50 protein-coding genes (2 of these 50 running past the window's edge) are annotated in these 57,671 nt (G+C 60.3%); 26 read left to right on the top strand and 24 right to left on the bottom strand.

The features are described from left to right. Positions 1-982 carry the 5' portion of a thiol reductant ABC exporter subunit CydD gene (gene cydD / locus DQ393_RS27980; protein ID WP_112344928.1) on the bottom strand. The gene continues 707 nt to the left of window position 1, outside the view, so the window shows 982 of its 1,689 coding nt (coding positions 1-982); it begins with the start codon at positions 980-982; the stop codon falls past the left edge of the window. A 662-nt stretch (positions 983-1,644) separates the two neighbouring features. On the opposite strand from cydD, the gene DQ393_RS27975 reads away from it, so the two are divergent. The 5 genes from DQ393_RS27975 to DQ393_RS27955 all read left to right on the top strand — a co-directional run bounded on the left by DQ393_RS27975 (position 1,645) and on the right by DQ393_RS27955 (position 7,674). Then, complete coding sequence (locus tag DQ393_RS27975; RefSeq protein WP_112344927.1) at positions 1,645-2,100, top strand: universal stress protein; 456 nt, start codon at positions 1,645-1,647, stop codon at positions 2,098-2,100. 116 nt (positions 2,101-2,216) lie between these two features. Then, a complete protein-coding gene (locus tag DQ393_RS27970) occupies positions 2,217-3,473 on the top strand; it encodes an arsenic transporter (RefSeq protein ID WP_112344926.1) in 1,257 nt (418 codons plus the stop codon). 57 nt (positions 3,474-3,530) lie between these two features. Then, the gene (locus tag DQ393_RS27965; protein ID WP_112344925.1) at positions 3,531-4,133 is read left to right on the top strand and encodes a TetR/AcrR family transcriptional regulator; all 603 of its coding nucleotides are present in this window, start codon (positions 3,531-3,533) and stop codon (positions 4,131-4,133) included. 41 nt (positions 4,134-4,174) lie between these two features. After that, a complete protein-coding gene (locus tag DQ393_RS27960; RefSeq protein ID WP_112344924.1) occupies positions 4,175-5,152 on the top strand; it encodes a zinc-binding dehydrogenase in 978 nt (325 codons plus the stop codon). A 179-nt stretch (positions 5,153-5,331) separates the two neighbouring features. Next, on the top strand, positions 5,332-7,674 hold the full coding sequence (locus DQ393_RS27955) for a heavy metal translocating P-type ATPase (RefSeq protein ID WP_112344923.1): 2,343 nt from the start codon (positions 5,332-5,334) through the stop codon (positions 7,672-7,674). 71 nt (positions 7,675-7,745) lie between these two features. On the opposite strand, the gene DQ393_RS27950 is transcribed toward DQ393_RS27955, so the two are convergent. Continuing rightward, positions 7,746-8,540 carry an AraC family transcriptional regulator gene (locus tag DQ393_RS27950; protein ID WP_112344922.1) on the bottom strand — a complete coding sequence of 265 codons (795 nt, stop codon included), beginning with the start codon at positions 8,538-8,540 and terminating at the stop codon, positions 7,746-7,748. A 118-nt stretch (positions 8,541-8,658) separates the two neighbouring features. Between DQ393_RS27950 and DQ393_RS27945 the strand changes: the two genes are divergently transcribed. Continuing rightward, on the top strand, positions 8,659-9,846 hold the full coding sequence (locus tag DQ393_RS27945) for an FAD-dependent oxidoreductase (RefSeq protein ID WP_112344921.1): 1,188 nt from the start codon (positions 8,659-8,661) through the stop codon (positions 9,844-9,846). A 10-nt stretch (positions 9,847-9,856) separates the two neighbouring features. Continuing rightward, positions 9,857-10,294 (top strand): hypothetical protein, encoded by a 438-nt coding sequence (locus DQ393_RS27940; protein ID WP_112344920.1) that lies wholly within the window; start codon positions 9,857-9,859, stop codon positions 10,292-10,294. Positions 10,295-10,371: 77 nt separating this feature from the next. On the opposite strand, the gene DQ393_RS27935 is transcribed toward DQ393_RS27940, so the two are convergent. From DQ393_RS27935 to DQ393_RS27895, 9 genes are all read right to left on the bottom strand, one after another. Beyond that, a complete protein-coding gene (locus tag DQ393_RS27935; protein ID WP_112344919.1) occupies positions 10,372-11,412 on the bottom strand; it encodes an LLM class flavin-dependent oxidoreductase in 1,041 nt (346 codons plus the stop codon). A 12-nt stretch (positions 11,413-11,424) separates the two neighbouring features. After that, the gene (locus DQ393_RS27930) at positions 11,425-12,363 is read right to left on the bottom strand and encodes an ABC transporter substrate-binding protein (RefSeq protein WP_112344918.1); all 939 of its coding nucleotides are present in this window, start codon (positions 12,361-12,363) and stop codon (positions 11,425-11,427) included. A 77-nt stretch (positions 12,364-12,440) separates the two neighbouring features. Further along, positions 12,441-13,385, bottom strand: a complete 945-nt coding sequence (locus DQ393_RS27925) for an ABC transporter substrate-binding protein (RefSeq protein WP_112344917.1) — start codon at positions 13,383-13,385, stop codon at positions 12,441-12,443. Between the two features lie 89 nt (positions 13,386-13,474). Continuing rightward, complete coding sequence (locus DQ393_RS34155) at positions 13,475-15,259, bottom strand: amino acid ABC transporter permease/ATP-binding protein (protein ID WP_112345210.1); 1,785 nt, start codon at positions 15,257-15,259, stop codon at positions 13,475-13,477. A gap of 40 nt (positions 15,260-15,299) precedes the next feature. Further along, positions 15,300-15,860, bottom strand: coding sequence for a GNAT family N-acetyltransferase (locus DQ393_RS27915; protein ID WP_112344916.1), 561 nt, complete (start codon positions 15,858-15,860; stop codon positions 15,300-15,302). After that, positions 15,857-17,053 (bottom strand): M20 aminoacylase family protein, encoded by a 1,197-nt coding sequence (locus DQ393_RS27910; protein ID WP_112344915.1) that lies wholly within the window; start codon positions 17,051-17,053, stop codon positions 15,857-15,859. The genes DQ393_RS27915 and DQ393_RS27910 overlap by 4 nt, the downstream gene beginning before the upstream one ends. Positions 17,054-17,068: 15 nt before the next feature. Further along, on the bottom strand, positions 17,069-18,418 hold the full coding sequence (locus tag DQ393_RS27905; protein ID WP_112344914.1) for an LLM class flavin-dependent oxidoreductase: 1,350 nt from the start codon (positions 18,416-18,418) through the stop codon (positions 17,069-17,071). Positions 18,419-18,441: 23 nt separating this feature from the next. Next, the gene (locus DQ393_RS27900; protein ID WP_112344913.1) at positions 18,442-19,434 is read right to left on the bottom strand and encodes an LLM class flavin-dependent oxidoreductase; all 993 of its coding nucleotides are present in this window, start codon (positions 19,432-19,434) and stop codon (positions 18,442-18,444) included. Between the two features lie 322 nt (positions 19,435-19,756). After that, positions 19,757-20,491: a phosphotransferase enzyme family protein gene (locus tag DQ393_RS27895; protein WP_112344912.1), complete on the bottom strand. Its 735-nt coding sequence runs from the start codon at positions 20,489-20,491 to the stop codon at positions 19,757-19,759. Positions 20,492-20,728: 237 nt separating this feature from the next. Between DQ393_RS27895 and DQ393_RS27890 the strand changes: the two genes are divergently transcribed. From DQ393_RS27890 to DQ393_RS27845, 10 genes are all read left to right on the top strand, one after another. Further along, the gene (locus DQ393_RS27890) at positions 20,729-21,367 is read left to right on the top strand and encodes an alpha/beta family hydrolase (RefSeq protein ID WP_112344911.1); all 639 of its coding nucleotides are present in this window, start codon (positions 20,729-20,731) and stop codon (positions 21,365-21,367) included. Positions 21,368-21,678: 311 nt separating this feature from the next. Continuing rightward, positions 21,679-22,692, top strand: a complete 1,014-nt coding sequence (tauA, locus tag DQ393_RS27885; protein WP_112344910.1) for a taurine ABC transporter substrate-binding protein — start codon at positions 21,679-21,681, stop codon at positions 22,690-22,692. 54 nt (positions 22,693-22,746) lie between these two features. Continuing rightward, complete coding sequence (locus tag DQ393_RS27880; protein ID WP_112344909.1) at positions 22,747-23,535, top strand: taurine ABC transporter ATP-binding protein; 789 nt, start codon at positions 22,747-22,749, stop codon at positions 23,533-23,535. Further along, positions 23,532-24,386: an ABC transporter permease subunit gene (locus tag DQ393_RS27875; protein ID WP_112344908.1), complete on the top strand. Its 855-nt coding sequence runs from the start codon at positions 23,532-23,534 to the stop codon at positions 24,384-24,386. Before DQ393_RS27880 ends, DQ393_RS27875 begins: the two co-directional genes overlap by 4 nt. Before the next feature lie 87 nt (positions 24,387-24,473). Further along, positions 24,474-25,556, top strand: a complete 1,083-nt coding sequence (locus tag DQ393_RS27870) for an LLM class flavin-dependent oxidoreductase (RefSeq protein WP_112344907.1) — start codon at positions 24,474-24,476, stop codon at positions 25,554-25,556. Positions 25,557-25,721: 165 nt separating this feature from the next. Beyond that, positions 25,722-26,363 carry a DUF47 family protein gene (locus DQ393_RS27865; protein ID WP_112344906.1) on the top strand — a complete coding sequence of 214 codons (642 nt, stop codon included), beginning with the start codon at positions 25,722-25,724 and terminating at the stop codon, positions 26,361-26,363. Then, positions 26,363-27,367, top strand: coding sequence for an inorganic phosphate transporter (locus tag DQ393_RS27860; RefSeq protein WP_112344905.1), 1,005 nt, complete (start codon positions 26,363-26,365; stop codon positions 27,365-27,367). The genes DQ393_RS27865 and DQ393_RS27860 overlap by 1 nt, the downstream gene beginning before the upstream one ends. Before the next feature lie 169 nt (positions 27,368-27,536). Further along, positions 27,537-27,983, top strand: a complete 447-nt coding sequence (gene mntR, locus DQ393_RS27855) for a manganese-binding transcriptional regulator MntR (RefSeq protein WP_112344904.1) — start codon at positions 27,537-27,539, stop codon at positions 27,981-27,983. Positions 27,984-28,203: 220 nt separating this feature from the next. Further along, positions 28,204-29,673 (top strand): diguanylate cyclase domain-containing protein, encoded by a 1,470-nt coding sequence (locus DQ393_RS27850; RefSeq protein ID WP_432422036.1) that lies wholly within the window; start codon positions 28,204-28,206, stop codon positions 29,671-29,673. 120 nt (positions 29,674-29,793) lie between these two features. Next, the gene (locus DQ393_RS27845) at positions 29,794-30,633 is read left to right on the top strand and encodes a mechanosensitive ion channel family protein (protein ID WP_112344902.1); all 840 of its coding nucleotides are present in this window, start codon (positions 29,794-29,796) and stop codon (positions 30,631-30,633) included. A 158-nt stretch (positions 30,634-30,791) separates the two neighbouring features. Here DQ393_RS27845 and DQ393_RS27840 read toward each other — a convergent pair whose 3' ends face one another. Continuing rightward, positions 30,792-31,454 (bottom strand): hypothetical protein, encoded by a 663-nt coding sequence (locus DQ393_RS27840; protein WP_112345209.1) that lies wholly within the window; start codon positions 31,452-31,454, stop codon positions 30,792-30,794. A gap of 496 nt (positions 31,455-31,950) precedes the next feature. On the opposite strand from DQ393_RS27840, the gene DQ393_RS27835 reads away from it, so the two are divergent. Next, the gene (locus DQ393_RS27835) at positions 31,951-32,475 is read left to right on the top strand and encodes a 2'-5' RNA ligase family protein (protein ID WP_112344901.1); all 525 of its coding nucleotides are present in this window, start codon (positions 31,951-31,953) and stop codon (positions 32,473-32,475) included. A 21-nt stretch (positions 32,476-32,496) separates the two neighbouring features. Here DQ393_RS27835 and DQ393_RS27830 read toward each other — a convergent pair whose 3' ends face one another. Continuing rightward, on the bottom strand, positions 32,497-33,405 hold the full coding sequence (locus DQ393_RS27830; protein ID WP_112344900.1) for a LysR family transcriptional regulator: 909 nt from the start codon (positions 33,403-33,405) through the stop codon (positions 32,497-32,499). Between the two features lie 104 nt (positions 33,406-33,509). On the opposite strand from DQ393_RS27830, the gene hglS reads away from it, so the two are divergent. From hglS to ydiJ, 4 genes are all read left to right on the top strand, one after another. After that, positions 33,510-34,901 carry a 2-oxoadipate dioxygenase/decarboxylase HglS gene (gene hglS, locus DQ393_RS27825; RefSeq protein ID WP_112344899.1) on the top strand — a complete coding sequence of 464 codons (1,392 nt, stop codon included), beginning with the start codon at positions 33,510-33,512 and terminating at the stop codon, positions 34,899-34,901. Positions 34,902-34,960: 59 nt separating this feature from the next. After that, positions 34,961-36,493 carry an L-piperidine-6-carboxylate dehydrogenase gene (gene amaB, locus DQ393_RS27820; protein ID WP_112344898.1) on the top strand — a complete coding sequence of 511 codons (1,533 nt, stop codon included), beginning with the start codon at positions 34,961-34,963 and terminating at the stop codon, positions 36,491-36,493. Between the two features lie 5 nt (positions 36,494-36,498). After that, positions 36,499-37,734, top strand: a complete 1,236-nt coding sequence (locus tag DQ393_RS27815) for a pyridoxal phosphate-dependent aminotransferase (protein WP_112344897.1) — start codon at positions 36,499-36,501, stop codon at positions 37,732-37,734. Between the two features lie 135 nt (positions 37,735-37,869). Then, positions 37,870-40,905 carry a D-2-hydroxyglutarate dehydrogenase YdiJ gene (gene ydiJ / locus DQ393_RS27810; RefSeq protein WP_112344896.1) on the top strand — a complete coding sequence of 1,012 codons (3,036 nt, stop codon included), beginning with the start codon at positions 37,870-37,872 and terminating at the stop codon, positions 40,903-40,905. 82 nt (positions 40,906-40,987) lie between these two features. Here the strand turns inward: ydiJ and DQ393_RS27805 are convergent, their stop codons facing one another. After that, on the bottom strand, positions 40,988-42,091 hold the full coding sequence (locus DQ393_RS27805) for a saccharopine dehydrogenase family protein (RefSeq protein ID WP_112344895.1): 1,104 nt from the start codon (positions 42,089-42,091) through the stop codon (positions 40,988-40,990). A 138-nt stretch (positions 42,092-42,229) separates the two neighbouring features. Here DQ393_RS27805 and DQ393_RS27800 point away from each other — a divergent pair, with 138 nt between their 5' ends. Next, the gene (locus DQ393_RS27800; protein WP_041678395.1) at positions 42,230-42,661 is read left to right on the top strand and encodes an Lrp/AsnC family transcriptional regulator; all 432 of its coding nucleotides are present in this window, start codon (positions 42,230-42,232) and stop codon (positions 42,659-42,661) included. Positions 42,662-42,671: 10 nt separating this feature from the next. Here the strand turns inward: DQ393_RS27800 and DQ393_RS27795 are convergent, their stop codons facing one another. From DQ393_RS27795 to DQ393_RS27760, 8 genes are all read right to left on the bottom strand, one after another. Next, the gene (locus tag DQ393_RS27795) at positions 42,672-43,496 is read right to left on the bottom strand and encodes an ABC transporter ATP-binding protein (RefSeq protein WP_112344894.1); all 825 of its coding nucleotides are present in this window, start codon (positions 43,494-43,496) and stop codon (positions 42,672-42,674) included. Then, entirely contained in the window at positions 43,493-44,482 is a 990-nt protein-coding gene (locus DQ393_RS27790) for an ABC transporter ATP-binding protein (protein ID WP_112344893.1), read from the bottom strand. The genes DQ393_RS27795 and DQ393_RS27790 overlap by 4 nt, the downstream gene beginning before the upstream one ends. A 2-nt stretch (positions 44,483-44,484) precedes the next feature. Next, positions 44,485-45,342 (bottom strand): ABC transporter permease, encoded by an 858-nt coding sequence (locus DQ393_RS27785; RefSeq protein ID WP_112344892.1) that lies wholly within the window; start codon positions 45,340-45,342, stop codon positions 44,485-44,487. A 3-nt stretch (positions 45,343-45,345) separates the two neighbouring features. After that, positions 45,346-46,350, bottom strand: a complete 1,005-nt coding sequence (locus tag DQ393_RS27780; protein ID WP_112344891.1) for an ABC transporter permease — start codon at positions 46,348-46,350, stop codon at positions 45,346-45,348. A 117-nt stretch (positions 46,351-46,467) separates the two neighbouring features. Next, positions 46,468-48,369 carry an ABC transporter substrate-binding protein gene (locus tag DQ393_RS27775; protein WP_112344890.1) on the bottom strand — a complete coding sequence of 634 codons (1,902 nt, stop codon included), beginning with the start codon at positions 48,367-48,369 and terminating at the stop codon, positions 46,468-46,470. A 190-nt stretch (positions 48,370-48,559) separates the two neighbouring features. Continuing rightward, entirely contained in the window at positions 48,560-50,068 is a 1,509-nt protein-coding gene (locus tag DQ393_RS27770) for an alpha-N-arabinofuranosidase (RefSeq protein WP_112344889.1), read from the bottom strand. Between the two features lie 221 nt (positions 50,069-50,289). Then, entirely contained in the window at positions 50,290-51,216 is a 927-nt protein-coding gene (locus DQ393_RS27765) for an ArsR/SmtB family transcription factor (RefSeq protein ID WP_112345208.1), read from the bottom strand. Positions 51,217-51,387: 171 nt separating this feature from the next. Further along, complete coding sequence (locus DQ393_RS27760; RefSeq protein WP_112344888.1) at positions 51,388-51,888, bottom strand: invasion associated locus B family protein; 501 nt, start codon at positions 51,886-51,888, stop codon at positions 51,388-51,390. A 365-nt stretch (positions 51,889-52,253) separates the two neighbouring features. Between DQ393_RS27760 and DQ393_RS27755 the strand changes: the two genes are divergently transcribed. Next, entirely contained in the window at positions 52,254-53,276 is a 1,023-nt protein-coding gene (locus DQ393_RS27755) for an LLM class flavin-dependent oxidoreductase (protein ID WP_112344887.1), read from the top strand. A 102-nt stretch (positions 53,277-53,378) separates the two neighbouring features. Here DQ393_RS27755 and cml read toward each other — a convergent pair whose 3' ends face one another. Then, positions 53,379-54,575 (bottom strand): CmlA/FloR family chloramphenicol efflux MFS transporter, encoded by a 1,197-nt coding sequence (gene cml, locus DQ393_RS27750; protein ID WP_112344886.1) that lies wholly within the window; start codon positions 54,573-54,575, stop codon positions 53,379-53,381. A gap of 339 nt (positions 54,576-54,914) precedes the next feature. Here cml and DQ393_RS27745 point away from each other — a divergent pair, with 339 nt between their 5' ends. Continuing rightward, a complete protein-coding gene (locus tag DQ393_RS27745) occupies positions 54,915-56,417 on the top strand; it encodes a globin-coupled sensor protein (RefSeq protein ID WP_112344885.1) in 1,503 nt (500 codons plus the stop codon). Positions 56,418-56,489: 72 nt separating this feature from the next. Here the strand turns inward: DQ393_RS27745 and DQ393_RS27740 are convergent, their stop codons facing one another. Next, the gene (locus tag DQ393_RS27740; protein ID WP_112344884.1) at positions 56,490-57,368 is read right to left on the bottom strand and encodes a LysR family transcriptional regulator; all 879 of its coding nucleotides are present in this window, start codon (positions 57,366-57,368) and stop codon (positions 56,490-56,492) included. A 170-nt stretch (positions 57,369-57,538) separates the two neighbouring features. Here DQ393_RS27740 and bla point away from each other — a divergent pair, with 170 nt between their 5' ends. After that, positions 57,539-57,671, top strand: the beginning of a protein-coding gene (gene bla, locus DQ393_RS27735; RefSeq protein ID WP_112344883.1) for a class A beta-lactamase. It continues 758 nt past the right edge of the window; 133 of the gene's 891 nt are visible here — the first part of the coding sequence; its start codon is at positions 57,539-57,541; its stop codon lies off the right edge, out of view.

Genomic DNA, 57,671 nt, shown 5'->3' with positions numbered 1-57,671 from the left:
GCTGCGGCGAGGTCAACTCCTTGAGAGCCGAAAGTGCCGCCTCGCCGCCGGCGCGGTCATGCCAGACGGCAGACAATTCGCGCAGCGGCTCGAAAAAGGCCGGCGCAAGCAGCAGAATGAACAGCCCTTGTGTCAGAGTAAGACGGCCGTCCCAAGTGCCGATTCCGATCGAGCCCAGCAGGCTGAAACCGACATAAACGGCCGTTGCGGCAACGCCGAGAGCGGCGAAGAATTCGAGCACCGCCGAAGACAGGAAGGCGATCCTCAACACCGCCATGGTCCGGACCCGCAACGACTCCGCGTCAGCACGCAGGCGCTGCGCCGTCACATCGACGGCGTCGAGCGCACGGATGGTCGCGAGGCCGCGCAGGCGGTCAAGCAGAAAGGCATTGATGCCGCCGGTTTCGGCAAGCTGCTTTTCGCTGGCAGCCTTGGCGCGCCAGCCGATCAGCGCCATGAAAATCGGGATGAGTGGCGCGCAGAGCGTCAGGATCAAGGCGGCGAGCCATGAGATCGGCAAGATGCAGGCGAGCATGACCAGCGGCACGACACTCGCCTTCACCCGGACCGGGCGAAACCGCGCGAGATAGGGAACGATCGCCTCCGCCTGCTCGCCCAGGATGCTCGCCGCCAGGCCTGATGCCGGCCGGCCGCTGTCGAGCGGCGAGCGCAGTGCAAGCGCCTTGGTCGCGGCGGCGCGCCGGAGACTCAACTCGCGGCGCGCGGCCCCAAATGCCAGCCGACCACCGGCCGCATCCAATCCAGCGCGCAGAACGCCAATACCGACAACGACCGCTGCAGGGGCCGCGACATCGGCAGCACCGCCGCCTTGGCCAATCGCACCCACGCCGACGGCGAGCATCGCCGCCTGCCCGATCCAACCGAGCGACGACAGACATTGCAGTGCCGAAGCCAGACCGAGACCGCGACAGTTTTCGGTCGTCCGACCAGCTACGCCGCCTGCAGCGGCTGGGCTCCCCATCGAAGCGGGATTTGCGGCCTTGCCTCTTTCCAATATTCCATCGGTGGCGGAGGAAGCTGTCACGTGAGCCCGTCCTTTCCCATACTGTGCCATCAAGGAGGGTCCGCCGACATATGATGACCGACGTGTCTGCATCGCAGACACCTTGGTCTTCGTCGAACCCAGAACGCACTTGCCGCAATCGACGATATCGGAGCCCCAATATGACTGGCTTTCTGCCTCTTGTCAGCGACAAGAATAGCAGGAGCCGTCTCGCCGAAGGGTTGAGCCCACAGCAAGTTATTCGCGAAATGGTTCTAAAACGAATTGTGCAGTGCGCAAAAGCGTGCAGGATGTCGCAGGGCACCTATCCGACCATGGCAGATTGACGCAGAAGCCAATGATATTCCTGAGGTCAAGTTACGACAGCATCCAGGTGACAGGCGCCCTGCCATTTTGCAATGCAGCAATCCGAACATGTGCTCCGTTCTGGGAAGAGATGAGATTAAATCTGTGCAAATGCCGAAGCACGCGGCCATTGAACGCACGGACAGCGGCCAAAAGGCTCCACTCGGCTAACGATATCGCCGAATCAACGAGCAAGCGTCATACTGTCGGTGACGGCCGCCGCGATCGCAGACAGAGTTACCGATGGCTTCTGCGTGGACTATAGGGAGAGTGGAATGTACGAGAAAATCATCTGCGCGATAGGGCTGGGATCCCGCGAGCGCGCTGAACGTCTATTGCGCACCTCCCACGCTCTTCTGTCACCGGGCGGGGAACTGATCGTGGTTCATGTGATCGAGCGTTTTCCCTCGGGCAGCGAGAGCCCGGACAGTTGGGCCGTGTCCGTCATCAAGGAAGCGGAAGACAAGCTCGATGCGCTGTGCAAGCGCCTCGGCATTACCGCGTCGATAGAAGTCCGCACCGGCACGGCATCGAGAACCTTGCTGACGGTCGCGCAGGAGCAGAAGGCCGATCTCATCGTGCTTGCAACCCATGCGTCCGATATTCTCGACCGCATCTTCGGCTCGACTGTCGAACATGTCATCCGGCATGCGGAATGCTCGGTCCTCGTCGAGCGCGCCGACAAATCACATGATACTGCTGCGAAAGGGACCGGAACGAAAAAGGCGTAGCCTCGGGCGAAGTCGTCCGTCTCACGGTTTCCCTGAAGGCCGCGCCGAAATTACCGTTTGCGCCCCAGCGCTGCAATGCTACATATCCGCTCCCTTTCGATATCAAGACGAGCTGAATGACTGAATCCGCCATCACCTGGAGTATTGCCGGCCTGACGGCCTTAGGTGTCGTTGCACGCCCGTTCCGCTGGCCCGAAGCGATCTGGGCGGTTCTCGGCGCGGCGGTTCTCCTCGCCTTCCGGCTGATCGGCCCGGCGGACGTTTGGGCGGGCATTTCCAAAGGTTTCGATGTCTATCTGTTTCTGATCGGCATGATGCTTCTGTCGGAGCTGGCACGGCGCGAAGGGCTTTTCGACTGGGTCGCCGCCATCGCCACCTCACATGCCAAGGGTTCACCGCGCAGACTGTTCGTACTTGTCTATGGCGTTGGCATCGTCGTCACGGTCTTTTTGTCGAACGACGCCACCGCCGTGGTGCTCACGCCGGCTGTTTATGCCGCATGCCGCGCGGCGCGGGTGAAGGACCCGATGCCTTACCTGCTGATCTGCGCCTTCATCGCCAATGCCGCCAGCTTCGTGCTGCCGATCTCCAACCCGGCCAATCTCGTTATCTTTGCCGGCGGCGAAATGCCGCCTCTGTCCCGATGGATGCAGACCTTCCTTCTGCCTTCGATCGTCTCGATCATCGCGACCTTCGCCTGCCTCTATTGGACACAAAGACGCGCGCTTGCCGAAGACACGATCGCACGAGATGTCGGGCAGCCTTCGCTTTCACAGACGGCCCGGCTGGCCGGATGGGGACTTGTGGTCACTGCCCTCGTGCTGATCGCTGCATCGGCCATGAATTTCGACCTCGGAATGCCGACATTTGCCGCAGGCGTCATCACGACGGTGATCATTCTCGCACTCACGCGGCAAAGCCCGATGGAGACGGTACGCGGCATAAGCTGGAGCGTATTGCCCCTGGTGGCAGGCCTCTTCGTGATCGTTGAAGCGGTCAATCATACCGGCCTGACCACGCTTCTGTCCGAAAGGCTCGCATCCATTGCCGCACAATCCCAGACGCAGGCGATCGGGGCCGCCGGTTTTTCGGTCGCGATCGTCTCCAACCTCGTCAACAATTTGCCAGCCGGCCTTTTCGCAGGCAGCGCGGTGCAGGCGGCCCATGTTCCCGATTCCATCGCCGGCGCGGTGTTGATCGGCGTCGATCTCGGCCCGAACCTTTCGGTAACCGGCTCGCTTGCCACCATCCTCTGGCTCGCCGCCCTTCGTCGCGAGGGGCTCCATATCGGCGCACTGGCCTTCTTAAGGATCGGTGCCATCGTCATGCTCCCTGCCCTGATCCTCTCGCTTGCAACGCTCGCAGTGATCTGACGGCAAACAGCATCGAGTTTATAGACGACCGGTCGATTATTTGTTATCGGACCGCTCATGGTGACAAAGAAGAAATCAGAGCTCACTCGGAGCCATATTCTCGCGATCGGGCGGGAATTGGTGCTGCGCAAAGGTTTCGGTGGCGTCGGCCTGAAAGAGCTGCTCGAACAGAGCGCCGTGCCGAAAGGGTCGTTCTATTATTATTTCGCATCGAAGGAAGCCTTCGGCTGCGCGCTATTGAAGCAATATTGCTCCGACTATGCGGATCGCCTCGATGCGCTTTTCGGCTGGAAGGGCAACGGGCGCCAGCGTGTGATGCACTATTGGAATGCCTGGCTCTCGGATGGCGGCAACGCAAGCCTTGCCGACCGGTGCCTGGTGGTGAAACTTGCCGCCGAGATCTCCGATCTTTCGGACAATATGCGCGTGATCCTGCTCGGCGGCGTCGAGGATCTCATTCGCCGCCTCACCAAGACGATTACCGAGGGACGTGAGGACGGTTCCATTTCACCATCCTGCATCCCGGAAAAAACAGCCCGTTCACTCTATAGTCTCTGGCTCGGGGCGGCGATCCTGGCGAAGCTCGGCAAGGACAGGACACCGCTCGACCAGGCCATGCTTGCCACTGAACAAGCCCTTACCGCACCCGGCAGCCTTTGATCCACGACAGGACCAGCATGTCAACACGCAAGGAATACAAAATGCGCAGTGCCATCCACGATGTCTTCGGCGACCCTGCAGACGTCCTTTACCTGGCCGACATGCCGCTGCCGGAGCCCGGCGCGGGAGACGTGCGCATTCGCACCATTCTTTCGCCGATCCATAATCATGACCTTTGGACGGTGCGCGGCGCCTACGGCTACAAACCCATACTGCCGGCGATCGGCGGCAGCGAGGCGGTCGGCTTCGTCGATGCCGTCGGAGCGGGCGTCGACAAGACGTTGATCGGCAGGCGCGTCGTTGCCGCCGGTGTGCATGGCACCTGGGCCGAGCAATTCACGGCGCCGGCTGCCAGCCTCGTCCCCGTGCCTGATGTCATTACCGACGAGGCCGCAGCACAGCTGATCGCCATGCCGTTCAGCGCCATCTCGCTTCTGGAATCCCTTAATGTCGAACGCGGCGACTGGATCATCCAGAATGCCGCGAATGGCGCGGTCGGCAAGACGCTCGCCATGCTGGCCCGCAGCCGCGGCATTCACATGATCAATCTTGTGCGGCGCGACGGCGGCATCGACGAGCTGTCGGCATTCGGCATCGGGAACGCCGTTTCGACCGCCGCATCCGAATGGAAGGCGAAAGTGCGCGCCATGATCGGCGATGCGCCGATCCGCGCCGCGGTGGACTCCGTCGGCGGCGTTGCGAGCAACGACCTTGCCGATCTGCTGGGTGAAAACGGCCTGCTGGTGTCCTTTGGCACCGCGGCCGGCAAGCCGATGCAGATCGCCTCGAGGGCCGTCATCTTCAAGCAGCTGACGATCAAGGGTTTCTGGGGCATCAAGGTCAGCGCCGCCATGTCGGCCGACGAGCGCCGGAGGCTCATCAGCGAACTGATCACCCGGGTCGCGTCCGGTGAGGTCAAGCTGCCGGTGGAGGCCTCCTACGATATTACGGAAATCGCCCAGGCGGTGAAATCCTCATTGGCCCCCGGCAAGGCCGGCAAGGTTCTGCTGAAGCTGTAATTTCCTGGGGCAGCGCGCGCCGCCAGTGGGCTTTCGGGCGGCGTGAGCCACGGCGTCGCCCCGTGAGGGCGAGAGCCGGCGGAGTATTCCGATCCCGCGAGAATATGCAAAATGGCTCTTGTTCCTCTAGTAGCTAGAGGATGTAGCAATGGTTCCGACAGCAAAATCGGAACCGGAAGATGACGTCGACAACACAACAGAGCCGCTATCGCGTGGAGGGCATGGACTGCGCCTCCTGCGCTGCAAAAATCGATACAGCCGTTCGCCGCCTGCAGGGCGTGGAGGACGTCTCCGTCTCCGTCACGGCGGGTACGATGACCGTCAGGCATCAAGGTGATCCCGACCTGCTGCCGACTATTGCAAAGCGGGTCTCAGGCCTGGGCTACAAGGTTTTCCCGCTTCCGCAAGGCAACCTTCCCGCGCCGAAGGTGGCAGCGGATGCTCACACCTGCGGCTGCGGCCATGACCATCATGATCGCAAGCCGAACGCTCACGACCACGACCATACGGGGCACGACCATGACCACGGCGATCACGGGCATGGTGCAGCTGACCATCAACACGATCACGCAGGACATAACCACGCCTCGGAGGAGGCGGATGCGCCGACGGCCGGCCTTCACGGTCATGACCACGGCCCAACCTCGGGACCCTGGTGGAAATCTGCCAAGGGCCGGTTGACCATCGCGACCGGCGTGGCCGTGGCCGCTGCCTGGGGTATCGGCAAGCTCGTTCCCGCACTCGACGCCTGGATCTTTACTGCCGCCATGCTTGTGGGCTTGTTGCCGATCGCCAGGCGCGCCTTCGTGGCCGCAAGGATGGGAACGCCGTTCTCGATCGAAATGCTGATGACGATCGCGGCCATCGGCGCCGTCATCATCGGCGCCAGTGAGGAAGCGGCAGCCGTGGTCTTCCTGTTTCTGATCGGCGAGCTGCTGGAAGGCGTTGCAGCCGGCAAGGCGCGCGCCAGCATTCAATCCTTGACGGATCTGGTGCCTACGACCGCTCTCCTTGAAGAGAATGGCATGACCCGCGAAGTGCAGGCCGAAAGCCTCGCCGTCGGCGTCATCATCCTGGTTCGTCCCGGCGACCGCATACCGGCCGACGGCGTGATACTCTCCGACGAAAGCGCTATCGACGAGGCGCCGGTCACAGGCGAAAGCACGCCGGTGCGCAAGGGGGTGGATGCAACCGTCTTTGCGGGCACAGTCAACGGCGATGCCGCCCTGCGCGTCCGCGTAATTGCGGCAGCATCCGACAACACCATCGCCCGCGTCGTCAAGCTGGTCGAGGAGGCGCAGGAATCGAAGGCTCCGACGGAGCGTTTCATCGATCGCTTCTCTCGCTACTACACGCCTGGGGTCGCCGTTGTCGGTGCGCTCGTCGCGGTGATTCCACCTTTATTCCTGGGCGGCAGCTGGAGCGAGTGGGTCTATAAGGGCTTGGCGATCCTGCTGATCGGTTGCCCCTGCGCCCTCGTCATCTCGACGCCGGCGGCAATCGCAGCGTCACTGTCTTCAGGCGCTCGCCGTGGCCTGTTGCTGAAAGGTGGCGCCGTGCTTGAGAACATCGGCAAGGTCACCGCTATTGCCTTCGACAAGACCGGCACGCTGACCGAAGGCAAACCCAAGGTCACCGATATCGTCGGCCTCGGCATGAGCGATACGGACGTACTGCGGCTGGCAGCCGCGCTCGAAACCGGCTCCAGCCACCCACTCGCCCGCGCCATCCTGGGCCACGCGGCTGAAACCGGAACGGATATTCCGCCGGTCATGGATGCTAAAGCGATCGGCGGCAAGGGCGTCAGCGGCACGGTCGATGGTTTGGAGGTGTTCCTCGGATCGCCGCGGGCAGCCGCCGACCACGTATCGTTAACCTCGGAGCAGTCTGCCCGGATCGCCGCACTCAACGATGAAGGAAAGACGGTTTCCGTCATCGTTGCCAAGGGTGCGGCAGCCGGCTTGCTCGCCATGCGCGACGAGCCGCGCACCGATACCGCCGCCGGTCTCAAAGCGCTTGCCGATGCGGGTATCAAGACGATCATGCTGACGGGCGACAACCAGCGCACGGCTGAGGCGATCGGCAAGACGCTCGGCATCGAGGTTCGCGCGCAATTGCTGCCCGAAGACAAGCAGCGGATCGTCGGCGATCTGCAGCGGCAAGGTTTTCGCGTTGCCAAGGTCGGTGACGGCATCAACGACGCGCCAGCGCTCGCAGCCGCCGATGTCGGGATTGCCATGGGCGGAGGAACGGACGTTGCGCTGGAGACGGCGGATGCCGCCGTGCTGCATGGCCGCGTCGGCGATGTCATCGAGATGATCGATCTTTCCAAACGGACGATGAGCAATATCGGCCAGAACATCACCATCGCGCTCGGCCTGAAGGGTATCTTCCTGGTCACCACCATCGTCGGCATCACCGGACTTTGGCCGGCGATCCTCGCCGATACCGGCGCAACCGTGCTGGTGACCATGAATGCCCTGCGCCTGCTCGCCCTCCGGCCTCGTCGGGTCGCCGCCTAGGCTAGCTATGGGCGCCGATCGACAAGTCGGCGCCCTACTGCTGCGATCGCAACCCTCCGCAACATTTCGCCTCAGGTCTTCCGAACAGAGAGATAGCGGCGCGGCGATAGGCCGAATGCCTTCCTGAACATGGCGATAAAGCTGCTGGCACTGGCATATCCCAGGCTATCCGCCACTTCAGCGATCGGCTTGCCCGTACTCAGATATTCAAGCGCAAGCAGCAAACGCGCCTGTTGCCGCCAATTGGCAAAGGACATGCCCGTTTCGGCGTTGAAAAGACGCCTGGCCGATCGCTCGGATATGCCTGCCTGCTGCGCCAACGCATGAAAAGTTTCCTCGCTGGCCGGATTCTGCAGCACGGCATCCGCGATGCGGAGCACGCGGCGATCTGTCGGCATCGGCAGATGCAGGCTTTCGCGCGGGGCTGCTCGTACCTCATCCAAGAGAACAGCGGCGAGGCGACGCTGTTGTGGAGTAAGTCTTTCCTCCCAGCGCCATGTGGTCGCGCGCCGCACCAGTGCTCGCAACACATCGCTGACGCTGAGAACGCAGGGGGTCGTCGGCAATCCGGCGCTGGCGTCCGGTGTCAGCAGGATACCCCAGCCGCTCGGCACGCCGTTGATCCCTGCCTTGTGCATCACACCTGGCGGAATCCAGCCTGCACGCTGCGGCGGCAGCAGCCATGAGCCCCCAGGCGTATCGACGCGTACCAGGCCGCTCTCGATGCAGAAGAGTTGCCCGCGGCCATGCGCGTGCCAATCATACTCCTGAGTGCCGAGGCGGAAGGCGCTACCCGGTTCATCCGATCCCCAGAAGGCGATGAGCGGTGGCCCGTCGAGACGCTCGCCAATATCTTCGATGCCCATGTTCCGTTTGGCCGTTTCGCAACATTTATAGTCCGAATGTCGTTACCACGTCCCGGTCGTGGCACGCTATTCTTCCCTGACAAAATCGAAGTCGAATAGTGAATGGAATAGAAGGCCCATGCAGGACTTTCATGTCGTCATCATCGGCGCAGGCCTTGGAGGCCTGTGCCTCGCCCAGGGATTGAAGCGCGCCAACATCCGTTTTGATGTCTATGAGCGCGATCCTGCAGCCGATAGCCGCTTACAAGGTTATCGCATCCGTATCGATCCGAGCGGGCAGCGGGCGCTGGAAGCTTGCTTGCCACTCGAGCTGTTCGCGCTTTTTCGAGCCACGACCTCCATCAGCCCGAAAGCGGGACGCTTCCTGACACCGCAACTTCTGCCGATCGCACGGCGCGTACCGGCAAGCTGGGATACCGGCGAGGACGAAGACGACGGAGATCTGAGCGTCAATCGCCTCACTCTTCGCGAAATTCTGCTATCGGGAATCGAGGACCATGTTCATTTCGGGCACGCATTCACGCAGTATCGCTGCTTGGAGGATGGGCGCGTGGAGGTGCAGTTCGAAGGTGCCTCCCCGGTCTCCTGCAATCTGCTCATCGGTGCCGATGGCGTGAGCTCGCGGGTACGCCGCCAGCTGGCGCCCTATGCCGAGCCGGCGGATACCGGCTCGATATGCGTCTACGGAAAAAGCGAGCTCCCATTGACCGGCGGCGGCCTGCTTGAGGACGGGACGACTGTGATCTTTGCCGATGGCTGCACGGCGATCTTGGATCTCATGCGATTTGGCGACGATTTTCAAAGTCTTGCCGCCGATTGCGCACCCGATTGCAAGCTGACGCCGGTGACAGACTATCTCTATTGGGCGTTGATCGGGCCACGTAAAAGGCTGGGCCTGGAGACATATGACCACACGCGGGACCTGCCCGTATTGCTCCGGACAGCCATGCGCGGCTGGCATCCGGAACTGAGGCAAATCATCGGCCGGAGCAAGGCCGAAGCGGTGGCAGCGCTTCCGGTCAGAAGCGGGCGTCCCGACGCCCTTCGGCCGTTCGGTGCCATCACGCTCCTGGGCGATGCCATCCACGCGATGAGCCCTGCCGGCGGCCTCGGCGCCAATACGGCCCTCGAAGACGCACGCATGCTTTCACAAATCCTCGCGAAGGCCGGCAAGGAAACAAAGACGATCTGCACCGCCTTGCTGGATTACGAGGCCGACATGCGCGAACGGGCAATCCGCGCCATCGACGCGTCGGAACGCGGGGCCGCAATGCTGTTCGCAGCAATGACCGACAAAATCGCTTGAGGACAATAGCATGACTATCGACGTCTCCACGTTCACCTTTCACGATGTCTCCCTATGGCCGATCGTCCGCCAATCGGCAGGGTCCGTACGGTCGGGCTATGCCGCACAATGGGAGCGGGAGATGGACGCCATGCTCGCCATCTCCATGCCCTTCGTCGTCATCATGGATGGCGACCAGGCAGCCGAAGATCACGAGGACCGCAAAGTTCGCGGCATATGGCTGAAGAAGAATAAGACGGCGCTTGCGGCCATTTGCAGGGCGGTGATCGGGATCGAGGCCAATCCCATCAAGCGCGTCGCCATCCAAGTGCAGATGGCTCTTGCCACAAAGGCGTTCGGCACCAGAATGGAGCTCGTCGCGTCGCAAGAGGAAGCGCTGCGGCTTGCGAAGCGAATCCTCGAAGGCAGCGAAACCACGACATCGCCTATGGGCCGGCAAATTCCCTAGCGCATCGCGGATAGCGCGCCGCCATGCAGACCGGGCGGCCTTTATCCCGCGGGCCCGGTCTTGCCGTTATGCTACCCTCAGGATGCGGTCCGCCGCAGAAGCGTGGTCTCCTTCCAGCCAAGCTCCGGAGCGATCAGCGTCACGAAATCATGGATGATCTGCCGGTATTCCTCATCGTGGAACTCATAGGGCAGCTCCAGTCGGAATTCGCTCACATGGGTAAGGATCGGGTCCTTGCGCAGGCGCTCCAGTATCTCATCCGATGAGCCGACGACATCGCGGGCGAAGAGGGTTCGCCGCTCGCCCTGCGGCGAAAGCGTGCGCTCGTAGCGGCCGGCGGCATAGTCCGTATAGCGTTTGCGGGTGATCGCGTCGGCGCTGTCGAAAGGCACGATGACCCGGCCGAGCGCCACCCGCCGCGTATCGCCTCCGGACGCGCGATAGGTTTCCAGCTGACGCGATTGCGCAACGAAGAAATCGTCGGTCTGTTCGCCCGTCGTGACGTTGCCGATAAGGAGATTGAAGCCGTTGCGGCCGGCCCATGCGGCGGACCGCAACGAGCCGCCGCCATACCAGATGCGATTGATCAGCCCCTTCGCATAGGGCTGGAGGCGCGGACGCTGCGGGCCGAACGGCGTCTTGATGACCGTATCCTGATTGCCGAGATAAGTGCCCCTCAGATTGTCGGCAAAGCGCAGCACCCTCTGATGGGAGAAATCGTGGCTCTCCCAATCGCCGTCGAAGGCAAGCGGCCCGATCAGATCCGCATGCAGCGGCCGCCCGGCGCTCAAGCCGATATTCAATCGTCCACGTGACAGCACATCCACGGTCGCCAGATCCTCGGCAAGGCGATACGGGCTTTCGTAGCCGATGGGAATGACGGCGGTGCCAAGCTCGATGTGGCGCGTGCGCTGCGTCGCGGCAGCGAGGAAGGCGCTGGCCGAGGAGATGCCGGGCTCCAGATGGCGCTGGCGAACCCAGGCGCTGTTGAAACCCCTCTGCTCTCCGTATTCGAGCAATTGCAGGGTCTGCTCCAGGCCGGCGAGCGGATCCTCATCCGGATAATTTCCCGGCGTCAGAAAGCCGATATGGCTGATCGATGGGGCTTGGCGGCTCATGCGGCTGTCTCCTCAAAATTTCGGCAGGCCCGGCGGATTGGTTTCCGACTTCGGCAAGGCTTCTTCGGCAAGATGCCAATGGTCAAGGATCTTGGAGTAGGTGCCATCTTTGATCAGCCCATTCGTTGCGATGGTGAGCGCTGCCGCGAGACCGTTGCCCTTGCGCGTGGTGATCGCGACGTCCGAGTGATCCGGCCAACCGGCGCTTAGCGTACCCACGCGCTTGATGTTCTTGTCGCGAGCCGCGATGTAGACCAGCTGGGCGTGCGGCTGCACGATGACATCGGCACGGCCCGAGCGGAGGGCCAGAAGGCTCGCGGCCTCGTCATCGTAATATTGCAGCTCGATCGGCTTCAGGCCGGCTTTGACATCCTCATCGCTCCATTTCAGCAGGATGCGCTCCTGATTGGTGCCGGCGCCGACAATGATGCGCAGGCCGGCTGCGTCCTTCGGCTCCTTGATCGAGCCGATCTTGCTGTCGTTCTTGACGAAGAAACCGTGCAGGCCCTGTCGATAGGTGGAGAAATCGAACTTCTCCTTGCGCTGCTCGGTGACGCCGACATTGGAGATCACGGCATCGTATTTGCCCGATGTCAGCCCCAGCGGCCAGTCGATCCAGGCGACTGGCACGAGCTCAAGTTTGAGGCCGAGCGCATCGGCAACGGCATAGGCATAATCGGGATCGGCGCCAACGACCGTCTTGGCATCCGTCGCATAGGTCGCGAGCGGCGGGCCGCCTGGTGCGACCGCCACGGTAAATGTGCCTGGTGTGACGAACTTGAAATCCTTTGGGATAGCGGCAATCGCCGCTTCATTTTTCGCCGCGTGAAGGCGTCCGGGCTGTTCCGGGCTCAGATCGAAATCTTCGGCTGCCATTGCCGGCGCGAGACCGGTGAAGGCAAGTGCCACTGCGGCAGCAAACGCAGTTCTGAAAATAGTGCGGATAGTCACGGAACCTGTATCTCCATTTGAGATGGATGGGAGCAAACCGGCGTGAGCCCCACTGACGCCGGTCCGCCCGACCAACGTTACGAACCGCTCTTCGGCAGGCCCGCAGGGTTGGTCTTGGATTGATCGATCGCTTCGGCAGTGAGGCTCCAGCGCTTCAGCACTTCGCCATACTTGCCGTCCTTGATCAGATCGTTGAGTGCGAGGGTGATGGCATCAGCAAGGCCGGCGCCCTTTTTCGTCGTCACGGCGATTTCGGCCGTTAGCGGCCAGCCGCCGGAGACGGTGCCGACAAGCTTCCTCGTCCCGTTGATGGCGGCCTTATAGGCCTGCGTCGCATTCGGATTGAACTCGACATCGGCACGACCGGACTGCAAGGCAAGATCGGCGGCGGCGCGGTCATCGTAATATTGCACCTCGATAGGCTTCAGGCCGGCTGCCACATTCTGCCGGTCCCATTCGAGAATGATCTTCTCCTGATTGGTGCCGGCGCCGGTGATCACCTTGAGACCTGCGACATCCTTGGGCTCCTTGATCGAGGTGATCTTGCTGTCGGCCTTCACATAGAAGCCGAGCACGTCCCTGCGATAGGTCGAGAAATCGAACTTCAGCTTGCGCTCTTCCGTGACCGTCACGTTGGAGATGACGGCATCATATTTCCCGGAGGAGACGCCGAGCGGCCAGTCCTCCCAGGCGACCGGCACCAGCTCGAGCTGCAGGCCGAGGGAGTCGGCAAGCAGTTGTGCGATATCGGGATCGGTGCCGACGACCGTCTTGGCATCGGTCGCGTAGGTGGCGATCGGCGGATCCCACGGGTTGATCGCGACCGTGAACTTGCCGGGATTGACGAACTTGAAGCCCGGCGCAATCGCCTTGATCGCCGCCTCGTCCTTCTCGGCGCGGACGCGATTGGACGTGTCCGGGCTGAGGTTGAACTTCTCGGCCGCACCCGCTGCCGTGCAGCTCATCGCTACCGCCGTCAGGACGCCGGCAGCGACATATTTCACTCTCTCAATGAATGTCATTTCCCTACTCCTTTTCAATTATAGGTTGTTTATATTGTTGTGGTTACTCGGGCGCCTCTTGCGTCAGAGTGTCCAATACCTGCTTGCTGCTAGAGAACCTTGGCGAGGAAGGCGCGGGTGCGCGGATGTCTCGCATCGTTGAAGATCTGGCTTGGCGAACCCGTTTCGAGGATATGCCCGCCTTCCATGAAGACGACGGTATCCGCCACCTCGCGGGCGAAGCCGATCTCATGGGTGACGATCACAAGGGTCGTGCCGGTACGCGCCAGCTCCTTGATCACATCGAGGACCTCGCCGACGAGTTCCGGATCAAGTGCCGAAGTCGGCTCGTCGAACAGCAGCACCTTCGGCCGCAGCGCCAAGGCACGGGCGATAGCGACGCGCTGCTGCTGGCCGCCGGAGAGCTGGCGGGGATAGGCATCGATCTTGTCGCTGAGCCCGACGCGGGCGAGAAGCTCCTGCGCAAAGACGGTTGCTTCGTCGCGGCTCACCCCACGCACCTGAACCGGCGCCTCGATAATGTTTTCCAAAACAGTAAGATGCGGGAACAAGTTAAAGTTTTGAAAGACCATACCGATGTCGGTCCGGCGCTTCAGAATATCCTTCTCCTTGAGCTCATAGAGCACCTCGCCCTTCTGCGTGTAGCCGACAAGCTCGCCGTCCACTGAGATAAAGCCGCTGTCGACGCGCTCGAGATGATTGATCGCACGCAGCAGCGTCGATTTTCCCGAGCCCGACGGGCCGATAATGGCTGTGACGCTGCCGGCCGGCAGGTTGAGCTCGACATCTTCCAGGACCTTCAGCGTGCCGAAGCTCTTCGAAATGCCATGGATGCGTACGGCACCACCCTTGGCACGAAGATCCGTCGCGCTCCGAAAAGCGGCGAGTGCCTCGGTGTCCGATCTGGTGCCTGCCGCGGCGGCAGGCAGCGGCCGCTCGAAGCGTTTGAAGAATGCCTGGAACGGCAAGGGCGTCGGATTGCGTACCGCACCCTTGGAGAAATAACGCTCGATATAGTGCTGCGCGATCGACAGCACCGTCATGATGACGAGATACCAGACGGTTGCCACCATCAGCAGCGGAATGACTTCCAGATTGCGGCGATAGATGACCTGTACCGTGTAGAACAGTTCCGGCAGAGCGAGCACATAGACCATGGACGTGCTCTTGGCGAGGCCGATGATCTCGTTGAAGCCCGTCGGCAGGATGGAGCGCATCGCCTGCGGCAGGACGATGCGGAACGCCTGGCGGCGGCGAGGCAAGCCGAGGGATGCAGCCGCTTCCAACTGACCTTGATCGACCGACAGAATGCCGCCACGCACGATTTCAGCAAGGAAAGCGGATTGGTTCAGCGTCAGGCCGAGAAAGGCCGCGGCAAACGGCGTCAGCAGCTGCGTGGTCGGATAATTAAACAGCACCTTGTCGCTGAACGGAACACCGACGCTAATAGTTTCATAGAGATAGCCGAGATTGTTGAGAACCAGCAGCAGCACGATCATCGGGATCGAACGCAGCAGCCAGATATAGCCCCAGGAGAGGCTTGCAAGCAGCGGCGACTTCGATACGCGCGCCAGCGCCAAGGCCGTTCCGAGGATGGAGCCTGATACCGCCGCAAGCGCCGTCAGAAGCAGCGTCCTGCCAAGGCCTACCAGCACCGGCTCCGCAAAGAACCATTGGGCAAAGACACCCCAGCCCCAGCGCGGATTGGTGAAAGTGGAATAGAGGACGACCGCTATGACGAGCGCGGCAAAGATCGTGCCGGCCGCGCGTCCGGGGTGCCTTGCGGGCACGATGCGATAACGCGAATAGTCAGTCTTCGTCTCGGCGGCTCCAGTGCCTCGATCGACACCTGCAAAATCCGTCGTCAGCGCCATGATGCTTACCCCTTTATGATTGTGATTGATCCTGTTTCCGCTATCGGCCGGCAGCGGCCAGTCGCCGTGGGGAGCCGGAAGCTTCGGCGACATAGGACAAGGCCAGATGGCTGATATCCTTCTCGAAAGGCAGGCTCTTGTAGATCTCCGGATCCACCGACGTGTCGAAGAGCGCGGTGTAGCCATTGGTGAGATAAAGGCCGACCGCCTCGGGCTGACGGAAGCCTGTGGTCAAATAGATACGGCGATAACCCTGTCGCCCGGCCTGTGCTTCCAATTCCACCAGCAACTTCCGCGCCAATCCCTGCCGCCGCAGATCGTGCCGGGTCCAGATCCGTTTGAATTCGGCGGTCTGGTCGTCATAGTGCTTGAAGGCTCCGCCGCCGATCGTTTCGCCATCGCGCAAGAGGAGCAGGAAATTGCCATCCGGGGGCGCGAAGGCTTCCGGCGGATAGCGATTGAGTTCCGCCGCCGCCCCTTCGGCATTGAAATAGTTGCCGTAGCGGCTGTCATATTCATGGATCAGTTCGTCGATCAGCGGCTTGGCGCGTGGATCGAGCGGGGTCGTATAGAGAAACGTATCGCTCATGTCGGTCGTCACCTGTTGTCCGCGAGGAAAGTCTCGGCGAGCCGCACCCAGTAACGGGCTGCGGGCGCTATGATGGCGTCGTTGAAATCGTATTGGGCGCTGTGCAGAGGCGCGCTGTCGCCATTGCCGACAAAGAGATAGCTCCCTGGCTTCGCCTCCAGCATGAAGGCGAAATCCTCGCTTGCCGTCCGCGGCCGGAAGTCCGTTTCCACGGCGGCGGTCCCAAGCGTCTGCAAAGCAACATTGCGGGCAAAGGCGGTTTCATCGGCATGATTGATCAGTGCCGGGAAACCGAGGCGGTAATTGACCTCGGCAACCGCGCCGAAGCTTTCCGCCTGCGCACGCGCGAGCGCGGGAATCCGCTCCTGCAGCCTTGTGCGCACCTGCTCGCTGAAGGCGCGCATGGTCAGCTTCATCTCGACGCTTTCGGGAATGACGTTCGAAGCCGAGCCCGCGTGAATGGAGCCCACGGTCGCAACCGCCATATCCTGCGGATCGATATTGCGGGAGACCACGCTTTGCAGCGCCGTGATGAAGGAGGCCGAAGCCAGCACGGGATCGACGGCGCGATGCGGCTCGGCGCCATGACCGCCCTTTCCGACGATCCTGATCACAGCCTGATCGACGGAAGCCATTGCCGGGCCGGCAACGAAGCCGAACTGTCCCGTCGGGACGCCGGGCCAATTGTGCAGCCCGAAGATCGCATCGACCGGAAACCGATCGAAAAGTCCTTCCGACAGCATTTTGCGCGCACCTGCGCCGATTTCCTCGGCCGGCTGGAATATCAGCCGCAGCGTGCCGCTGAAATTGCCGCTTTCGGCGAGATAGCGGGCGGCTGCCAACAGGATCGAAGTATGCCCATCGTGGCCGCAGGCATGCATGACCGCTGGATTGCTGCTGGCATAGTCGAGCCCGGTCGCCTCCTCGATGGGCAGCGCGTCCATATCGGCACGGATACCGATGCTACGCTTGCCATCGCCGCGCTTGAGGGTCGCGACGACACCGGTACCGGCGATACCCGTGGCAACGTCGTAGCCCCAGTCCGACAAGAGCGATGCAACCTTCTTGGCGGTTCGGTGCTCCTGGAAGGCGAGCTCGGGATATTGGTGCAGATCATGTCTCAGCGCGACAATCTCATCGAGATAGGCGGCGATCCTCGTCTCGATTTGATCGGTGACTGAAGCGGGCTTGATGATGGCGTTCATGGCGATCGTCCAGGCTCAGGCGCCCATGGCCTTTGCGGGTTCGATGCCATCCTGCCCTGCCGCATAGCGGCTCTCGCGGAATGGCAGGCCAAGGTGGTCGCGCAGCGTCTCGCCTTTGAGCGCGGGATCAAAATAGCCGCGCTCCGTCAGGATCGGCAGGACATGTTTCGAGAAATCATCGAAGCCTTCGCCGATCACCGGGAAGCCGAGGATAAAGCCGTCCGCACCTTCTTTGTCCATCCAGCGGATGATCTCATTGGCAATGTGCTCGGCGGTGCCGATGAAGGAGGTCCGCGGCGTGGCGGCATCGAGCGCCACCTCGCGCAAGGTGAGCCCCTTCTCGCGCGCGGTCTTCTTGATGCGATCGGTCGTGGCACGGAAGTTGTTGCGGCCGATGTCGCCGAGATCGGGGAACGGCTCGTCCAGCGGATAGGCGCTGAAATCGTGATGATCGAAGAAGCGGCCGAGATAGGCGAGTGCCTCCTCGATGGTGACGAGATTGCGGATCGCCTGGTATTTGGCGTCCGCCTCCTCTTGCGTCGCGCCGACGATCGGTCCGATGCCTGGGAAGATGCCGACATCGGCGGCACTGCGGCCATGCGCGATCGCGCTCTGCTTCACCTGTTTGTAGAAGATCTTGGCATCGTCGAGCGGCCCACCATTGGTGAAGACGGCATCGGCATGCTTGCCGGCGAGCCGGATACCGGAATCCGATGCACCGGCCTGGAACACCACCGGCTGCCCCTGCTTTGAGCGGCCGATATTGAGGGGGCCTTCGATGCGGAAGAACCGGCCCTTGTGGTTCAGGCGATGCAGCTTGGACTTGTCGGCGTAGACGCCGCTCTCGCGATCACGAACGAAGGCATCGTCGTCCCAGGAGTCCCACAGGCCCTTGATCGCATCGAGATATTCATCAGCGATCTCGTAGCGCAACTCGTGCTCGGGATGTTCGCGGCTATAGTTGCGGCCGGAGCCTTCGAGCGGCGACGTCACGGCATTCCAGCCGGCACGGCCGCCGCTGATGAGATCCAGCGAGGCGAACTGTCGGGCGATGGTGAAGGGATCGCTATAGGAGGTCGAAACCGTGCCGACCAAGCCAAGCTTCGTCGTAAAGGCGGCGAGCGCGGACAGGATGGTCAGCGGCTCGAAGCGGTTGAGGAAATGCGGGATCGATTGTTCGTTGATATAGAGTCCGTCGGCAACGAAGGCGAAGGCAATCCCCGCCTCCTCCGCCTTTCGGGCCGTCTTGACGAAGAAGTTGAGATTGGTGCTGGCGTCGGCCGGTACGCTCGGATGCTTCCAGGCATTCATGTGGCCGCCCGGGCCTTGCAGCATGATACCGAAGGTGACGTGTTTTTGAGTCATGATGATCCTCCTGGGATAGGCGCTCAGGCAACGAGAGAAAGGCGCTCTTTGGCGAGCAATTCTATGGAGTTCAGCCGTTCGGCAGCGGGCAGCGCCGGCGTGTCGAGCACGAATTCTTCGACGCCGTAGCGGCTGTGGAGCGCGTCGAGTTCGCCGCGGATCTGCGCCGCCGTGCCATGCAGCACGCTTGGCACCTTTTCCTCAGTCCGGAACTCCGAAAAGCCCGCCTGGCGCGCAAATTCCGCCGCTTGTTCCTGGGTGCCGACATTGACGCTCTGGCCGTTGGGCAGGAAAAGCTTGACGATGCGCAGCTGGCCGACGCGCTCACGGGCATGGGCCTCATTTTCGGCGGCGAAGGCGGCGAGCGCCAGGATCGGCACCTTGCCGCCGCTGGCATGGTCATAGGCTTCGAAGGTCTTCCTCAGATTTTCCGGATCGCCATTCAGATGGCCGGCAAACACCAGCCTCCAGCCCTTCTCTGCCGCGAGCTTCGCGCTTTCGACACTCGCGCCTAGCAGGAAACGCTCAGGCGAGCGCGGCGGGAAAGGCGTCGCCAGCGCGCCATCGGAATGAGGATCGGCCGCGAGGTAGGTGTTGATGTCGGAGAGCTGCTCGGCGAAGTCCGGCTTCTTCTCAGGATCGAAGGCGCGCTGCAATGCGCGGGTCGAGAGCGGAAAACCGCCCGGCGCCTTGCCGACGCCGAGATCGATACGGCCGGGCGCCAGCGAAGCCAGGAGATTGAAGGCCTCCGCGACCTTGTAGGCGCTGTAGTGCTGCAGCATCACGCCGCCCGAGCCGATGCGGATCTTCGAGGTTCGGGCGAGAAGATAGGCGATCAGAACCTCCGGCGCTGAACTGGCGAGGTTCGCCATATTGTGGTGCTCGGCGACCCAGAAGCGATGATAGCCAAGCTCTTCGGCCCTGATGGCCAATCGCGTCGTGGCGCCAAGCGCATCGGTGGCGCTGAGCCCCTGTTCTATCGGGCTTTTGTCGAGAAGGCTAAGGAGATAAGACATGCCGTTTCATCCATGTTTGCGTCCAATGCCGACCATCGAGCGCTATAGTCTATAAAAATCATAGATTTTAAGTTATTTAAGAAACAGCTTTCTTTTTCTTTCGCCGGATGCGGAAAAAATCGGCAGTGGCCGACTGGGATGGGCATGGAGGCATAGCAAATGCCACCTGAGCCGGGGTTGGTGGCAGCTTGTGCCTTTCAAAAGGTCACAGACGCGAAATAGCTGCAGGATGGGGGAGTTAGGGATGCGGCGTGATTAAGGCTTGCAGTTTGACCTATTCAGTCGCCGGATGTTCCGGCGCGTATCGATCTGCCGAAACCGCTCAGACCGCTCGAACTTCGGCGAGCCGCCTGACTGCGTACTCGTCCTTCCAGCAGACAGTGGCTTCCCATGCGGCAGACGCTTGCGCGGCGATATCATAAGCGTCGTTGTCGAGATCGGCAGCGTTGTCGGGCAGCACCAGATCAAGATCGGGGACGTCGACGTGAGACTCATCCCAGTCGATCAATGCGACGTGATCCGCAGCCATGCGGATGTTGACAGGATTGCCTGGGTTGCCGTGGACAACGCATGTCTGGCGCCCGACGAGCCGTGCCCACGCCGTTCGACATCGAGCAACGCCCTCGGGCGGCATCGCGGCAAGGTTGACCCTCGTTCCGGTTTCGGCATGCAGGAGGTCGGTCGAGGATTTCCAACCGGGGCGCTGCTGCCATCCCTGCGTCAACCGATGCAGCTTGCGCAGCGTATCGGCGACGCGACGCCAGTCGGATCTCGTCTCCGGCGGTCCGCCTTCGATGTATTTCATCACCACCAGACCGTCCACGAACAGACGGCCGTCGGTCGTCGGGATCGGTACTGGAACGGTCATACCCGCACGATCGAGGTATTGGAGCAGCTCCGTTTCCCATGCGAGATCAGCGTCGGACCTGAAGCCGAGACGACCGACCGCAATCCGCCCATGGACGCGAACGCTCCAGACGTCGTTCGCAATGCCGCCGGTGAGCGGTTCGATGCGAACTGCGTCGTCACCCCATTGTCCAAGTGCTTCCCATCCCATCGGCAACACCCTTGCGTAGTTGGATTTCACTTAATTGGCTGCAAGAGCGGACAACGTCAACTAACGTGAACCTAGCAAGCTCCGCAAGTCAACGTAGTCATTCCGCTTCGGGGATCTCCAGCAGCCTGCCATGCCCCTTCAAAGCTGTGGTCTCTCGCCATCGAATCCGAGCTTTGCTAACAAGGCGCCAGCAGCGCAGCGCTTGACCTGCGACGCTACGAACCGGGAGAATGCTGAATGCCTTACCAACTGCTCGTCACAGGTCCCGAAGACGCCAAGATCACTATCCTTCTCGCGCATGGGGCGGGTGGCGCAATGGACACGAAATGGATGGAAGCCATGTCTGCAGCGCTTTCCGACAAAGGCTTGCGAATTATCCGGTTCGAGTTCGATTACATGTCGGCACGACGCTCTTCGGGGAAGCGGTCTCCGCCGCCTCGGGCAGAGCTCCTGAATCAGGAATTCAAAGCCGTGATCGATGAAGTCGGTTCGCGGGGGACACTCGTCATCGCGGGAAAATCCATGGGCGGACGTGTGGCGAGTATGATCGCGGACGATCTAAGCAATGCGGGACAGATTTCCGGACTGCTTTGTCTTGGCTATCCCTTCCATCCGATAGGAAAACCGGAGAAGCTGCGAACCGCCCATCTCGCAGACATGAAGACGCCTACTCTCATCTGTCAGGGAACTCGCGACCTATTCGGATCACGGGAAGAAGTCTCCACGTACGAACTCTCCCAAATGATCGAGATTCTCTGGCTGGAGGATGGAGACCATGACTTCGCGCCACGAAAGGCCGTATCCGGTCTCACCTCCGCGGAACATATCGCAACCGTTGCCGATCACGTAGCCCGATGGGCCGCCGCGCTGCATTGATCGGTAGAAGGAATAGGCAACCTCAAGCCGAGATGGCAAGCGTTTCAGCGGCGAGATCGCACGCATGATGTAGGGCCGCCTCTTCGATTCAGCCTGATCCGTCCTGGATGCCGGCTCCAGCGTGGCTCTTCGCTTTTCCTCGGCGGAAATATGCCGCCGCTGTGCGTATGATGGATTCAGACAAACAAATCCCATTATAGTCTATAAAAATAGTTTGTTATTCCTGTCGATCCTCCCCCCTTTTTCGCTAGGCTTTACTCATCGCACTCAGGGAACCGCCGGAGAATCCCGATCCGGCCAGGGGGATACACATGAAGTTCAAGAGATTGATTGCTGCCGCTGCCATAAGCCTCGCCGGCATCTCCGCGGCAACCATTGCTGCTGCGGCCGACAAGAAGGTCGTCGTCGGTTACCAAACCGATGCCCTGCCCTCCTCGGTCGCGATCGCCAATGGCGATTTCGCGAAGGAGACGGGTTACGAGATCGACTTCCGCAAATTCAACTCGGGAGCCGAGATCTTTGCCGCCATCGCATCCGGCGACGTCCAGATCGGCTACGTCGGCTCGAGCCCATTTGCGGCAGCCGCTTCGCGCGGGCTGGAGGTGAAAGCCTTCTACCTGTCGTCCATCTCGGGCGTCGATGAAGCCCTTGTGGTGCGCAACGGCTCCGGCATCAACACGCTGGCCGATCTAAAGGGCAAGAAGCTCGCGGCAGCACCGGTTTCGACCGATCACTACCAGCTGCTCGCCCTTATCAAGTCCCTCGGTCTGACTGAGAAGGACGTGCAGGTCTTTGCCGTTCCGCAGCCGGAAATCGTCGCAAGTTTCAATCGCGGCGATATCGACGGCGGCTTCGTCTGGGATCCGGCACTGACCGAGCTGAAGAAGAACGGCAAGGTGCTGGTGACGTCCAAAGACGTCGCCGATAAGGGCGCTCCGACATTCTCCGCCTGGGTCGCAACCTCGAAATTTGCGGCCGACAACCCGCAGTTCCTGAAGGCCTATGCGTCGGTGATCAACAAGTACTACGCCTCCTTCGCCGCCGATAAGGCCGCATGGGGACCGGAGAGCGAGAACGCAAAAGCGCTCGCCAAGCTTCTGGGCGGCACGGCTGATCAGCAGGCTGCAGCACTGAAAAACCTCACCCTCTTGACGCCTGACGTGCAGGCATCGGCCGACTGGCTCGGCGGCGGCGACAAGTCCGGGGCAGCCAAGATCCTCAAGGACACGGCGACCTTCCTGAAGAGCCAGGGGAAAGTCTCCGAGGTTCTGCCGAGCTACAGCGCCTTCGTCACCGCTGACGCGCTTATCAGCGCAAGCAACTGATCCTCCCTGACACCGGCGCGCTCGTCGCGTCGGTGTCGAACCTTTGAGGGCCCCATGCTTCAAGTTGACCATGCCAGCGTTTTCTTCGCGGCGCGTGACGGTAGAACCGTTCACGCGCTCGACCGCGTTTCCTTCAACATTCCCGAGCGCGGTATCGTTGTGGCGCTCGGTGCCTCCGGTTGTGGCAAATCCACCTTGCTCAATGCGATCGCCGGCTTCCTGCCGCTTTCGGAGGGAAAGATCACGCTCGACGGCAGGCCCGTCACCGGCCCCGGCGCCGATCGTGGCGTCGTCTTCCAGAAGGATGCGTTGCTGCCATGGAAAACGGTGATCGATAATGTCGCCCTCGGCTTGCAATTTGCCGGATTGGGAAAGCGGGAACGACGGGATCGCGCAGCCGAGCTGCTACGGCTCGTGGGCCTGACCGATTTTGCCAATGCTCTGCCCTATGAATTGTCGGGCGGCATGCGGCAGCGCGTCGGCATTGCCCGCGCCCTCGCCACCGCCCCGGATATCCTGCTGATGGACGAACCCTTCGGCGCGCTCGATAGCCTGACGCGCGAGCAGATGCAGGAACTGCTGGTGTCGATCTGGGCGAGAACCGACAAGCGCATTTTCTTCATCACCCATTCGATCGAGGAAGCGCTGTTTCTCGGCACGGAAGTATTGGTCATGTCTCCGCGGCCTGGACGCGTGGTTGCCCGCTTCGAGCTCGATTTCGTGCATCGCTTCGCCGCCAGCGGCGACACGAGGGCGATCGTCACATCGCCCGAGTTCGGCAATCTCCGCGAGGAAATTCGCAGCATTCTTCACGACGCTGACAACATCAGGAGCGCGGCATGAGCGATATCATCGAGACGCGCACGATCGCGGCGTCCGGGAAGGAAGAGCGGCCAAAGCTGGTTCGCATCCCAGGTTTCGGGGTCGGCGAGAAGCCTACCGTTACCATCAGCATCGCAACGGCAATCGTTTGTCTTGCGCTATGGTGGCTGGTCGCAAAGCTCGGCCTGGTGTCGCATCTCTTCCTGCCCCGCCCGGATGAGGTATTGACGCAGATCGGCGTCGTCTATCGTGACGGCTATGCCGGCGCTTCGCTTTCCGAGCATATATTGGCAAGCCTGTTTCGTATCGTCGCCGCGGCGGTCATCGCGATCATCGTCGGCATTCCCGTCGGCCTGCTGATGGGGCTCAGCCGCTGGGCAAAGGGAATTCTGGATACGCCGATCGAATTCTACTGGCCCTTGCCTCCCCTCTCCTATCTGCCGCTGATGATCATATGGCTCGGCATCGGCGAGACCTCGAAGATCACGCTCCTCGTGCTCGCCATGTTTGCCCCGATCTGCCTGTCCGCGCAGGCTGGCGTCCGTTCGCTGCCGCTCGAACGCGTCAATGCCGCCCGGTCGCTGGGCGCAAGCCGGCTGCAGCTCTTCCTCGCCGTGGTGCTGCCTTCGGCCCTGCCGGAAATCCTGACCGGCGTCCGTATCGCCTTCGGCATCGGCTGGGGAACGCTGGTGGCGGCAGAGCTCATCGCTTCGACCCGCGGCATCGGCTTTATGATCATGTCGGCGTCGCAATTCCTTGCCACCGACGTCGTCTTCGTCGGTATCGGCATCATCGCGGCCTGCGCATTCGCCTTTTCGGCCGCAGTCCGCATCCTTGAAGCCGTACTCGTTCCCTGGAAGGGCAAGCTTTAACCATGGACAGCCGTGAGCCGATGTCGCTCACGGCTTTCCTCATCATCAAGTCCCATCGGCGGATTCAGAAGACTGACAGGCACAGGCATGAGCAGCAATTGCGAATTTCTCTGGTACATCCCCAACGACGTCAAACCGGGTCATCGCGGCGACTCCACCGTCGCAAACCACAATAGCCTGGAGACGCTCACCAGTCATGCCAGGGCGCTCGAAGATCACGGCTGGAAAGGAGCGCTGATCGGCACCGGATGGGGCCGTCCAGACACCTTCACTGTGGCGACCGCACTTGCCGCCCGCACCACCACTTTCGAGCCGCTGATCGCGATCCGGCCCGGCTACTGGCGGCCGGCGCATTTCGCCTCCGCTGCCGCCACGCTGGATCACCTGAGCGGCGGCCGCGTGCGCGTCAATATCGTGTCGGGCAAGGACAATCTTGCCGCCTATGGCGATAGCGAAGGCGACCAGGCGCATCGCTATGGCCGCACCAAGGAGTTCATGCGGCTCATCCGCAAACTCTGGACGGAAGAGAATGTCTCCTATGAGGGCGAACATTTTCGCGTGAACGACTCCACTGCCGCGCCACGCATCCAGCCTCGCGGTGACCGCCTGCATCCCAAGCTCTATTTCGGCGGTGCATCGGATGCAGCGGAGCGCGTCTCCGCCACGGAGGCCGATGTTCAGCTTTTCTGGGGCGAGCCGCTCGCCGACATCGGTGAAAGGATCGGCCGGCTCAAGGCCTTGAGCAGAGAACTCGATCGAGATCTCCCGCCACTGCAGTTCGGGCTGCGCATCACGACGCTGGTTCGCGACACGACGGAGCAGGCCTGGGCGGATGCCGAAGCGAAAGTTGCCGACATGGCCAAAGGCAACGGTGTTCGCTGGAACGATCATCGGCAATCGGTCGCCGTCGGCCAGAAGCGGCTGTTCGATCTCGCCGCGCGCGGCGAGGTGCTCGATGACAATCTTTACACCGCACCGGGCAAGTTCGGCGGCGGAGGGGCAGGCACCACCTGGCTGGTCGGTTCGGCCGAGGATGTTGCTCGTTCGCTGCGCAAATATCGCGATCTGGGCATCACGCATTTTGTCCTCTCGGACACGCCCTATCTTTCGGAAATCGAACGGCAGGGCACCCAATTACTGCCGCTCCTGCGCGAGCACGTTTCGGCGTAATCCGGCGGCGAAAAAACTGTCCACCTTGAATGGAGGCTCGACGCCGGGCATCTCAGCGTCCACAATAAACATCAGCAAGGTCTGAAAACATAATGCTTCCCAGCCTTTCCAAGCCGCACTTTGTCAATTATGACGATTTCGTGACAATAGACGCATGGAGCTTTGATGCTAGGCTGGTTTCGCAAACTCATGCCACGCGAGGATCGATTCTTCGATCTCTTTGCGCAGCATTCGCGCACGATCGTGGGTGCCGCCGAGGCGCTGAACGCCCTGCTTTCCGGCAATGACATCGAGGGAAAGTGCCGGCGGATCGTCGAGCTCGAAAATGAAGCCGACGATATCACGCGCGACGTGCTGCTTGCGGTGCGCAAGAGCTTCATCACCCCCTTTGATCGCGGCGACATCAAGGATCTGATCATGTCGATGGACGACGCCATCGACATGATGCACAAAACGGTCAAGACCATACGCCTGTTCGAGCATAAGAGCTTCGATCCCCTCATGCAGCAGATGGGCGAAGTGATCGTCAAGGCAGCACATCTCGTTGCCGAAGCGGTGCCGTTGCTGGATCGCATGGGCACCAATGCCACGCGGCTTGCGACCATCACGGAAGAGATCGTCAAGGCCGAAGGTTATGCCGATGAGCTGCACGAACAGGGCCTGAAGGATCTCTTCCGCACACACGGCGCTTCCAACGCCATGGCCTACATCATCGGCAGCGAGATATATGGCGAGCTGGAAAAGGTCGTCGACCGCTTCGAAGACGTCGCCAATGAGATCAACGGCATCGTGATCGAGAGTGTCTGATGGAGGCCTCGCTCGCCTTTCCGCTGCTGGTGGCAATCATCGCCACAGCGCTGTTCTTCGACTTCCTGAATGGCCTTCATGATGCAGCAAATTCCATCGCGACCATCGTCTCGACCCGAGTTCTGAGGCCGCAATATGCGGTTCTCTGGGCCGCATTTTTCAATTTCATCGCCTTCCTGTTCTTCGGCTTGCACGTCGCTGAGACGCTTGGAACGGGCATCATCGACCCGAAAATCGTCGACGCATCGGTCATCTTCTCCGCTCTTATGGGCGCAATCGTCTGGAACATCGTCACCTGGATATTCGGCATTCCGTCAAGCTCGTCGCATGCGCTGGTCGGCGGACTGATCGGCGCTGGCCTTGCCAAGGTCGGCATCAGTTCGATCGTCTGGCTCGGCGTCCTCAAGACGGCGGGCGCGATCGTCATGTCGCCGCTCATCGGCTTCATGCTCGCGTTGTTTCTGGTGCTTGCCGTGACATGGCTCTTCGTCCGGCAGACGCCGTTTGCCGTCGACAGCACCTTCCGCGTCATGCAGTTCTTCTCAGCCTCGCTCTATTCCCTCGGACACGGCGGCAATGATGCCCAGAAGACCATGGGAATCATCGCGATACTCCTTTACTCCCAAGGATATGGCGGCGGCGCTTTCCACGTCCCCTTGTGGGTGGTTCTCTCATGCCAGTCGGCCATGGCTTTGGGCACGCTGCTCGGAGGATGGCGGATCGTGCACACGATGGGTTCAAAAATTACCCGCCTCAACCCGATGCAGGGCTTTTGCGCGGAGACCGGCGGCGCATTGACGCTCTTTGCCGCGACCTGGCTCGGAATACCGGTTTCCACGACCCACACGATCACGGGCGCCATCATCGGTGTCGGAGCCGCCCGTCGAGTCTCCGCCGTACGGTGGGGCATTGCCGGCAACATCGTGATCGCCTGGGTCATCACGCTGCCGGCTGCGGCCCTGATCTCGGCGCTGTCCTATTGGATCATTCAACTCTTCCATTGATCGGCGCAAAATAGAAACAGCGCTTAACACCCGGAACCGGAGAGCGAAGTCTGACCTCATTTGTCGGTGATTATACCGCCGTGAGGGTTTTATTGCGCTTGCGATTTATTTATAGGCGAGGCTAAGTATCTTCACCACTTTCTTAGCCTTGCGAAGGTGAGCCATCTTGATGAAACAGCCTGCAGCCCCGGAAAGCCGTCTTTCTTCCACCGAAGTGGAGACACATGCCGAGGCGTTTCAGAAAAGCCGCGACGATCGACGTACGGAATTGATGGAAGATTACGTCGAGCTCATCGCCGACCTGATAGAGCATGCCGGCGAGGCACGTCAGACCGATATTGCGCAGAGACTGGGGGTAACGCAGCCGACGGTCGCAAAGATGCTCAAGCGCCTGGCCGAGGAAAACCTGATCACCCAGCGCCCCTATCGTGGCGTCTTTCTGACCGAGGAAGGTCAGCGCCTCGCGGTTGCGACCCGGCGACGGCATGTGGTTGTGGAAGCCGTCCTCTGCCGCCTCGGCGTCGATCCCGACACCGCGCGAAACGATGCCGAGGGTATCGAGCATCATGTCAGCGAAAAGACGCTCGAAGCGTTTGAACGCTTTTTAAAGACCTAGCGGTTGCAAATATTACGCAGATTTGACGGTTCATGGCGCCCAAGCGCCTTTTTGGGCACAGTTTTAACAAGAATGAATTGAAAATAAGCCGCGATCGATGGTCCGGCTTGACCCAATATCCGATATCAACGCAAGCTTCACAAATGCTCGTTAAGCAGAACTTAGCGAACTGCCGGCCTTTCTATTTGACATATTGGTTTTATTGCCGGCGCAGGAAATCATGATGAACGCCCAGGATCTTAGCAGTACTATTTTCGACCTTTCCCCCATCGCCATGTGGCTGGAGGATTTCAGTGGCGTCAAGGAACAGTTCGAACTCTGGCGCGCGGAAGGTGTCACGGACCTGCGCTCATATTTGCTTGCAGATGAACAGCGCGTCGCAGCCTGCTCGCAACGGATCAAGCTCCTTGCCGTCAATGCCAAGACGCTGGAACTCTTCGAAGCGCCCTCCTTCGAGGTGCTGGCTGCCGGCGTTTCCAGAGTGTTTCGGGACGAAATGCTGCAAAGCCATGTGAACGAACTGGTCGCCCTCTGGGAGGGCAGGACCGAGTTTTCCGGTACGGCCGTCAATTACACGCTTGGTGGCAGAAGGCTCGATATCCAGCTTCGCGGCGTCATCTTGCCGGGCCACGAGACATCCTGGAGCAGATTGCTGCTGACCACGGAGGACGTGACGGCACGCGAGGAAGCAAGGCGTCTGGAGGAGCGGCAGCGCCGCTATGCAGAAGGCCTGTTCGAGCATTCGCCGGTATCGCTTTGGGTCGAGGACTTCAGTCGTATCAAGATCTTGCTCGACGGCATCCGCAATCGCGGCATCGTCGACTTTCAGGTATTTCTCGACGTGCATCCGGAATTCGTACAGCAATGCATGAGCGAGATCAGCGTGCTCGATGTCAATCAGGCGACGCTTGACCTCTTCTGTGCAGCCGATCGTCAGACCCTGCATCACCGGATCGGCGAAGTGTTCCGAGATGACATGGAAAAGCACTTTCGCGGCCAGTTGGTGGAATTGTGGAATGGTCGCCTTTTCCATCAGCGTGAGGTGCTGAACTATGCACTCGACGGATCGGAGCGCCACGTTCTCCTGCAGTTTTCCGTCTTTCCCGGTTATGAGGACGACTGGTCTCTGGTGCAGGTGGCGCTCACCGACATCACCGCGCGCAAGAAGGCGGAGGCCTATCTCGAATATCTCGGCAAGCACGATGTGCTGACCAGGCTCTTCAACCGCGCCTTCTATATGGAGGAACTTAACAGGCTCGAGCGCAAGTCGCTTCGGCCGGTTTCGGCCATCATCATCGATCTCAACGGCCTCAAGGAGGCCAATGACGAAAGTGGGCACGACGCCGGCGACGCGCTGCTGCGCCGGATGGGCGAGGTGCTGAACAGCGTCGTATCCCTGCCGAACCACGCCGCCCGCATCGGTGGCGACGAATTTGCCATTCTCATGCCCGGCGCGGATGACGTCACGGCTGCCGCGATGGTCGAGACGATCAACGAACTGCTGAAGATCAACAACCAGTTCTATTCGAGCGCGCCGCTCAGCATCTCCATCGGCGTTGCGACGAGTCAACCCGGCGAGACGATGGAATCCATGATCAAGCGCGCGGATCTCGGCATGTACGAACAGAAGAAAGCTCACTACGCCGCGGCCGCCACCACGGGCGCACATCAGGCAAAGCACGGCGCTTGACGCGTCGGGCCTGGAGCTGATGCCGCAATCAGTTGAAATGGCCGATTTTCATGCATCCCATGGCCGGGAACAAAAACCGCGACGTCTCATTTGGCCTTCGGGAAAAGAGGGAGCCATCATATGGAAGATCAAACGACCAATGTCGTCGTCGCCACCCGGACCGCGCTCGATCAGGCCGCTGCACTTGCCGTCCACTATGGTTTTTCGATCCTCGGCGCCATCATTCTTCTGATCGGCGGCTGGATTCTCGCCGGCATTATCAGCCGCTCGGCCTATCGCGTCATTTCCCGCATTCGCGGTATTGACGAGACCCTGGCGAGTTTCTTCCAGAATGTCCTGCACTACAGCCTGCTGATACTGGTCTTCATCACCGTTTTGGGACAATTCGGCGTTCAGACCGCCTCCATCATTGCCGCTCTAGGCGCGGCCGGCCTGGCGATCGGCCTGGCGCTGCAAGGCACGCTGCAAAATATCGCGGCTGGCATCATGCTGCTGATCCTGCGGCCATTCCGGGTCGGCGAATATATCGAGACGGCCAACGTCAAAGGCTACATCAGGGATATCGGGCTCTTTGCAACGGAGATGAAGACAGCGGACGGCCTCTATCTCATGGCGCCGAATTCCACGCTCTGGAATACCCCCATCATCAACTATAGCCGCGAGCCGGACCGCCGCCAGGAATTGTCCGTTGCCTTGGGTGAAAATGTCGACATCGACCTTGCCCGCAAGACCATTCTCGACGTCTTGAAGGCGGATCAGCGCATCAGGAATGCCCCCGCGCCGAAGGTCTATCTCGACGATCTGGCCGTCGATCAGACCGTCTTGAACATCGAATATTGGACGATCACGGCATCATGGACAGATGTTCGGCATGATGTCGTATCAAGGCTGAAGGCCCGGATTACCGGGCCCGACATCACCATCAAATCACCCACCGAACCTAGTGGGCCGGCCGATTGACCCTCTTCACGCCAAGCCTGCCGCCGGCAGGGAGCTGAACCAGCGGCAGGCTTCGCGAGGCTATAACACCTCGAGCAAGATCGGTCTCTTGCCTGCCTTAAACTTCCATGAGTGGCGTTTGTTCCGCACATAACAGGCAGAGGCTTTACCGGCCCGCCCTACCATTTGACCCGATAATCGACGCGCAGATTGCCGGCCGGCGTCAAAGTCTCCAGATCGGCGAAGGATGCCGAAAACTTGAGATTCGGCGCCAATGGCTGCTGAAATGAGAGCGTGCTGGAAAAGCTGTTGCCCACATCCCTCAGATTGCCGACTGCGGAAAACGAGGTTCCCGTCCCTGGAATAGCGAGGGTGACGGCCTGCGTCGCAGTGATGGAATTCGCCGCGTTTCGCGATCCTGCGTAATTCAGGTTCAGGGAGCGGGATGTGCTCATATCCAGGTTTTCGGATACCGTCCAGCTCCGCGAGCGTTCGAGACAAAGAGTTCCCGTGCTGTTGAGAGTATCGACCCTCAGGGCGACTTCGCGACGCCATACGGTCGAAAATCGCCTGTGATCGTCGATCGCCGTACCCCATAGCGTCGCCAGGCTGCTGCTGCGCAGGATCGCGCCGCTCGTGGCGCTACCCAACCCGAGATCCATGCCCGCGCTGACGTCCCATGCCATCGGCAGCCGAAAACCAAGCGTCGTCTTGTACGTTCGCGGCGCGACCTTGACCGGCGACCAGATCATCAGATCGCTGGCTTTGGACACCTGCGGCAGGCTGACACTCGCGAAAAGACCAAGAACGCCACGCAGGACGCGTTTTGACTTGAAGCCCATGCTAAAGCCCGAATTTACCTTGCCCGGACGCGACAATGTCCAGGGCGCACTGAGACAACAGCCAGATACGGAACAATGCCGCATTCTGGCTTCGGATTGATTTTGTTCGCTTAAGCGCCAGCAGATTGCAGCGCATCGGAGCCACAAGATGACGGCATCCGATCGAAGGGAATGACGCCGCTCCAAATCAAGCAGCTCCCTTCGTGCAAAAGATTCCCATCCGCGACGGCGCTTGTAAACCCCTTGGACCGATGTTTTTTGCTGCGTTGCACACATGTCGCGCCTGCGACGTCGCCGCATGAAAGCGACATCATCGCAATGGCCTGAAAAACCGGCCCTCTTCGACCAGTCATGCTTTCGATGGCGGACGATCACATTCCCGCGATCGAATGCCGGCGCGCGACCGAGCGTCAGCAAGGTGGCAGCCATCCATATTCTATCCTGCGCTGACAATATGATGGATATCGGATAGTTTTCCGCTCGAAAGGAAACATCGTTGCGCATTCCGCCCATCATCGTCACGGCACGCGTCCACCCTGAAGATCTGGTTCCCTTCAATCGCCTTCGTCAGGAGAATTTTCCTTCCGAGGGGAACTTTCTAGAGGCCCATGTGACGATCTTCCACCATCTTCCGGGGCAGCATCTTGCACGCGTGCAGGAACTGGTCGCAGAGTTCGTCGAGGATCGGACGGCGCCGGCGGCCATCGTGAGTGGCGTTCGCCACCTCGGCGCCGGCGTCGCATTTGCAATCGACAGTCCCGGCCTCCTCGATCTGCGCGCCGAAATGATGGGGCTGTTCGGCTCGTGGCCTGGGCCTAAGGATCTGCAGAGGTGGCAACCGCACATCACTATCCAGAACAAGGTGCCGAGAGCAAAAGCGGATGCGCTTTTCTTTCGACTGCGAGGGGAGTTTGAACAGCGCCCGATCAGAATTATCGGAATTGATCTTTCCAGCTATCTGGGCGGTCCGTGGCGGCATGAAGCCACAGTGCCATTCAAATCCTCTGCGGCAGGCAACTAAACACCCAAATTTCAATTCACATCAAACCTGTCTCTGTGGCGTGACCTCGCTCAGGAGCCAGTCCCGAAACGATGTCGCAGTCTCGTTCGTCTGCTTCTTTTCCGGCATCACGACGTAATAGCTGTTCTCGGTCGGCATCGGCAGATTAAACAGCGGCAGAAGCGTGCCGACCCTCAGTTCTTCCTCGATGAGATAGGTCGGCAGAAGCGCCACGCCGAGCCCGGCAATGGCTGCGGCGATGATCATGGAAAACTGGTCGAAGCGCGCGCCGGGATAGGCATTCTCCGTCGGCAACTCCTGCAGATCGAACCATTGGGCCCAAAGCTTCGGGCGCGTCGTCAGATGCAGCAGCGGCGCTCCCGATAGTTCCTGCGGCAAGACAAGAGCCAGCCGTCCGGCAAGTTCCCGGCTGGCAACGGGCAGCACGGTCTCGTTGCAAAGAAAAGTAGCAACCGCGCCGGCCCATGCCGGCAGGCCGTAGTGAATGGCAAGATCGAAATTATCCTCCTCAAAATTGAAGGGCTTGGACCGGGATTCCAGCGTGACCGCGACATCGCGATGTTCGTCTAGAAACCGGCCGAGGCGGGGCACCAGCCAGCGCGTGCCGAAGGTCGGCAAGGTCGCGACCTTCAGAGACAATTTCATCTGGCCGGCGGCAACGGCGCCGATCATCAGCCGCTCCGAGCGCAAGAGCAGGTCCTTGACCTCCGGCAATAACCGAAGTCCGGCCTCGGACAGCACGACGCGTTGGCGAACGCGCTCGAACAGCTTCAGGCCCGTCTGCTGCTCGAGATCGCTGATTTGCCGGCTGACCGCGCTTTGGGTTAGATTGAGTTCTTCGGCGGCACGCGAAAAATTCTGATGGCGCGCCGCGCATTCGAATGCTTGAAGATTGACGATGTCAGGGATGAGGCGTCGACGCATGGTCATTCCATTTTCGCATCAAGTTAGAATTCTCTCTCACAACACCAGCCGCCCTACAAGAGATATTCTGCTAGATAGGAATGACATAGTCTTTCAGGAAGAGATCGCACATGAAGCCTGATCACGTCTCGACCAGCGATATTCGCAGCGCTTTTTCAGCCGCCATGTCGGCGATGTATCGCGAAGAAGTTCCCGCCTACGGCACGTTGATGGAACTGGTCGCTCGCGTCAACGACGAAACGCTGGTGGCCCAGCCAGGGCTTAAGGAGCGGCTGGAGGCGACGGATTATCTCGATCGCATCTCCGAGGAGCGTCACGGCGCCATCCGGCTCGGCACCGCGGCAGAGCTTGCGATGATGGCGCGCGTCTTCGCCGTCATGGGCATGTATCCGGTCGGCTATTACGATCTTTCGACCGCCGGCGTGCCGGTTCATTCGACCGCATTCCGGCCGATCGGCGATGCGGAGCTGAAGCGCAATCCCTTCCGCGTTTTCACCTCGCTGCTGCGGCTCGATCTCGTCGCCGACGAAGATCTTCGCAAGGCAGCCGCAGAGATTCTGGCCAAGCGCCGGATTTTCACCGATGGCGCCGTCGCACTCACCGAAAAGGCAGAGCGCGAAGGCGGCCTGAACAAGGGCGACGCCCAGCGCTTCGTCGGCGAGGTTTTGGAGACCTTCCGCTGGCATGACGAAGCCAATGTTGATGCTGGCATGTACCATCGGCTCCACGATGCCCATCGCCTGATTGCCGATGTCGTGTCCTTCAAGGGACCGCACATCAATCATCTGACTCCGCGCACGCTGGATATCGACCAGGTACAGGCGCTGATGCCGGATTACGATATCGCACCGAAGGCCGTGGTCGAAGGACCGCCGACGCGCTCCTGCCCGATCCTGTTGCGCCAGACCTCGTTCAAGGCGCTGGAAGAACCCGTTTCCTTCCGCAATGCCGATGGCGTCTGGGAAGAAGGCTCGCACACCGCCCGCTTCGGCGAGATCGAACAGCGCGGCATTGCGCTCACGCCGAAGGGCCGCGCGCTTTATGACAAGCTGCTCGATCAGTCGCGCAAGATCGTACGGCCGGCTGCCGATGGATCGAACGCGCGGGATTATGAGGCCGCACTTGCCGAGAGCTTTGCTGAATTCCCGGATGACTGGGCGGCGATCCGCGCTGAAGGCCTCGGCTACTTCACCTATTCGCTGACGGCCAAGGGCAAGACCGCCGCAACGGGCGGGGATATCGATGAACTGATTAACCAGGGCCTCGTCCAGTTCGACCCCATCGTCTACGAGGATTTCCTTCCCGTCAGCGCTGCCGGTATCTTCCAGTCCAATCTCGGCGATGGCGCGCAGCAGGACTTCGTCGCCAGCCCGAACCAGCAGCGCTTCGAGGCCGATCTCGGCATGAAGGTGCTGAACGAATTTGACCATTACGCCTGCATTGAACAGGCATCGATCGATGCTTGCCTACGAGCCCTTTCCAAACAAGACGCCGCCGAGTGAGGTGATGCGGCGATGACAGCCGCGCGCCATCCGGATCAAGACAAGTGGAGTTTCACAAGATGAACATCGCAGCCAAGACCCCTTCCGTTGCAGCCGAAGCTGCCGCCATTCTCGAAAAGCTCGGCGTCGACAAGGCGCTCTACACGCAAGGCGACATGCCCTCCTACTCCCCGGTCACCGGCGAGAAGATCGGCAGCCTCAAGACCGTTTCGGCCGATGATGCGGCGAAGAAAATCGAGAAGGCGCATGCCGCATTCCGCGCCTGGCGCCTTGTTCCGGCACCGAAGCGCGGCGAACTGGTGCGCCTGCTCGGCGAAGAACTGCGCGCCGCCAAGGACGATCTCGGCCGTCTGGTTTCGATCGAAGCCGGCAAGATCCGCTCCGAGGGGCTCGGCGAAGTGCAGGAAATGATCGACATCTGCGATTTCGCCGTCGGCCTTTCCCGCCAGCTGTACGGCCTGACGATCGCCACCGAACGTCCGGGCCATCGCATGATGGAAACCTGGCATCCGCTCGGCGTCGTCGGCATCATCTCCGCCTTCAACTTCCCGGTCGCGGTCTGGTCGTGGAACGCGGCGCTGGCGCTGATCTGTGGCGACGCCGTCGTCTGGAAACCCTCGGAAAAGACGCCGCTGACCGCACTTGCCTCGCAGGCGATCCTCGATCGTGCGCTTGCCCGCTTCGGCGACGCGCCGGAGGGCCTGTCGCAGGTTCTGATCGGCGATCGCGCCATCGGCGAAGTCCTCGTCGACCATCCGAAGGTGCCGCTCGTTTCGGCAACCGGCTCGACCCGCATGGGCCGTGAAGTCGGGCCGCGGCTTGCCAAGCGTTTTGCCCGCGCCATTCTCGAACTCGGCGGCAACAATGCCGGCATCGTCTGCCCCTCGGCCGATCTCGATATGGCGCTGCGCGCCATCGCCTTCGGCGCCATGGGTACCGCCGGCCAGCGCTGCACGACGCTGCGCCGTCTCTTCGTCCACAAAAGCGTCTACGATCAGCTCGTACCGCGGCTGAAGAAGGCCTATCAGAGCGTATCGGTCGGCGATCCCCTGCACTCTTCCGCGCTCGTAGGCCCGCTGATCGACAAGGCAGCGTTCGACGGCATGCAGAAGGCCATTGCCGAGGCGAAGGCCCATGGCGGCTCCGTCACCGGCGGCGAGCGCGTCGATATCGGCCATGCCGACGGCTATTACGCAAAGCCGGCGCTTGTGGAAATGCCGAAGCAGGCAGGCCCGGTCATGGAAGAAACCTTCGCGCCCATCCTCTACGTCATGCACTATGACGATTTTGACGCTGTCATCGATGAGCACAATGCCGTTGCCGCCGGCCTGTCGTCCTCGATCTTCACGCGTGATATGCAGGAATCCGAGCGCTTCCTGGCAGCCGACGGCTCCGATTGCGGCATTGCCAACGTCAACATCGGCACCTCGGGCGCTGAAATCGGTGGCGCATTCGGCGGCGAGAAGGAAACCGGCGGCGGCCGCGAATCCGGCTCCGACGCTTGGAAGGCCTATATGCGCCGGGCGACCAACACGGTGAACTACTCCAAGGCCCTGCCGTTGGCGCAGGGTGTCTCCTTCGACATCGAGTAAGTTCCATGACGGTTGCGACCAAAATCGAAGAGGCGGGCTTCAAGCCCGCTTCGCGGATCGCCTCCATCGGCGTTTCCACCATTCTTCAGATCGGCGCGCGCGCCAATGCGATGAAGCGGGAGGGCCTTCCGGTCATCATTCTCGGCGCCGGCGAACCGGATTTCGACACGCCCGACAATGTCAAGGAAGCCGCCAAGGCCGCCATCGATCGTGGCGAAACGAAATATACCGCGCTCGACGGCACGCCGGAGCTGAAGAACGCGATTGCCGGAAAATTCAAACGTGAGAACGGCATCGACTACGCACTCGACGAAATCACTGTGGCGACAGGTGCCAAGCAGATCCTGTTCAATGCCTTCATGGCGTCGATCAATCCGGGCGATGAAGTCATCATCCCGACGCCCTATTGGACCTCCTATTCCGATATCGTCGAGATTTGCGGCGGCGTGCCCGTTCTGATCCCCTGCGATGCTGCCGCGGGCTTCCGCCTGAAGGCTGACCAGCTTGAACAGGCGATCACGCCGAGGACGCGCTGGCTGCTTCTCAATTCGCCGTCGAATCCATCGGGTGCCGCCTATTCCGAGGCTGATTATCGGCCGCTGATCGAGGTGCTGCTGCGCCATCCGCATGTCTGGCTGATGGTCGACGATATGTATGAGCACATCGTCTATGAGGGCTTTCAGTTCGTCACCCCCGTCGCGATCACGCCGAGCCTCAAGAGCCGGACGCTGACGGTCAACGGCGTTTCCAAGTCCTATGCTATGACTGGCTGGCGCATCGGCTATGCTGGCGGTCCCAAGGCTCTCATCAAGGCCATGGCCGTTATCCAGAGCCAGGCGACCTCCTGCCCTTCCTCCGTCAGCCAGGCTGCGGCCGTCGCTGCGCTGAATGGCCCGCAGGATTTTCTCGAGGGTCGCAAGGCAAGCTTCCAGCGTCGGCGCGATCTCGTCGTCAACAGGCTGAACGCCATTGAAGGCCTGGATTGCCTTGTGCCGGAAGGCGCCTTCTACACATTCTCGGATTGCGCCGGCGTGCTTGGAACGACGACACCGTCCGGAAAGATGATCGAGACGGATGCGGATTTCTGCGCCTATCTGCTCGATGAGGCCCATGTCGCCGTCGTGCCCGGCTCCGCCTTCGGATTGTCGGCCTATTTCCGCATTTCCTATGCGACATCGGAAGCCGATCTCGTCGAAGCGCTTGATCGCATCGAAAGGGCCTGCGCGGCGCTCCGGCGCTAGAGCAGCTGCGACCGACGCACAAAACGGCTGTCCATCCGGAACTGCGTGAAAACAAAGAGATAGAGCATTCCCGTAATTCTGTTTAAAAGCGGGAATGCTCCAATCACCGCGTAAAACGCCGGAAGTCTTCGCATCATGATACCACGCCTCGTTTCGGCGAAAGACAGTTCGCTACATCAGACCGGCGCCTTCGCCCGTCGTCTGTCAGCACTTGGTTTTCAAGGAGATGTTGAGACGGAGGACGGCGCGCGGACAGTCGCCTCGACCGACAATTCCATCTATCAGGTCAAGCCTGCCGCCCTTCTCTATCCACGCGGCGCCGATGATCTGAAAATCATCGCCAAAGCCTTATCTGAACCTGCCTTTTCCGATCTTGTCATCACTCCCCGCGGCGGTGGCACCGGAACGAACGGGCAATCCCTGACCTCGGGCGTCGTCGTCGACTGCTCCCGACATATGAACCGCATCCTGGAGATCGATCCGGTTCGAAAGATCGCCCGTGTCGAGGCCGGTGTCGTCAAGGATCAATTGAACAAGGCGTTGAAACCGTACGGCCTATTCTTTGCGCCAGAGCTTTCCACCTCCAACCGCGCCACCATCGGCGGCATGATCTCCACTGATGCCTGCGGCCAGGGCTCCTGTCTCTACGGCAAGACCAGCAACCACGTTCTCGGCCTTCGTGTGGTGCTTTGCGATGGCAGCGACTGGTGGTCGCGCCCGCTTGGCAATCCCGAGCTGGACGAGATCAAGGCGCGTGACGATCGGATCGGCGAAATTCACCGGGTGGTGGATGCAATCGCTAGGGACAAAAGCGAGCTGATCGCGGCGACCTTCCCCAAGCTCAACCGATACATGACCGGCTATGATCTTGCCCATATCAGGTGCGAGGACGGCCGCTTCGATCTGAATGCAGTGCTGTGCGGCTCCGAAGGCACGCTTGCGATGATCGCCGAGGCCGAACTCAACGTGCTGCCGATCCCGGCGCAATCTGCCCTCATCAATATCCGCTATGATGATTTCAACACGGCGCTCGAAGATGCCAGACGGTTAGTGGCGCTGAAGGTCGCCTCGGTCGAGACAGTCGACGAGAAGGTGCTGGGTCTCGCCAAGGGCGACATCGTCTGGAGCGGCATCGCCCACTTCTTTCCGGAGGATGCGTCCGGCTCGGCCAATGGCATCAATATCGTCGAGGTGCTGGCTGACGATCGCGACGAGCTGGAACGCAAGCTCGCGGATGTCACCGCGGCCCTTGATGACCGTTCTTCCGCGCGTCACAAGGGTTATACGGTCGCCCGCGAAAAGAGCGAGATCGAGGCGATATGGTCGATGCGCAAACGCGCCGTCGGTCTGCTCGGCAATGTCGAAGGGCCGGTGCGGCCGGTGCCCTTTGTCGAGGACACCGCCGTTCCGCCCGAGCATCTGGCCGCTTATATAAGAGAATTTCGCGCCCTACTCGATGCCGAGGGGCTGGATTACGGCATGTTCGGCCATGTCGATGCCGGCGTGCTGCATGTCCGCCCGGCGCTCGATCTCACCCGCGCGGACCATCAGCCGCTCGTCCGGAGGATCAGCGACGGCGTCGTTGCCCTCACCCGCAAATATGGCGGCGTGCTCTGGGGTGAACATGGCAAGGGCGTTCGCTCGGAATATGTCCCTGAATATTTTGGCGAGCTTTATCCGAGCCTGCAGGACATCAAGCGCGCATTCGACCCCGGCGATCGCCTCAATCCCGGCAAGATCGCATCCGGCTCATCCCGCCCGTTGCTGAAGATCGACGAAGTGTCACTGCGTGGCGACTTGGACCGCATCATCGGCAACGACATCCGTGCCGCCTTCGACAATGCAGCCTATTGCAACGGTAACGGCGCCTGTTTCGATTTCGACGCGACAAGCCCGATGTGCCCCTCTTTCAAGGCGACGGGCGACCGGCGCTATTCGCCGAAGGGTCGCGCGGCATTGATGCGCGAATGGCTGCGCCTGCTGGCGGAGCGGAAGATCGATCCGCGGCGAGAGGCGGAAGCTTTGCGCCGCGCCAATCCTTTCGGCAATCTCTTGCGGCGAACCGTGAACTCGCTCAATCCGGCCAATCGCGACGACTTTTCCCATGAGGTGCGAGCAGCGATGGATACCTGCCTCGCCTGCAAGGCCTGCGCCGGCCAATGTCCCGTCAAAGTCAGCGTCCCAGCCTTCAGATCGAAGTTTCTGGAGCTCTATTACGGCCGCTATGTCAGGCCGTTGAAGGACCCGATCGTCGCCGCCATCGAGACTACCCTGCCGCTGATGGCGCGTTTCAAGCTTGGCTACAACCTGCTGACGGGCTCCAGTATCGGCCAGGCCTTGATGCGGCTTGCCGGTCTCACCGCGCTTCCGGCCATGCCTGCCGCATCGCTCGAACGGGAAGCGGCTCGTCTCCGCGTGCAGCTTGCTACTCCTGAACTGTTGGGAAAGCTCTCCGCGGAGGAGCGCACCCAAGCTGTCGTCATCGTTGCCGACGTCTTCTCCACCTATTTTGATCCAGCCGTTGTCATCGCTGCGCTCAAGCTCGCGCTGAAAATGGGCTTCAAGCCGTGGCTCGCTATGTCACCGAGCAACGGCAAGGCCCTGCATGTCCATGGCTATCTCGGCCGCTTCGAGAAGGCGGCGGTGAAATCTCGCGACTATCTCGATCGCATCTCGCAACTGGGCATATCGCTTGTCGGCATCGATCCATCGATGACGCTGACCTATCGCGGCGAATATGCAGCCCTGCCATCCGCCAAGCTGCAGGCGCCGGTGCTGCTGCTTCAGGAATGGCTCGGCGCCAATCTCGACCGATTGCCGCCGCCACAGGCCCTGTCGCAAGAGCGCTTCACGCTGCTTGCCCATTGCACGGAGAAAACGAACGCTCCGGCTGCCCTCAAGCAATGGTCCGTGCTCTTCGGGAAATTGGGAATCAGGCTAGATATGCCCGATGTCGGCTGCTGCGGCATGGCCGGCACCTTCGGGCACGAAGTGCGCAATCGTGCCATCTCGGAAAAGCTTTACGCGATGAGCTGGCAGGACAGGATCGCCGAGAACGGCAATCGGGCCGTCGTCATGGCGACTGGATTTTCTTGTCGTTCGCAGGTCGCCAAGATTGATCATCAAGCCATCCCGCATCCCGTCGAGATCCTCGAACGACTGATCAGTTAGTCTCTGCAGCGCCGTTTCCAAGGGCCAAACACATGTGGCGCCCGAAGGCGCCACATTTCAAAACAGCAATAGGAATAGCCGCTTAGACGGCTTCTTTCATCCTGATCTTCTCGAGGCTGTAAACCTGTCCGAAGCGATTGGCGAGGAAATCGCCGAGATCGATTTCTTCCTGGCAAACGAAGCCCTTGGAGGGCAGCTTGCCCTGAGCGAGAAGATCAAGCACGGTCGTAATGCCGGCTGCGGTGGTGATCTGGATGGCGCTCATCTTCTTGCCGGCAACGATGCCTGCATAGACCTTGTTGGCATAGGTTTCTTGCATGTAGCGGCCCTCGCGCCAACCGCACACGGTGACGAAAACGACGACCACGTCCTGCATGGTGGCCGGCAGCGCGTTCTCGAAGAGATCCTTCAGCACATCGCGGCGGTTCTTGAGGTTGAGGTCGTTCAGCAGCGCCTTGATGATGGCCTGATGGCCGGGATAGCGGATGGTGCGGTAGTTCATCGTCCGCACGCGGCCAGCCAGCGTCTTGGCGAGCGTGCCGAGGCCGCCAGACGTGTTGAAGGCTTCGTAGGTGACGCCGTCGAGCGAGAACTCCTCGCGCTCTTCCATGGCCGGCACGGTCACGAGCTTGCCTTCGACGATCGCTTCGCAGGGCTCGATATATTCGTTGATGAGGCCGTCCGTGCTCCAGGTCAGATTGTAGTTCAGAGCGTTGGAGGGATACTGCGGCAGCGCGCCGACGCGCATGCGCACGCTGTCGAGGCTGTCGAAATGCTTGGTAAGATCATTGGCGACGATCGAGATGAAGCCCGGCGCAAGTCCGCATTGCGGGATAAAGGCGGTATTTGCTCCCTGAGCCAGTTCCTCGACCTTCTTGGTCGTGGCCACGTCTTCGGTGAGGTCGAGATAATGAACGCCGGCTTCAAGTGCCGCTTCCGCGACGAAACCTGTGAGATGGAACGGGGCGGCCGACAGAACGGCGAACTTGCCCTTCAGAACGCCTACGAGCCCGGCGCGGTCGGCAATATCGACGGCGGCGGTGGAAATCGCGGGGTGACGGTCGATCTTGTCGAGCTGTTCCTGGCTGCGGTCGGCGACAACGACCGTGTAATCGCCTGTTTCCGCCAGCATCAGAGCGATCGCCCCACCGATCTTGCCCGCACCGATGACCACTATGTCTTTCATATGACTCCCCTGCATTTCATTGATAAGGTTTTTATAAGTGTAGGTAGGAGTTGAACGATTCATAGCGACGAAAAATGCATTTCGCTGTATAAATCTATACAAATTGACGAATAGAATTTGCAAAATGCAGGAGTCGCCATGCAGGTCACCGATAAGGACCGCGAACTGATCGCCTTGCTCGGCCAGAATGCCCGAATGCCTGTCGCGACTCTCGCCAAAAAGCTGTCGCTGTCGCGCACCACCGTTCAGGCGAGGCTAGAGCGGCTGGAGCGAGAAGGCGTGATTGCGGGCTATGGCGTGCGGCTGTCGGAAACCTATCTATCGGGCCTCATTCGGGCGCATGTACTGATCACGATCGCGCCGAAGGCATTATCAGCCGTGACCGCATCGCTGAATGCTATCCCCGAGGTAACGACGCTTCATTCCGTCAGCGGCACGTTCGATCTGATCGCTATCATCGCAGCACCGTCGATCTCCGAGCTGGATCAGCTGATCGACGGCATCGGCACGATCGACGGCGTCGAACGCACCCTGTCATCCATCATCCTTTCGACGCGGATCTCGCGTTGAAAGTGACCGATCATGCGATCGAGACCGGCTCGACTTCGGGCGTGGTGGAGAGGACAGCCTCCTTCAAAGCCCGCGAATAGGGATGCTGCGGATTATCCAGAACCGCACGCGCACCGCCCTGCTCGACGATCTCGCCCTTCTTCATGATGATGATGCGATCGCTGATGTAATAGGCAGTCGCCAGATCATGGGTGATGTAGATGATCGATAGCCCCAGCTCCTTCTTCAGCTGGCCGAAGAGATTGACGATCGCCATTCTCAGGGAAGCATCCACCATCGAAACCGGCTCGTCGGCTACCAGCAGACGGGGCTGCGGTATGAGCGCGCGGGCGATTGCGGTTCGCTGCAGCTGGCCGCCCGAAAGCTCATGCGGAAACCGCCCCTTCACCTCGGCAAGCGTCAAGCCGATATGGGCAAGCGCCTCGTCGGCCATGCGCTCGACATCCGCCCGACTTGGCCTCACGCCGGTCGGCGCGAAATTCCTTGCCGTTTCAAAAAGATATCGATCAACCCTCTTGAGGGGGTTGAACGCTTCGAACGGATTCTGAAGGACCGGCTGTACCTCCCGCATGAAGGCGCGCCGCTCGGACCGGCCATGAATGGCCACCGGTCTGCCGCGAAAATTCAGGCTGCCCGATGTCGGCGCCGTCTGGCCGAGGATCATCGACGCAATGGTGGATTTGCCGGAGCCTGACTCGCCGACGATCGAAAGGATTTCCGGCTCCTCTCCGAGGCTCAGACTGACATTGCGAACCGCCACGATCTGGCGCCGGCTGAGCATGCCGCCCTGACGATAGACCTTGCTGACATGCGAGAGTGAAAGAAGATCGCTCATCGCCCTCCTCCCGTCACCGCGAAGCAGGCTACGCGTCGATCCGGCTCTACCGCCACCATGGGCGGCACTTCGCGGCTGCAGATGTCCATGCGCTTCGGACAGCGTGGATGAAAACGGCATCCTTCCGGCGGCATGGCAAGATTGGGTGGTCGTCCTTCCAGGGAAGGCCGCGTCGAGGCATCGCCGATCCGCGGCAGGCTTGCGACCAGATGCTGCGTATAGGGATGGAGCGGCAGGTGGAAAAGCTTGCGCGTCGGTGCCTCCTCCACCAACCGGCCGGCATAGACGATACCGATGCGATCGGAGACTGCGGCGTGAACGCCCATGTCGTGGGTGACGAACAGGAAGGAGGACCCCATCTCGCGCTGTATTTCGCGGATCATCTGCAGCACGTCGCGCTGGACGATAACATCGAGCGCCGTCGTCGGCTCGTCGGCAATGATGAATTCCGGCGTCAGGATGGTCGCAAGCGCGATCGTCATGCGCTGGCGCATGCCGCCCGACAATTCATGCGGATAGGCATCGAGAAGATTCGCATCGAGCTTCAGCCGCTGGAGATGGGCGCCGACGCGGTCGAAGAAGGTGGCGCGATCGGCCTTCATATGACGGAAGGCAAAATCGATGAACGAGTGCCGGATGCGTCGCACCGGATTGAGCACGTTCATCGATCCCTGCATGATATAGGAGAGATGCCGCCAGCGAAGCGCCGCCCGCTGCTCAGGCGTCATCGCATAAATATCCTGCGTTGCGCCATTGAAGTGAAATTTGACCGCACCGGAGACGACACGAAGCGGCGGTCGGATCGCGCCCGCAATCGTCTTGATCAACGTCGTCTTGCCGCTGCTCGATTCACCCGCAACGCCGTAGATCTCACCGCGGCCGATCGACAGGCTGATATCATCCACCGCACGCACTTCGCGATCGACGCCGTAGAGGAAGGCCCGATAATAGGCCTTGAGGTTATTGACCTCGACGACAGCCTCCATGCCTAGCCTCCCATCCGGTTCAAACGACTGCGCGGATCGTTGTATTCATTCATCGACATCGACAGCAGGAAGAGCGCCATGAACAGCACCACGATGGCGGCGACGGGTGCCGCAACCCACCACCAGGTGCCGGCGATCAATGCCGAATGCGCATTGGCCCAATAGATCATCATTCCCATGGTCGGCGTTTCGATGTCAGTGAAACCCAGCACCGCAAGCGTGATCTCCATGCCGATCGACCAGATCATGTTGTTCATCGTCGTGGCGAAGACGATCGGCAGCACATAGGGCAGATGCTCCTCCACGAGGATCTTGCGCATGCTCATGCCGGAATAGACGCTTTGCGTAGTGAAGGGTCGCGTTTTCAGGCTGATCGCCACCGAACGGATCAGGCGCGCGTCATAAGACCAGCCGAGCGACGCCATGACCAGGATCAGCACCGTCCAGGTCATTTCGTCCTTGAGCACGAAATAGAAGAGGACCAGCAGCGGAAACTGAGGAACGACCATGATGCTGTCATTGATCGCCATCAGCACGCGATCGACGGTGCCGCCGGCGTAGCCGGCCACCAGCCCTACGACCAACGAGATGATGCGGGACAGAAAGGCAACGCCGATGCCGAAATAAAGCGTGTTGCGAAGTGCGACAGCGAGCTGCCAGAAGACATCCTGGCCGCGCGATGTCGTGCCCAGCCAGTATTGTCCATCCGGCGGCATGTCGGGCGGCAGCAGATAAAGATCGGAAGAGCCGTAAGGCGAAAAATAAGACAGGATCACCATTCCGACAATCACGGCAAACAGCAGCAGACCGCAAAGGAATTCCGCATTCTGGCGAGCAAGGTCGCGAACGATCGTCAGCATGGCCTACTCCACCTTGATGCGCGGGTCGATCAGCGGACCCAATATGTCGATGATGAAGACCGCGGCGGCGACGCCGACAATCGACAAAGCGCTAAGCCCCAGGACAAGGCTGTAATCGCCGGCATGGACGGCCGAAATCAGAAGATTGCCGATACCGGGATAACCGAAGACGATCTCGGTGATGACGGTGCCGTTGAAGACGGCGCCGAGCGACATGGCAAGGCCGGTAAACTGCGGCACCATGGCGTTGCGGGCGATGTAGGAGCGCAAAATCCTACGCTTCGGCACGCCGCCGAGCTCGGCGAACACGACATAATCCTCGGTGATGATATTGGAGACCAGCGCCCGCATGCCGATAAGCCAGCTGCCTGTCCCGACAAGGATCAGGGATAACGCCGGCAGGATGGAGTGGCGCAGAATATCGAGCACCAAAGCAAAGGACAGCTGCAGATTGGTGTTCATCTCGTAACCGCCGTTGATCGGCAGGATCGGCCAGATATAGCCGAAGAGAATGATCAGGACGAAGGCCAGGATGTAATAGGGTATCGGCTGCATGGCGATGAAAACGAGACTGACCGCCTTCAGCAGCGTATTCTTGCGATAATAGCCCGCCAGCGCGCCGATCATATTGCCGATCAGAAATGTGATGATTGTCGAAACCGTCATCAAACCGATTGTCCAGGGCAGCGCCCTTGCAATGATGGCGGAAACCGGCGTGGGAAATGCCGAGAGCGACGGTCCGAGATCGCCTGTCGCAAGGCGTGCCCAGAAATGCAGATATTGCTGCCAGATCGAGCCCCCGATGCCGTAGAGTTCCCGCAGGGACTCGCGCATCAGTTCGACGGCGCGGGGATCCGATTGCCCCATCTGCTGAATGGCGCCGATGCTTTCCTCGACCGGATCGATCGGTGTCAGATGCGTGATGAAGAACGTCGCAGATATGCCGAGGAAGACGACGAGCAGAAACTGGCCAAATCGTTTCAATACGAAAACTGGATAAGACGTCATTCCGTCGTTTTCCTTACTGCTCGCATTTCATCTCTTATCGAAAAGATCGCCGGACCCGTTTCGCGCCCGGCGACAGGTGCCTGGCGCGGCGCATCAGCCGCGTCAGGGTTGGGAGAATTAAGGCTGCGCCGGCTTGAGCTTCACCATCATCAACCGCGAGTTCGCCCAATTCGGAACGGGGTCGGTGTAGGGATCCGCTATCGTCGGATAACCCTTCCAGTAGGTCGTATCCATCGACGTGAAGACGTTGTAGGACATCAGGGGAATGGTCGGCATTTCACGGGCGACCAGTTTCAGATAGTCCTTGCCGAGTTCGATACCCTTCGGATCGTCTGCGCTGATGCGGCGGATGTTTTCGATGATCTTGTCGAGCTCGGGATTGGACCAGCGCTGCCAGTTGCGCGGCGCCTGGTTTTCGCCCTTCTTGGCAACGAACTGCGAATGCCAGCTGTCGAGGAAGAAGGATAGATCCGGATCACCGCCCCAGGTCTCGACGCTCCAGGCGATGGCAACCTGATAGCTGCCGGGCTGCAGTGCCACTTGCCAGAGGTTTGTGGTGGGTGCAGCCTTGGAGTCGATGCCGAAGGCCGCCCATTGCTGGGCAATCAGGGTCCCGGCGCGGGTGAAGACCGAGCGGGTGTCGCCTTCGACCGTCAGACGGATCTTGAAGGGCTGCCCATCGGGCGTCATCCATTTGCCACCCACCTTCTTGAAGCCTGCCTTTTCCAAAAGCTCCGCAGCGGCCTGCGGATCGGGCTTCCACCAGCCATAGCCGAAGGCAGCACTGATGGCGGCCGGATCGGTCGGAATCTGATCTTTGAACTTCGGCTGCTTGCGCAGCAGATCGGCAATCTGCTGACCGACCGTCGGATCGTAGGGCTTGATCTTGCGTTTGCCGGTATCGATCTCGAAATTCTTCAGCCAATCCTGCATCGGTGCCTGATAGTCCGTCATGGCAATCGCCGTCGGCGGAACGCCGAGCGCCGAAAGCGTGGCGGCGCCACGATAGCTCGCCATGTCGACGGCCTTGATATCGATGAGCAATGCCAAGGCCCAGCGCACATCGGCATTCTGGAACAGCGGATCCTGATTGTTGAAGATCACAGCCGGCAGCGTCGGATCCGGATGCGCGAAGGGGAAGCCGGGGAACCAACTTTCGACGGTCTTCGACTTTTCCTTCAGCGTGAACATGCCTTCCGGCGTGTTGTCGTGAATGATATCCAGATTGTGCTCGATTTGCGCGATGGTGCGCTTATCCGGCGGACCGGGATCGACATAGCTCACATATTTCGGAGCCGGCTCGCCAAAGCGGGCAAGCGAAGTGCGCTGCCAATCGTCACGCTTCTCCCAGGTGTACCATTTGCCCTGCGGATCGTAGGCCTTCAGCTTATAGGCGCCGAGCGAGACGGGATTGGCATTATCATAACGAACGGGATCGGCGACCTTCTCGAAGACATGCTTAGGCATGATCCACGCGCCGTTCCAGCGAACGGTGAAGATGGCGTGAAAGCGTGAATTCGGCTTCTTCAGCTTGAAGACGACGGTATAGGGATCCGTTGCCTCGACGCTGGCGACCTGAACCGAAAAGGCAGCACTCCAGACCATGCCGGGATGGTCCATCTGCGTCTTGACGGTGTAAACCACGTCATCGGCGGTGAACTCGACGCCGTCGCTCCAGTAGATACCCTTGCGCAGCTTCACCGTCATTTGGGTGAAATCATCATTATACTGCGGCTTGTCGGCAGCGAGCGAATTGTCCCAGGCGGAGCCGCCCAGGCCCTTTTCCGGATCGATATACCAGAGCGTATCCATGGTCAGCTGCTGCAAGCCGGTCGAAACGCCGCCGCCGCCATTGACCCAGATATTGAACCAGCCCGGATTCTTAATCGTTCCCTCGGGGTTTTCGACGATCAAGGTCTCCTTGCGAGGCAAAGAGGTATAGTCCTGAGCCTTGGCTGCCGCGACGAGGCCGAACGTGGCCAGTGCGACACCGAAGGCAAGCTTCTTCCACTGTTGCATCATCTCCTCCCATTCTTATCGACTGTGCGGCCTACCCAAACAATGGGAAACGGGCCGCGACGTTCACGCCTTTTCCCGGTGGGCCGCGCACGCTGCGCGGCAACCAGGCCTGCAACAGGCTGTCGGCCGCCTCCTCGCGACCGTTCGGCCATTTTCTCCGCCGGAGCAGATCGGCTCCGGCTACCGGCTGTCACACGGCCAGCCGGATCACCGTGTAAGACAAAGGCTTCAACGTGGCACGAAGCCGGCCATCCTCGATTTTGGCGTCCCCCGTGTTGGTCGGGACGACGGCATTCGGCTGCGCTGCCGTATTGGTTGCCTGCAGATCGCTGTGGACCATTTCGTGCTGCTCGACGACACGGGCTCCGGCAAAGCCTTCAAGACGTGTGTCCAGATCGAGCGCGCTGTCGGGATGACGGTTGACCGCGAACAGCGTCACCATCTTACCGAGATCGTCATGCACGGCTGATACGTCGAGATAAGGCACGTCGTCGGCCTCGTCGCTGTCATAGGTCGGGCCGTCAGTGATGAGACGCAGCGCATAACCGCGACCGTATTTCGAGGCGAAATAGAGCGGATAATAGATAGTTTGCCGCCACGCGGGACCGCCATCTTCCGTCATGATTGGCGCGATGACGTTGACGAGCTGCGCTATGCAGGCAATGCGCACGCGGTCGGAGCGGCGAATGAAGGTGTTGAGAATGCCGCCGACCTGCAGCACGTCTTCGAAATTATAGACATCTTCCAGCAGGTGCGGCGCATCCGGCCATTCATCGCGGGCGAGGATGTCCTTGTCCTGCTGGTTGGAATGATACCAGACGTTCCATTCGTCGAAGGAAATGCCGATCGTCTTCTTCGACCGCTTCTTCGCTTTGATATAGTCGATGACGCCGCCGATGGTGACGATATAGCGATCCAGCTTCTCGGCCTTGGCGAGATAGTTCAGCGTATTCTTTTCGCGATTGGCGAAATACATATGCAGCGAGATATGATCGGCGCTGTCATAGCACTCGTCCAGAACCTGCGCTTCCCAATCGGGATAGGTCTTCATATCGGAATTCGACGAGCCGCAGACCACCAGTTCGAGAGATTTGTCGAAACCGCGCATGGCCTTGGCGGTCTCGTCGGCCAGGCGGCCATATTCATAGGCAGACTTGTGACCGACCTGCCAGGGACCATCCATTTCATTGCCCAGGCACCAGAGCTTCACGCCGTGCGGATCGGACCAGCCGTGCTTGCGCCGCAGATCCGACCAGTATGTGCCGCCCGGATGATTGCAATATTCGAGGAAGTTTCTCGCCGCATCCAGACCGCGCGAGCCGAGATTGACTGCCAGCATCGGCTTGGTATTGGCCTTTTTGCACCAATCGACGAATTCATTGACGCCGATCTGGTTGCTCTCACGCGTCCGCCAGGCAAGATCGAGACGCACGGGGCGCTCGGATCGCGGCCCGACGCCATCTTCCCAATTATAGGCTGAAACGAAATTACCGCCCGGATAGCGGCAATAGGGCGAGTTGAGCTCGCGCACGAGCTCAATCACATCCTTGCGAAAACCGTGCTCGTCGGCGGTTGGATGGCCCGGCTCATAGATGCCGCCATAGATCGCCCGGCCCAGATGCTCCAGAAAAGAGCTGTAGAGCCGATCATCGATGTCGGCAATTCGGAAATCACGGTGGACGATCACATGCGCCTTCACGGCCTTCCTCCCATATATATCAGATATTTCGTTCTTATACCTTGATCTTGATACACTTTTGGAAGGCCGTCAACGCTTCCACAGCGGAAAAAGCCTGAGGATCGCAATGATAACGATTTCCAGGTGGAAAATACGCTGAAAAAACAGATGGTTATTAAAAATACGACTTATTGGAAATTTATCTCGATCATATGCTATATATCAAAAAATATGATATAAATCTATGCCAGATCGACCCGCATCAAAATGTCTCGGCCGTAATTGCCGAAGCCGCGACCGAAAATGTTGACGCCGCCCGTATTGCGTGCGTCGTCGGCAATGCCGATGCGCAGCCGGATCGAAGAATGCTGGCTGATGGCGAGATCGTCGATGGTCACATCGGATACGGCAACCCCGTCGATGAACGTGCCCTTCTTGGAGATCCGCCAGGTCTTAAGCTTGCCGTACTGAGAGCCTTCCAGCTTCCACCAACCCGGTGTGAAGGCTCCGCGCTTGTCGCCGTAGTCACCAGGGGATGTCCATGTGCCGACAGCGACGCCGTTGACCCAGATGGTGATGTCCGACGGCCAGTCCGGATTGGTGCCCGGCACTTCGGACGACAGCTCCATCGAGAATTCGATGGCATTGACATTCCGGTTCAAGATCTTGGCATTGTTCGGAAATTTATATTCGACATGGCCGCGGCCGAACCAGAGAAGACCGGCCTGCATGCGCTGCGGATCGAGGAAATAATCCGGAACGTCGAGGAGGCCGATCACACCTTCGGTCGAGCAAAGGCCGCAAGGTGCATGCGTTTCGCAGCTCGTGTAGAGACCGATCGGCATGGCGACCTCGATCACGTCCTCATCGTGCTTGAAGGCCTGATCCTCGAAGCTCAGCAGGATTTCGTCGTAAAGCGCGGTGCAGATCTTCTGGTAGCCCTTGCGCGCTTTCGCAGCCTTGGTCTCGACGAGACCAGCCTCCTCCAGGATCATGATCGCCGTCGCGACGGTGGATTGCGGCAGATCGAGTTCCCGAGCAATCTCATTGACGTTCATCGAACCTTTGGTGCAGAGCAGCTTCAGCATTTCGACGCGGGCCGGCGCTGAAAGTGCCCTGAAGACCGCGGCGTTCTCGCCCGCATAAATTGTCAGAAAGCCGCGCTGCATCGAATCCCAAATACCCCGATCAATGGATATCATTTATATCAGGATTTTTGATTTCACAAGAGATATCGGACTTTGGCGTCTTCCATGCGCACAGGAAGACGCCATCGGGTCATTTCCGCCATACAACTTCCAGGGATAGGAGCGCCGCCCGCACCTCGGATGCCCGCAGTATCATCTGCATGTTTCTATGCGTTTCAACGCGGCCGTAATGCCCGATAATGAGTAGGAATAGCTCGTGGCGGTGCCACGTTTGGACGTTGCCTGCAGTTCCAATTGCGCGCCGCCTTTCATGGCGCTGATCATCGAAGGTTCCTGGGTTTCATCCCTCACCCAGCCGTGCCGGTCTTTCGTGAACATCGGAAAGGTCTTGTCGCCAACCGCAGCCGTCATTTGCGCGCCGTCCTTCAGATCATAGCCCATCGCGGCTTCGGGGACCAATTTGTCGCCCGGAGACAGGCGCGAGACGATGAAGAAGTTGTCGCCATGGTCGACAGTGGCGGGTTGCTGTGAGACCGGCCTCGACAACACATAGCAGCTGACACTATCGCCCGATTTATAAGAATATGCGCCCCAATGATCGAATTGATCGATACGGACGGGCACTTCCGCATGCGCAATACCGGCGCCGAATGCGACGAAGACCAGAGCGGGGGCGAATTTTCTAGCAAACATAGTTTCCTGCCATTTCTTGTTTCAAGGACGTTGAAAGCGAGAGAAGCACTCACACGCGCGGCAGTCTCGGTGCGGTGCGTTATTCGATTGTTAATGTCTTCGTTAAAATTTGTTCATGTTAGGCGACGCGCAGGAAATGATGGCGGAGAAGAACGCAACCTCTATCGGCGTTGACGATCAGTTCACAGATTGTGCTGTTTCCCCCGCTGCATCCATGCACATATAGCCCCTGAACCTACGGCTTTTGCGAGCCATGACATGAAGACCCAAGCAAGCAGCGCCTCGGACGGGCGCCATCTGTGTCTGGCATGGACATGGATGATGCAAAATCAAGCCGGGCAAACCGGATATAGCAGGATGACATCATGAAGAAGATCGGTTTCCTTTCATTCGGCCACTGGACGCCGTCGCCCCAATCGCAGACACGATCGGCAGGCGACACGCTCCTGCAATCGATCGATCTCGCCGTGGCGGCTGAACAATTGGGTGCTGACGGCGCCTATTTTCGCGTGCACCACTTCGCGCGTCAGCTAGCTTCGCCGTTCCCCCTATTGGCGGCCGTCGGCGCCAGGACCAGCCGTATCGAAATCGGCACGGCTGTTATCGACATGCGCTATGAGAACCCGTTCTATATGGCCGAGGATGCGGGCGCTGCCGATCTCATCGCCGGCGGCCGGCTGCAGCTCGGCATCAGCCGCGGCTCGCCGGAACAGGTGATCGATGGCTGGCGCCACTTCGGCTATACGCCGATGGAAGGCGAAAGCGACGCCGACATGGGCCGCAGACATACGGAAGTGCTGCTCGACCTCCTGCGCGGCGAAGGCTTCGCACAGCCCAGTCCTCGGCCGATGTTCCCGAACCCGCCCGGCCTGCTGCGCCTCGAACCTTACTCCGAGGGCTTGCGCGAGCGGATCTGGTGGGGTGCCGGCTCCAATGCTACGGCCGTATGGGCAGCAAAGCTCGGCATGAACCTGCAGAGCTCGACACTGAAGGACGACGAAAGCGGCCTGCCCTTCCACGTTCAGCAGGCCGACCAGATCAAGCTCTACCGCGAGGCTTGGAAAGAGGCAGGACACAAGCGTGAACCGCGGGTGTCGGTGAGCCGCAGTATCTTCGCTTTGGTGAACGATCTCGACCGTGCCTATTTCGGCAGCAGCGGCAAGGACGCCGACAAGATCGGCTTCATCGACGAGAAGACGCGCGCCATCTTCGGACGCAGCTATGCGGCCGAGCCCGACGTGCTCATCGAGGAATTGGCGAAAGATGAGGCGATCGCGGCAGCCGATACCCTGCTCCTGACCATACCGAACCAACTTGGCGTCGAATACAACGCCCATGTCATTGAATCCATTCTGACCCATGTCGCTCCGGCATTGGGGTGGCGATAAGGCGGCATGCAGATCACATAAACCGGCCTCGGCCGCCCGCGAAATTCGACTTTCGCGGGCGGTACTTTCAAACGCGCCCGCCGAAAGGCGGGCGCTTGCAGATCAGGCTATAGCATCCTGGCGCCGCAAGACGTGCAGTGCTGCCAGCACCAGCAATGCCGTGAGCGTGGAGAAGCCCGCCAAAGGCCATGCACTGTCGCCACCCAGTGCTGTCACCGCCAGCGTACCACCGATGCTGACGATCAGGCTCTGGATGCAGAAGTAGAACGCCACGGCCGATCCGGCGATATCGCCGAATTCCGCAAGCGCTCCGTTCGCCGTCACCGATGACGTGAAGACGATCCCAAGGGCCATGATCCACATCGGCAGCACGAAACTCGCGAAAGACGGCGAGCCGTAGACCTGACCAAGCGCGAGACCAGCCGCGCCGATAAGAAGCAGTGCCATGCCCCGTGCGACACAGCCCGCGACACCCCACCGCTCGACAAATGATCCGGCGAAGCGCGCCGCAGCGATCATCATGACTGCGACGGTTGCGAATGCCATGCTGAAGCCGAGTTCCGAATAGCCGGCCCGGCCGATCAGTACGCGCGGCGCAGTCGAGAAGAACACGAAGAATGTGCCCATGCCCGCGCTGAAGGCCAGCGTGTAGGTCCAGAACGGAAAGCTTATGAAGATCGGCCGGATGGAACGGCGTGGTCCTCTCGAACCTGCTGGCCGCGTCTCACGCCACCTTGCCGTGGCGTTGATCGTCGCGGCCAGGGCCAGAAGCGCCAGCACCATAAAGATCACACGCCATCCGAACCGATCGGCGATCATCGCGCCTGCTATTGGGCCAAGTGCCGGCACGAAGGACAGTATCGCGCCGAACGCGGCATAGATGACCGCCTGTTCCGGCCGGTTGCCGTAGACGTCCCGGACGGTTGCAAAGGTCGTAACCAGTGCCGCCGAGGCACCCATGGCCTGCAGCAGCCGGCAAAGGACGAAGGCGGTCGCCGTCGATGAGCCAGCCGCTCCGAGAGAGGCACCGGCGAACAGGATCGCCCCGGCAAGCAGCACGGGACGGCGACCGATGCGATCCGAAAGCGGACCGAACAGGACCTGCCCAAGACCAAGCATGATCATATAGAGGCTCAGTGTGAGCTGAATGACCGATGGCGTCGTGTTCAGAATGCCGGGCATCGCTGGAACGACGGGAAGGTAGATATCCATCGCCAGCGAGGCGAGAATGTCGAAAGGCGCCATCAGCAGCAATGCCGCCGGCAGCGAGTAGGCCCATGACGGGCGTATGTCAGACATGAGAAAATTCCGCTCGAAAGAGAAATCGGGCGGCGTCTGCCACTAGGGATCCGGTTGGAATGAGTTCGACAGCACGCCGCAACAACAGGAAGCTGTTGCGGCTTATCTATCTGCTGACTTTAAGGTCCCCATGCCAATAGCTCCGTGGTGAGATAGGTAGTGATGATCAGCCTTTAGCAGATGCCATCAAGTCGGACAATGATGTTGCGAGCCCTGCGCGGACTGCAACCTGCCCATATAGAGTGCGACAATCACGCAGCGAAAATGGACGGGAAATCTAATGATTTGTTAACCATGACCATGCCCTAACTGTTTGTAATTTCATTACTGGAGCAGGTTATGGTACGCGCATCGAAAATGGACGAGTTGAACGATCGGCTCGACTTTATTGGACTAGGGCAGGATGCCAGGCAGGCTTTGGCAGAGCTGCAGCCCACCATCGAATCTGCCGTCAAGGGCTCTCTCGATATCTTCTACGGGAAGATCACCAAACACCCCGAGATGTCGAAATTCTTCTCGTCGCAGCAGCACGTGGCGCATGCGAAATCTAAGCAGCAGGAACACTGGAAGACCATCGCATCGGGCAAGTATGGTCCCGATTATGTCGAAGCAGTCTCGGCCGTCGGCAGAACCCATGCGCGCCTGGGACTGGAACCGCGCTGGTATATCGGCGGCTACGCACTGATCCTTGAAGGCATGGTGCGCTCGATCGTCGCGCAGCAGCTCAAGGGCATCATGCAACGCAAGCACGAGCAGGCCCTGTCACGGCGGCTGTCGGCGATCGTCAAGGCGGCACTCCTCGACATGGACTACGGCATTTCTGTCTATCTGCAGGTGCTCGCCGATGAGCGCGACCGCGCAGAATCCGAACGGGCCGTCGCGCAACGGGAGCAGGAGCGAGCGCTTGATGCCCTTGGCCTCGCGCTGAACGGACTTGCGAGTGGCGACCTGACGGCTGAGATCACCGAAGCCCTTTCTGCCGAGTTCGAAGCTCTGAAAAGCAACTATAATGAATCTCTTTCATCTCTCGGAAGCGCGATGCAGCGCATCGAGGATTCGGTAACCCGCGTTCGCGAAGAAGCCGGGTCGATCTCATCGGCCGCCGACAACATGGTGCGACGCACGGAGCAGCAGGCTTCCGCACTGGAGGAAAGTGCTGCTGCAATCGACCAGATCACCACGATTTCCGAACAGACCGCCGAGCGGACGCGCGAGGTACAGGCGATCGTCAAGGAATCCGCCTCCGAAGCCGAACGCTCTCGCGAGGTCGTGCAGCAGGCCGTGTCCGCCATGGACGATATCGAGACCTCGTCGCGCAAGATGACCGACATCATCTCCGTCATCGACGATATTGCCTTCCAGACCAATCTTCTCGCGCTGAATGCCGGCGTCGAGGCGGCGAGAGCGGGCGAACAGGGCAAGGGCTTTGCCGTCGTGGCGCAGGAAGTCCGCGAGCTGGCACAGCGCTCGGCATCCGCGGCCAAGCAAATCAAGGATCTGATCGACAGGTCGTCGGATGACGTGCGCCGCGGCGTCGAGCTGGTCAACCGGACCGGCGAGGCACTGGCCTTGATCGGCAACCAGGTCGCTTCCATCGACCGGAATGTCGGTGCCATCGCCCGCTCGGCGCAGGAACAGGCCGCCGGCATCGGCGAAATCAACTCCGCCGTCCGCAACATGGATCAGATGACCCAGCAGAATGTCGCGCTGATGGAAGAGACGAATGCCTCGACGCGCCACCTCGCCGATATCAGCAATGAACTTGCCGGCCTGGTCGGCCGGTTCAAGACGGTGCGCTCGGGCACGAGAACCGGCGCGGTGAGATTGAAGCTCGCCAGCTAGCGCCGCCCCCGGCCTGACACAATGGTTCAACCGGCTCCAGGTATCTACCTGGGGTCGATTGAATTACGCGGCCTATGCCGGCATCTCCTCGATTTCGCCAATCAGCCACTGGCGAAACACCTTCATCGATGCCGTTTCCGCCCGCGATTTCAGCCGCGTCAGCCAATAGCTGCCGGTCGTCGCCGTAATCTGGAACGGCTGCATGATACGCCCAGCCTCGATGTCATGAGAGAACATCGCGACGGGCACAAGCGCGACGCCGACGCCGCGCGCAGCCGCCTCCACCAGCGTCAACGACGAATCGAACATCCAGCCGCGAAGATGCGGCGGCGGCAGGCCCGCCGCCCTGAACCAGAGCGACCATTCATCGATCCGGTAGGATCGGAGCAGCTCGACCTCGGCAAGATCGGTCGGTGTGCGCAAGCGCTCGCCAATATTCGGCGTACAGACCGGGGAGAGCGGCGCATCCATGAGATGGATCGCCTCGGTCCCATGCCATGCTCCGTCGCCGAAGCGCAGGAAGAAATCGAGCCCATCGAGCACCATGTCAGCACGATTGTTGTTGGTCTTCAGGCGCAGATCGACATGCGGATGCTGCGCTCTGAAGCGGCCGAGACGCGGCAACAGCCAGCCGATCGCGAAAGTGCCGACGACGCCGACCGTCAGGATCTCGGCAAAATTCCCCTCCTCCAGCTGGCTGAGCGTGGCGCTCATGCGCCGAAAGGCATCCGTCAATACCGGCAACAACGCATGGCCTTCATCGGTCAGGGCAAGCCCGCGCGGCAGGCGCTTGAAAAGGGGCACCCCAAGCACATCCTCCAGCGCCTTGACCTGATGGCTGATGGCCGTCTGCGTCACCCGAAGCTCGAGGCCCGCCCGCGTGAAGCTGCAATGCCGCGCCGAAGCTTCGAAAACACGGAGCGCGTTCAACGGCAGCTGTGAAATATCCATTTGTGTCCAAAGACCAAGTTTTTCTCATGTCTAAGCTCAGAATTGATCGTTTGTCTAGGGCAGGGAGCGGCGCCATAGTCCGGCTCGCAAGGTGATTTGCAAGGCGCCAATGACGTCCACGGAGCCTGAGACGCACCTCTTTGCTCAACATCAATCGAAGTGGAAACAAGATGACGATCTTATTGTCGCGCCGGCAAAGCCTTGCCGGCGGGTTGCTCGCTCTGCCCGTTCTGGCGGGGATAAGCGGTGTTGGACGCACCGCGGAGGATCATTCCGGCGAAGAGCGGCTTGCAGCGCTCGAGA

The sequence above is a fragment of the Martinezella tropici genome (genome assembly GCF_003287875.1).
GTDB classification, from domain to species: Bacteria; Pseudomonadota; Alphaproteobacteria; order Rhizobiales; family Rhizobiaceae; genus Rhizobium; species Rhizobium tropici_C.
This window is presented reverse-complemented; position numbering and strand designations above follow the sequence as displayed.

Excerpts from the sequence above, each read along its gene's own strand:
- DQ393_RS27875 (WP_112344908.1), top strand. The coding sequence starts at position 23,532 with ATGAGCGATATCATCGAGACGCGCACGATCGCGGCGTCCGGGAAGGAA.
- DQ393_RS27745 (WP_112344885.1), top strand. The coding sequence starts at position 54,915 with ATGGTACGCGCATCGAAAATGGACGAGTTGAACGATCGGCTCGACTTT.
- ydiJ (WP_112344896.1), top strand. The coding sequence starts at position 37,870 with ATGATACCACGCCTCGTTTCGGCGAAAGACAGTTCGCTACATCAGACC.
- DQ393_RS27800 (WP_041678395.1), top strand. The coding sequence starts at position 42,230 with ATGCAGGTCACCGATAAGGACCGCGAACTGATCGCCTTGCTCGGCCAG.
- amaB (WP_112344898.1), top strand. The coding sequence starts at position 34,961 with ATGAACATCGCAGCCAAGACCCCTTCCGTTGCAGCCGAAGCTGCCGCC.
- DQ393_RS27910 (WP_112344915.1), bottom strand. The coding sequence starts at position 17,053 with ATGAACGCCATCATCAAGCCCGCTTCAGTCACCGATCAAATCGAGACG.
- DQ393_RS27765 (WP_112345208.1), bottom strand. The coding sequence starts at position 51,216 with ATGCAGCGCGGCTTTCTGACAATTTATGCGGGCGAGAACGCCGCGGTC.
- DQ393_RS27905 (WP_112344914.1), bottom strand. The coding sequence starts at position 18,418 with ATGACTCAAAAACACGTCACCTTCGGTATCATGCTGCAAGGCCCGGGC.
- DQ393_RS27790 (WP_112344893.1), bottom strand. The coding sequence starts at position 44,482 with ATGGAGGCTGTCGTCGAGGTCAATAACCTCAAGGCCTATTATCGGGCC.
- DQ393_RS27840 (WP_112345209.1), bottom strand. The coding sequence starts at position 31,454 with ATGGGCTTCAAGTCAAAACGCGTCCTGCGTGGCGTTCTTGGTCTTTTC.
- DQ393_RS27900 (WP_112344913.1), bottom strand. The coding sequence starts at position 19,434 with ATGTCTTATCTCCTTAGCCTTCTCGACAAAAGCCCGATAGAACAGGGG.
- DQ393_RS27830 (WP_112344900.1), bottom strand. The coding sequence starts at position 33,405 with ATGACCATGCGTCGACGCCTCATCCCTGACATCGTCAATCTTCAAGCA.
- DQ393_RS27935 (WP_112344919.1), bottom strand. The coding sequence starts at position 11,412 with ATGAGCCGCCAAGCCCCATCGATCAGCCATATCGGCTTTCTGACGCCG.
- DQ393_RS27760 (WP_112344888.1), bottom strand. The coding sequence starts at position 51,888 with ATGTTTGCTAGAAAATTCGCCCCCGCTCTGGTCTTCGTCGCATTCGGC.
- DQ393_RS27880 (WP_112344909.1), top strand. The coding sequence starts at position 22,747 with ATGCTTCAAGTTGACCATGCCAGCGTTTTCTTCGCGGCGCGTGACGGT.
- DQ393_RS27865 (WP_112344906.1), top strand. The coding sequence starts at position 25,722 with ATGCTAGGCTGGTTTCGCAAACTCATGCCACGCGAGGATCGATTCTTC.
- DQ393_RS27950 (WP_112344922.1), bottom strand. The coding sequence starts at position 8,540 with ATGGGCATCGAAGATATTGGCGAGCGTCTCGACGGGCCACCGCTCATC.
- DQ393_RS27740 (WP_112344884.1), bottom strand. The coding sequence starts at position 57,368 with ATGGATATTTCACAGCTGCCGTTGAACGCGCTCCGTGTTTTCGAAGCT.
- DQ393_RS27860 (WP_112344905.1), top strand. The coding sequence starts at position 26,363 with ATGGAGGCCTCGCTCGCCTTTCCGCTGCTGGTGGCAATCATCGCCACA.
- DQ393_RS27805 (WP_112344895.1), bottom strand. The coding sequence starts at position 42,091 with ATGAAAGACATAGTGGTCATCGGTGCGGGCAAGATCGGTGGGGCGATC.
- DQ393_RS27945 (WP_112344921.1), top strand. The coding sequence starts at position 8,659 with ATGCAGGACTTTCATGTCGTCATCATCGGCGCAGGCCTTGGAGGCCTG.
- DQ393_RS27925 (WP_112344917.1), bottom strand. The coding sequence starts at position 13,385 with ATGACATTCATTGAGAGAGTGAAATATGTCGCTGCCGGCGTCCTGACG.
- cml (WP_112344886.1), bottom strand. The coding sequence starts at position 54,575 with ATGTCTGACATACGCCCGTCATGGGCCTACTCGCTGCCGGCGGCATTG.
- tauA (WP_112344910.1), top strand. The coding sequence starts at position 21,679 with ATGAAGTTCAAGAGATTGATTGCTGCCGCTGCCATAAGCCTCGCCGGC.
- mntR (WP_112344904.1), top strand. The coding sequence starts at position 27,537 with ATGAAACAGCCTGCAGCCCCGGAAAGCCGTCTTTCTTCCACCGAAGTG.
- DQ393_RS27895 (WP_112344912.1), bottom strand. The coding sequence starts at position 20,491 with ATGGGATGGGAAGCACTTGGACAATGGGGTGACGACGCAGTTCGCATC.
- DQ393_RS27775 (WP_112344890.1), bottom strand. The coding sequence starts at position 48,369 with ATGCAACAGTGGAAGAAGCTTGCCTTCGGTGTCGCACTGGCCACGTTC.
- DQ393_RS34155 (WP_112345210.1), bottom strand. The coding sequence starts at position 15,259 with ATGGCGCTGACGACGGATTTTGCAGGTGTCGATCGAGGCACTGGAGCC.
- DQ393_RS27785 (WP_112344892.1), bottom strand. The coding sequence starts at position 45,342 with ATGCTGACGATCGTTCGCGACCTTGCTCGCCAGAATGCGGAATTCCTT.
- DQ393_RS27755 (WP_112344887.1), top strand. The coding sequence starts at position 52,254 with ATGAAGAAGATCGGTTTCCTTTCATTCGGCCACTGGACGCCGTCGCCC.
- DQ393_RS27970 (WP_112344926.1), top strand. The coding sequence starts at position 2,217 with ATGACTGAATCCGCCATCACCTGGAGTATTGCCGGCCTGACGGCCTTA.
- DQ393_RS27890 (WP_112344911.1), top strand. The coding sequence starts at position 20,729 with ATGCCTTACCAACTGCTCGTCACAGGTCCCGAAGACGCCAAGATCACT.
- DQ393_RS27850 (WP_432422036.1), top strand. The coding sequence starts at position 28,204 with ATGATGAACGCCCAGGATCTTAGCAGTACTATTTTCGACCTTTCCCCC.
- DQ393_RS27870 (WP_112344907.1), top strand. The coding sequence starts at position 24,474 with ATGAGCAGCAATTGCGAATTTCTCTGGTACATCCCCAACGACGTCAAA.
- DQ393_RS27975 (WP_112344927.1), top strand. The coding sequence starts at position 1,645 with ATGTACGAGAAAATCATCTGCGCGATAGGGCTGGGATCCCGCGAGCGC.
- DQ393_RS27845 (WP_112344902.1), top strand. The coding sequence starts at position 29,794 with ATGGAAGATCAAACGACCAATGTCGTCGTCGCCACCCGGACCGCGCTC.
- hglS (WP_112344899.1), top strand. The coding sequence starts at position 33,510 with ATGAAGCCTGATCACGTCTCGACCAGCGATATTCGCAGCGCTTTTTCA.
- DQ393_RS27815 (WP_112344897.1), top strand. The coding sequence starts at position 36,499 with ATGACGGTTGCGACCAAAATCGAAGAGGCGGGCTTCAAGCCCGCTTCG.
- DQ393_RS27780 (WP_112344891.1), bottom strand. The coding sequence starts at position 46,350 with ATGACGTCTTATCCAGTTTTCGTATTGAAACGATTTGGCCAGTTTCTG.
- DQ393_RS27955 (WP_112344923.1), top strand. The coding sequence starts at position 5,332 with ATGACGTCGACAACACAACAGAGCCGCTATCGCGTGGAGGGCATGGAC.
- DQ393_RS27940 (WP_112344920.1), top strand. The coding sequence starts at position 9,857 with ATGACTATCGACGTCTCCACGTTCACCTTTCACGATGTCTCCCTATGG.
- DQ393_RS27795 (WP_112344894.1), bottom strand. The coding sequence starts at position 43,496 with ATGAGCGATCTTCTTTCACTCTCGCATGTCAGCAAGGTCTATCGTCAG.
- DQ393_RS27960 (WP_112344924.1), top strand. The coding sequence starts at position 4,175 with ATGCGCAGTGCCATCCACGATGTCTTCGGCGACCCTGCAGACGTCCTT.
- DQ393_RS27965 (WP_112344925.1), top strand. The coding sequence starts at position 3,531 with ATGGTGACAAAGAAGAAATCAGAGCTCACTCGGAGCCATATTCTCGCG.